Source organism: Spirochaetia bacterium 38H-sp (assembly GCA_039023545.1).
Lineage (GTDB): Bacteria > Spirochaetota > Spirochaetia > Winmispirales > Winmispiraceae > Rarispira > Rarispira pelagica.
The window spans coordinates 1-57,671 of sequence record JBCHKQ010000001.1; the positions used below are offsets into that span (position 1 = coordinate 1).

General features: G+C 41.3%; 53 protein-coding genes and 2 tRNA genes (1 of these 55 running past the window's edge). 24 read left to right on the forward strand and 31 right to left on the reverse strand.

Annotated features, from left to right (window positions below):
* Positions 1–537: 537 nt before the first annotated feature.
* The 3 genes from WKV44_00005 to WKV44_00015 all read left to right on the forward strand — a co-directional run bounded on the left by WKV44_00005 (position 538) and on the right by WKV44_00015 (position 3,522).
* Entirely contained in the window at positions 538–1,539 is a 1,002-nt protein-coding gene (locus WKV44_00005) for an acetylxylan esterase (protein ID MEM5946920.1), read from the forward strand.
* Between the two features lie 136 nt (positions 1,540–1,675).
* Positions 1,676–2,515 (forward strand): FMN-binding protein, encoded by an 840-nt coding sequence (locus WKV44_00010; GenBank protein MEM5946921.1) that lies wholly within the window; start codon positions 1,676–1,678, stop codon positions 2,513–2,515.
* A 68-nt stretch (positions 2,516–2,583) separates the two neighbouring features.
* On the forward strand, positions 2,584–3,522 hold the full coding sequence (locus WKV44_00015) for a UbiA family prenyltransferase (protein ID MEM5946922.1): 939 nt from the start codon (positions 2,584–2,586) through the stop codon (positions 3,520–3,522).
* A gap of 22 nt (positions 3,523–3,544) precedes the next feature.
* Here the strand turns inward: WKV44_00015 and WKV44_00020 are convergent, their stop codons facing one another.
* The 3 genes from WKV44_00020 to WKV44_00030 form a co-directional block, all read right to left on the reverse strand.
* Positions 3,545–4,552, reverse strand: a complete 1,008-nt coding sequence (locus WKV44_00020) for a polyprenyl synthetase family protein (GenBank protein MEM5946923.1) — start codon at positions 4,550–4,552, stop codon at positions 3,545–3,547.
* The gene (locus tag WKV44_00025) at positions 4,552–6,486 is read right to left on the reverse strand and encodes an NAD(P)/FAD-dependent oxidoreductase (GenBank protein ID MEM5946924.1); all 1,935 of its coding nucleotides are present in this window, start codon (positions 6,484–6,486) and stop codon (positions 4,552–4,554) included. The genes WKV44_00020 and WKV44_00025 overlap by 1 nt, the downstream gene beginning before the upstream one ends.
* Before the next feature lie 235 nt (positions 6,487–6,721).
* The gene (locus WKV44_00030) at positions 6,722–6,904 is read right to left on the reverse strand and encodes a 4Fe-4S binding protein (GenBank protein ID MEM5946925.1); all 183 of its coding nucleotides are present in this window, start codon (positions 6,902–6,904) and stop codon (positions 6,722–6,724) included.
* Positions 6,905–7,033: 129 nt separating this feature from the next.
* Here WKV44_00030 and WKV44_00035 point away from each other — a divergent pair, with 129 nt between their 5' ends.
* The 7 genes from WKV44_00035 (at position 7,034) to WKV44_00065 (ending at position 13,918) form a co-directional block, all read left to right on the forward strand.
* On the forward strand, positions 7,034–8,458 hold the full coding sequence (locus tag WKV44_00035) for an NFACT RNA binding domain-containing protein (protein ID MEM5946926.1): 1,425 nt from the start codon (positions 7,034–7,036) through the stop codon (positions 8,456–8,458).
* A gap of 117 nt (positions 8,459–8,575) precedes the next feature.
* On the forward strand, positions 8,576–9,442 hold the full coding sequence (gene amrB / locus WKV44_00040; protein MEM5946927.1) for an AmmeMemoRadiSam system protein B: 867 nt from the start codon (positions 8,576–8,578) through the stop codon (positions 9,440–9,442).
* Positions 9,423–9,977 (forward strand): AmmeMemoRadiSam system protein A, encoded by a 555-nt coding sequence (gene amrA / locus WKV44_00045; GenBank protein ID MEM5946928.1) that lies wholly within the window; start codon positions 9,423–9,425, stop codon positions 9,975–9,977. Before amrB ends, amrA begins: the two co-directional genes overlap by 20 nt.
* Positions 9,978–10,342: 365 nt before the next feature.
* Entirely contained in the window at positions 10,343–10,612 is a 270-nt protein-coding gene (locus tag WKV44_00050) for a hypothetical protein (protein MEM5946929.1), read from the forward strand.
* A 332-nt stretch (positions 10,613–10,944) separates the two neighbouring features.
* Positions 10,945–12,267, forward strand: coding sequence for an ATP-dependent 6-phosphofructokinase (locus WKV44_00055; protein MEM5946930.1), 1,323 nt, complete (start codon positions 10,945–10,947; stop codon positions 12,265–12,267).
* A 9-nt stretch (positions 12,268–12,276) separates the two neighbouring features.
* The gene (locus WKV44_00060; GenBank protein MEM5946931.1) at positions 12,277–13,125 is read left to right on the forward strand and encodes a metallophosphoesterase; all 849 of its coding nucleotides are present in this window, start codon (positions 12,277–12,279) and stop codon (positions 13,123–13,125) included.
* 64 nt (positions 13,126–13,189) lie between these two features.
* Positions 13,190–13,918 (forward strand): hypothetical protein, encoded by a 729-nt coding sequence (locus WKV44_00065; protein MEM5946932.1) that lies wholly within the window; start codon positions 13,190–13,192, stop codon positions 13,916–13,918.
* A 13-nt stretch (positions 13,919–13,931) separates the two neighbouring features.
* Here the strand turns inward: WKV44_00065 and WKV44_00070 are convergent, their stop codons facing one another.
* The 11 genes from WKV44_00070 to zwf form a co-directional block, all read right to left on the reverse strand.
* The gene (locus WKV44_00070; GenBank protein MEM5946933.1) at positions 13,932–15,308 is read right to left on the reverse strand and encodes a histidine kinase dimerization/phosphoacceptor domain -containing protein; all 1,377 of its coding nucleotides are present in this window, start codon (positions 15,306–15,308) and stop codon (positions 13,932–13,934) included.
* Positions 15,308–15,652, reverse strand: a complete 345-nt coding sequence (locus tag WKV44_00075) for a hypothetical protein (GenBank protein ID MEM5946934.1) — start codon at positions 15,650–15,652, stop codon at positions 15,308–15,310. Before WKV44_00075 ends, WKV44_00070 begins: the two co-directional genes overlap by 1 nt.
* 1 nt (position 15,653) lies before the next feature.
* Entirely contained in the window at positions 15,654–17,102 is a 1,449-nt protein-coding gene (locus WKV44_00080; GenBank protein ID MEM5946935.1) for an ATPase domain-containing protein, read from the reverse strand.
* A 153-nt stretch (positions 17,103–17,255) separates the two neighbouring features.
* Positions 17,256–18,839, reverse strand: a complete 1,584-nt coding sequence (locus WKV44_00085) for a glucose-6-phosphate isomerase (GenBank protein MEM5946936.1) — start codon at positions 18,837–18,839, stop codon at positions 17,256–17,258.
* Positions 18,840–18,858: 19 nt separating this feature from the next.
* The gene (locus tag WKV44_00090; protein ID MEM5946937.1) at positions 18,859–20,124 is read right to left on the reverse strand and encodes an argininosuccinate synthase; all 1,266 of its coding nucleotides are present in this window, start codon (positions 20,122–20,124) and stop codon (positions 18,859–18,861) included.
* Between the two features lie 29 nt (positions 20,125–20,153).
* Entirely contained in the window at positions 20,154–21,353 is a 1,200-nt protein-coding gene (locus WKV44_00095; protein MEM5946938.1) for an aspartate aminotransferase family protein, read from the reverse strand.
* Complete coding sequence (gene argB / locus WKV44_00100; protein MEM5946939.1) at positions 21,350–22,150, reverse strand: acetylglutamate kinase; 801 nt, start codon at positions 22,148–22,150, stop codon at positions 21,350–21,352. The genes WKV44_00095 and argB overlap by 4 nt, the downstream gene beginning before the upstream one ends.
* Positions 22,151–22,153: 3 nt before the next feature.
* Complete coding sequence (gene argC, locus WKV44_00105) at positions 22,154–23,191, reverse strand: N-acetyl-gamma-glutamyl-phosphate reductase (protein MEM5946940.1); 1,038 nt, start codon at positions 23,189–23,191, stop codon at positions 22,154–22,156.
* A 4-nt stretch (positions 23,192–23,195) separates the two neighbouring features.
* Complete coding sequence (locus tag WKV44_00110) at positions 23,196–23,663, reverse strand: ArgR family transcriptional regulator (GenBank protein MEM5946941.1); 468 nt, start codon at positions 23,661–23,663, stop codon at positions 23,196–23,198.
* Between the two features lie 299 nt (positions 23,664–23,962).
* Complete coding sequence (locus WKV44_00115) at positions 23,963–24,868, reverse strand: glucose-6-phosphate dehydrogenase assembly protein OpcA (protein ID MEM5946942.1); 906 nt, start codon at positions 24,866–24,868, stop codon at positions 23,963–23,965.
* Positions 24,853–26,355: a glucose-6-phosphate dehydrogenase gene (gene zwf, locus WKV44_00120; protein ID MEM5946943.1), complete on the reverse strand. Its 1,503-nt coding sequence runs from the start codon at positions 26,353–26,355 to the stop codon at positions 24,853–24,855. The genes WKV44_00115 and zwf overlap by 16 nt, the downstream gene beginning before the upstream one ends.
* Positions 26,356–26,417: 62 nt before the next feature.
* Here zwf and WKV44_00125 point away from each other — a divergent pair, with 62 nt between their 5' ends.
* Complete coding sequence (locus WKV44_00125) at positions 26,418–27,158, forward strand: biotin--[acetyl-CoA-carboxylase] ligase (GenBank protein ID MEM5946944.1); 741 nt, start codon at positions 26,418–26,420, stop codon at positions 27,156–27,158.
* Between the two features lie 6 nt (positions 27,159–27,164).
* On the opposite strand, the gene WKV44_00130 is transcribed toward WKV44_00125, so the two are convergent.
* Positions 27,165–28,742: a hypothetical protein gene (locus tag WKV44_00130; protein MEM5946945.1), complete on the reverse strand. Its 1,578-nt coding sequence runs from the start codon at positions 28,740–28,742 to the stop codon at positions 27,165–27,167.
* A gap of 179 nt (positions 28,743–28,921) precedes the next feature.
* Here WKV44_00130 and groL point away from each other — a divergent pair, with 179 nt between their 5' ends.
* Together groL and WKV44_00140 are read left to right on the forward strand one after the other, a co-directional pair.
* Positions 28,922–30,559 (forward strand): chaperonin GroEL, encoded by a 1,638-nt coding sequence (groL, locus tag WKV44_00135; protein MEM5946946.1) that lies wholly within the window; start codon positions 28,922–28,924, stop codon positions 30,557–30,559.
* A gap of 234 nt (positions 30,560–30,793) precedes the next feature.
* The gene (locus WKV44_00140; GenBank protein MEM5946947.1) at positions 30,794–31,093 is read left to right on the forward strand and encodes a hypothetical protein; all 300 of its coding nucleotides are present in this window, start codon (positions 30,794–30,796) and stop codon (positions 31,091–31,093) included.
* Positions 31,094–31,188: 95 nt separating this feature from the next.
* Here WKV44_00140 and WKV44_00145 read toward each other — a convergent pair whose 3' ends face one another.
* A complete protein-coding gene (locus WKV44_00145; protein ID MEM5946948.1) occupies positions 31,189–32,226 on the reverse strand; it encodes an aldose epimerase family protein in 1,038 nt (345 codons plus the stop codon).
* Positions 32,227–32,384: 158 nt separating this feature from the next.
* On the opposite strand from WKV44_00145, the gene WKV44_00150 reads away from it, so the two are divergent.
* The 4 genes from WKV44_00150 (at position 32,385) to WKV44_00165 (ending at position 36,014) form a co-directional block, all read left to right on the forward strand.
* Positions 32,385–33,557: a M20/M25/M40 family metallo-hydrolase gene (locus WKV44_00150; GenBank protein ID MEM5946949.1), complete on the forward strand. Its 1,173-nt coding sequence runs from the start codon at positions 32,385–32,387 to the stop codon at positions 33,555–33,557.
* Positions 33,544–34,554: a glucosyl-3-phosphoglycerate synthase gene (locus WKV44_00155; protein MEM5946950.1), complete on the forward strand. Its 1,011-nt coding sequence runs from the start codon at positions 33,544–33,546 to the stop codon at positions 34,552–34,554. Before WKV44_00150 ends, WKV44_00155 begins: the two co-directional genes overlap by 14 nt.
* A 98-nt stretch (positions 34,555–34,652) precedes the next feature.
* A tRNA-Pro gene (locus WKV44_00160) sits at positions 34,653–34,726 on the forward strand.
* Positions 34,727–34,781: 55 nt separating this feature from the next.
* Complete coding sequence (locus WKV44_00165) at positions 34,782–36,014, forward strand: DUF1565 domain-containing protein (GenBank protein ID MEM5946951.1); 1,233 nt, start codon at positions 34,782–34,784, stop codon at positions 36,012–36,014.
* Here WKV44_00165 and WKV44_00170 read toward each other — a convergent pair.
* Positions 36,011–37,348, reverse strand: a complete 1,338-nt coding sequence (locus tag WKV44_00170; protein ID MEM5946952.1) for a hypothetical protein — start codon at positions 37,346–37,348, stop codon at positions 36,011–36,013. The two genes, WKV44_00165 and WKV44_00170, sit on opposite strands and share 4 nt — an antisense overlap.
* Before the next feature lie 91 nt (positions 37,349–37,439).
* On the opposite strand from WKV44_00170, the gene WKV44_00175 reads away from it, so the two are divergent.
* Complete coding sequence (locus tag WKV44_00175; GenBank protein MEM5946953.1) at positions 37,440–37,907, forward strand: acyl-CoA thioesterase; 468 nt, start codon at positions 37,440–37,442, stop codon at positions 37,905–37,907.
* Here WKV44_00175 and WKV44_00180 read toward each other — a convergent pair.
* The 3 genes from WKV44_00180 to WKV44_00190 all read right to left on the reverse strand — a co-directional run bounded on the left by WKV44_00180 (position 37,891) and on the right by WKV44_00190 (position 42,716).
* Positions 37,891–39,078, reverse strand: coding sequence for an ROK family transcriptional regulator (locus WKV44_00180; GenBank protein MEM5946954.1), 1,188 nt, complete (start codon positions 39,076–39,078; stop codon positions 37,891–37,893). The two genes, WKV44_00175 and WKV44_00180, sit on opposite strands and share 17 nt — an antisense overlap.
* A gap of 208 nt (positions 39,079–39,286) precedes the next feature.
* Positions 39,287–40,012, reverse strand: coding sequence for a hypothetical protein (locus tag WKV44_00185; protein ID MEM5946955.1), 726 nt, complete (start codon positions 40,010–40,012; stop codon positions 39,287–39,289).
* Between the two features lie 421 nt (positions 40,013–40,433).
* Positions 40,434–42,716 (reverse strand): methyl-accepting chemotaxis protein, encoded by a 2,283-nt coding sequence (locus WKV44_00190; GenBank protein ID MEM5946956.1) that lies wholly within the window; start codon positions 42,714–42,716, stop codon positions 40,434–40,436.
* Positions 42,717–43,152: 436 nt separating this feature from the next.
* Between WKV44_00190 and leuA the strand changes: the two genes are divergently transcribed.
* Positions 43,153–44,814: a 2-isopropylmalate synthase gene (gene leuA, locus WKV44_00195; protein ID MEM5946957.1), complete on the forward strand. Its 1,662-nt coding sequence runs from the start codon at positions 43,153–43,155 to the stop codon at positions 44,812–44,814.
* A 63-nt stretch (positions 44,815–44,877) separates the two neighbouring features.
* Here the strand turns inward: leuA and WKV44_00200 are convergent, their stop codons facing one another.
* On the reverse strand, positions 44,878–45,402 hold the full coding sequence (locus WKV44_00200; protein MEM5946958.1) for an Hsp20/alpha crystallin family protein: 525 nt from the start codon (positions 45,400–45,402) through the stop codon (positions 44,878–44,880).
* A gap of 394 nt (positions 45,403–45,796) precedes the next feature.
* On the opposite strand from WKV44_00200, the gene WKV44_00205 reads away from it, so the two are divergent.
* A complete protein-coding gene (locus tag WKV44_00205; protein MEM5946959.1) occupies positions 45,797–46,549 on the forward strand; it encodes an NYN domain-containing protein in 753 nt (250 codons plus the stop codon).
* Positions 46,550–46,566: 17 nt separating this feature from the next.
* On the opposite strand, the gene nadA is transcribed toward WKV44_00205, so the two are convergent.
* The 6 genes from nadA to WKV44_00235 all read right to left on the reverse strand — a co-directional run bounded on the left by nadA (position 46,567) and on the right by WKV44_00235 (position 51,092).
* A complete protein-coding gene (nadA, locus tag WKV44_00210; protein MEM5946960.1) occupies positions 46,567–47,649 on the reverse strand; it encodes a quinolinate synthase NadA in 1,083 nt (360 codons plus the stop codon).
* A 59-nt stretch (positions 47,650–47,708) separates the two neighbouring features.
* Positions 47,709–48,491: an ABC transporter ATP-binding protein gene (locus WKV44_00215; protein MEM5946961.1), complete on the reverse strand. Its 783-nt coding sequence runs from the start codon at positions 48,489–48,491 to the stop codon at positions 47,709–47,711.
* A 10-nt stretch (positions 48,492–48,501) separates the two neighbouring features.
* Positions 48,502–49,527 carry an iron ABC transporter permease gene (locus WKV44_00220; GenBank protein ID MEM5946962.1) on the reverse strand — a complete coding sequence of 342 codons (1,026 nt, stop codon included), beginning with the start codon at positions 49,525–49,527 and terminating at the stop codon, positions 48,502–48,504.
* Position 49,528: 1 nt separating this feature from the next.
* A complete protein-coding gene (locus tag WKV44_00225) occupies positions 49,529–50,407 on the reverse strand; it encodes an ABC transporter substrate-binding protein (protein MEM5946963.1) in 879 nt (292 codons plus the stop codon).
* Positions 50,408–50,475: 68 nt separating this feature from the next.
* Complete coding sequence (locus WKV44_00230) at positions 50,476–50,862, reverse strand: type II toxin-antitoxin system VapC family toxin (GenBank protein ID MEM5946964.1); 387 nt, start codon at positions 50,860–50,862, stop codon at positions 50,476–50,478.
* Positions 50,859–51,092 (reverse strand): hypothetical protein, encoded by a 234-nt coding sequence (locus WKV44_00235; GenBank protein MEM5946965.1) that lies wholly within the window; start codon positions 51,090–51,092, stop codon positions 50,859–50,861. Before WKV44_00235 ends, WKV44_00230 begins: the two co-directional genes overlap by 4 nt.
* 169 nt (positions 51,093–51,261) lie before the next feature.
* On the opposite strand from WKV44_00235, the gene WKV44_00240 reads away from it, so the two are divergent.
* Positions 51,262–51,335: transfer RNA gene (locus WKV44_00240), tRNA-Ala, on the forward strand.
* 18 nt (positions 51,336–51,353) lie between these two features.
* Positions 51,354–52,928, forward strand: coding sequence for a hypothetical protein (locus tag WKV44_00245; protein ID MEM5946966.1), 1,575 nt, complete (start codon positions 51,354–51,356; stop codon positions 52,926–52,928).
* A 53-nt stretch (positions 52,929–52,981) separates the two neighbouring features.
* Here the strand turns inward: WKV44_00245 and WKV44_00250 are convergent, their stop codons facing one another.
* From WKV44_00250 to WKV44_00260, 3 genes are read right to left on the reverse strand one after another with little or no spacing between them, the layout of a single operon-like run.
* On the reverse strand, positions 52,982–53,260 hold the full coding sequence (locus tag WKV44_00250) for a hypothetical protein (GenBank protein MEM5946967.1): 279 nt from the start codon (positions 53,258–53,260) through the stop codon (positions 52,982–52,984).
* Positions 53,253–53,777: a signal peptidase II gene (lspA, locus tag WKV44_00255; protein MEM5946968.1), complete on the reverse strand. Its 525-nt coding sequence runs from the start codon at positions 53,775–53,777 to the stop codon at positions 53,253–53,255. Before lspA ends, WKV44_00250 begins: the two co-directional genes overlap by 8 nt.
* Before the next feature lie 9 nt (positions 53,778–53,786).
* Positions 53,787–54,548, reverse strand: coding sequence for a Nif3-like dinuclear metal center hexameric protein (locus WKV44_00260; GenBank protein MEM5946969.1), 762 nt, complete (start codon positions 54,546–54,548; stop codon positions 53,787–53,789).
* A 337-nt stretch (positions 54,549–54,885) separates the two neighbouring features.
* Here WKV44_00260 and WKV44_00265 point away from each other — a divergent pair, with 337 nt between their 5' ends.
* Entirely contained in the window at positions 54,886–56,268 is a 1,383-nt protein-coding gene (locus tag WKV44_00265; GenBank protein ID MEM5946970.1) for a hypothetical protein, read from the forward strand.
* 26 nt (positions 56,269–56,294) lie between these two features.
* Here WKV44_00265 and WKV44_00270 read toward each other — a convergent pair whose 3' ends face one another.
* The gene (locus WKV44_00270; protein ID MEM5946971.1) at positions 56,295–57,383 is read right to left on the reverse strand and encodes a hypothetical protein; all 1,089 of its coding nucleotides are present in this window, start codon (positions 57,381–57,383) and stop codon (positions 56,295–56,297) included.
* 112 nt (positions 57,384–57,495) lie between these two features.
* Here WKV44_00270 and WKV44_00275 point away from each other — a divergent pair, with 112 nt between their 5' ends.
* Positions 57,496–57,671 carry the start of a hypothetical protein gene (locus tag WKV44_00275; GenBank protein MEM5946972.1) on the forward strand. Its footprint extends 778 nt past the window's final position, so only the first 176 of its 954 coding nucleotides appear in the window; its start codon is at positions 57,496–57,498; its stop codon lies beyond the right edge, outside the window.

Consider the following 57,671-nt stretch of genomic DNA (forward strand, 5'->3'; position numbering starts at 1 on the left):
TTGCGTGAGCTGTGTTATATCAAAGTGCTCAACTTATGTCAAGCATCTTTTTTATTTTTTTTGTTGTCGCTTTTTATAAGGCTTTGTTGTCGCCTCAGCGTGAGTGAGAATGTAGTAAATTCTATAAAAACTGTCAATAGCTTTTTTCTAAAAAATCTCCAATTTTTGTTTTTATTTTTGTGATAAAAAACTTCTATTGCTCAGCACAATAATGTTATTACTCTCAGCGCAAAATCTTTCTATTATAGTAGCCCGTAAGGGGTAAAGTCCTATTTATCATAAAAGCATTATGTGCTAATATTACAGATAATTCTTAAGCCTGTGTTATCACTACTGTGTATCTATGCCTGCATGCGATATAAAATCCACCCTCAGGATTATTAGTTTCATAAAGAGAGTTTTTGTTTATACCTCCTTCTATATTGTCTTAATCATATTAAACTTCTGCAAAGATAGCGTCAAGTTTTATTTTTTTTATATGTTTTTTGTCGATGCTGGTTTATAATGCTTAGTAGACTTTTTTAACAGGGGTTTATTATGCCGCTTTCTTTTGATATGTCTTACGAGCAGCTTCTTTCTTATAATGGGAGAAATCCAAGGCCTGATGATTTTGATGATTTTTGGGACAGGGCTCTAGAATCTGTAGATACGGGTAATATTGATTTTTCTGTTTCCCGTGCCTCTTTTAATCCTGTGCCAGATATTGCAGAGTTTTTTGATTTGTGGTTTGAGGGTAGTGGTGGTGCCAGGGTCTATGCCAAAATGGTAAAGCCTGTAGGGGGATATGCAAAAAGGCTTGCGGTTTCCGGAAAAATGCCTTGTCTCCTTGAGTTCCACGGGTATTCTATGAATAGTGGTGATTGGCAATCAAAGCTTTCTCTTGCTTTATGCGGTTTTACTGTACTGTCCATGGACTGCAGGGGACAGGGAGGTTTGTCTGAGGATACTGGCGGGGTATCAGGAAATACTCTGTCTGGGCATATTGTAAGGGGGCTGCACGATGCTCTTTCTGGAAGGCCAGATAAGTTGCTTTATAGAAATATATTTCTGGATACTGTTTATCTTGCTCATATTGCTATGTCTTTGGACTGGGTGGATGCAGATAGGCTGTGTGCTACTGGCTGGAGCCAGGGCGGAGGGCTCACTCTTGCTTGTGCTGCTCTTGTTCCTTCTATAAGGAGGGTTGCGCCTGTTTATCCGTTTTTGTCCGACTACAGGCGTGTATGGGAAATGGATCTTGCAAAAGATGCTTATGAAGAGCTTGCTACTTGGTTCCGCCGTTTTGATCCTATGCATGAGCGGGAGGATGAGGTTTTTTCTGCTCTGGGTTATATCGATGTGCAGCATCTTGTTCCTAGGATACGGGGGGATGTTCTATGGGGGATTGGTTTTTCCGATACGATTTGTCCTCCGTCTTCTCAGTTTGCTGCTTATAATAAGATTGTCTCAAATAAGCGTATGCTTGTTTTCCCTGATTTTGGACACGAGGATTTGCCGGGGATTAGGGATAGGTTTCTTGAGTTTTTTCTAGGGCTATAGGTTTGCTGTGATTTTCTTCTGCCGAGGCAGCAAAACCCGCGGAAGCGAGTTTTGCGTTCGGTATTATAATGTTTTCATTGCAATTAATCAAAAATATCATTAGAATAATAAGATAAACCATATCAGGAGGGATGATATGAATTCTAAGAAATTTATTTTGCTTGCGATTGCTGCACTAATGGTTGTTGCGCTTTCTGCATGCCAGGGAGCTCCTGCAAAGTCATATAAGGATGGTATATACTTTGCTCAGGAGGATGATTTTGCTGCCAATGGATGGAAGTCTGTTGTTATTCTTGAGGTAAAGGATGGCAAGATTGTAAAGGCTGTCTGGAATGGTGCTAACAGGGATGGTAAGGCTGATAAGATTACACGCTCAATGGCCGGGCAGTATCCTATTGTTGAGAAGGGTGGCGCTCAGGCTCCGTGGCACGAGCAGGCTGCAAAGGCTGTAGAATATCTGCTCAAAACTCAGGATCCGGATGCTGTAAAGTATACGGACGAGGAGGGACATACGGATGCTATCTCCGGAGTTTCCATACATGTGAGTGATTTTTTTAAGACAGCAAAGAAGGCGCTGGAAAGGGGGCCTGTTGGGTACGGTCCATATAAGGATGGGACATACCATGCAGAGCAAGCTGACTTTGGTCCTCAGGGCTGGAAGGAATATGTGGATATAACTGTCATAGGTGGCAGGATTGTTGCTGCTCACTGGGATGCTGTCCACAAAGATGGAGGAGATGTCAAATCCGTACGTTCGCAGAACGGTGAGTACGGTATGAAGGAAAAGGGCGGATCTCAGGCTGCATGGTATGAGCAGGCTGCCAAGGTAGAAGCATATATTCTCAAAACTCAGGATCCTTCTGCCATAAGCTACAAGGATGAGGAGGGGCATACGGATGCTATTTCCGGGGTGTCCATACATGTGAGTTCTTTCTTTGAGCTCGCAAAGGAAGCTCTCAAAAACGCAAAAAAATAAAAAACAGAAGGCCCCCGATAGGGGGCTTTTTCTTGCCAATTATCTTTGGCTGTTTTGTCGAGGTCTGCATGCTTACTTTGTATCAGTTTGCAAGAATAGTTGAAATAAGAACCAAGCTTGTGAGTGTTTCTTCATATCTTATAGGGACTTTGTATGCTTTTGCTTATGCAGAGTCTTTTTCTCTATACAGGGCTATACTCATGTTTATAGCTACTATTGCCATAGATATGGGGACTACGGCGTTTAACAGTTTTTTTGATTACTACAGGGGGATAGACAGCAGGGATACAAACAGGGAGGAAGATAAGGTGCTTGTGCATCAGAGTGTTGCTCCGGGGTATGCTCTGTTTACAGCCATTGGTCTTTTTGCCCTCTCCATTATTCCCTCAGTGCTTTTGCTTATTGATGTTGTGATAAGTTATGGTATAGCTAAGGCTTTTTTGCTTCTGGTTGCAGGGATTCTTTCCATGTTGGTAGGATATTTCTACAATGGAGGGAAAAAGCCAATATCAAGGGGGCCTCTGGGAGAGCTTTTTGCAGGGGGTTTCCTTGGTGGAGTGCTTATAATAATCTGCATATTTATTCAGAAGGGATACATTGCATATCAGGATACATTGCTTGCACTGCCGTCTACTGTTTTTATAGCATCCATACTTACGGTGAATAACACTTGTGATATAGAAGGTGACAAAAAGGCAGGAAGAAGAACTCTTTCTATTCTTATAGGCAGGCAAAAATCCGAGATTCTTATATACCTGGAAGCTTTTTTGGCTTTTTCTCTCGCTTATGCTTGTACTATAAAAAACATTCTGCCTCCAGCAAGTCCTTACACAATCAGCTTGGGACTTTTCTATGCTGTTCCCCAATATGTAAAAATGCACAAAGCAGGTTTTTCCCATAAGACCAAGGGGATAAGCATGATGCGGATTCTGCGTATATTTACTGTTTTCTCCGCAGCGATAATAATTCCGCTTGCTTTTGCAGTGCTAAAAAAATTGTCTGAGTAAGCCCATAACAGGGGTGTGTTTGCTAGTTGAGTCTGTTAGCAAGGCTGTCTATGGTATCCAACAGCACTACAGTCCACTTGTTTTTGGGAAGAAAAACAAAGTGCTTTTTTGCACGGTTCAAAATGGACAAGACCTCATTTCTTGCCAAATCACAGTAGGGTACGAGCATATCGACAAGAGCTCTTCTATGTGCAGAAGAGAACAGTCCACCGGACAAAGCCTTGCGAAAAAGGGATATGGCTTTATCCTCATCTTTTTTATTACCACTATTTACGGCAAGCACAAAAGGGTATCCAACAACTCCTTCCCTCAAATCAGATAGACTACTTTTTCCCATAAGTTCCTTTTTTGAGATGATGTCCAAAATATCATCCATCATCTGGAAACTAACTCCAATATCATAACCTATACGTCTCATAGTCTGTTGCATAAACTCGTCTTTACAGACTTCTCTTGCCCCTATATGCATGGCAGCTACAAAGAGAGTGGCTGTTTTTCTTATGACACGTCTTATATATTTTCTGCGACCAAACAGTCCCAAAAGCTGTCCTTTTCTAAAGAGCTCGGCATCATCCAGTTCTTCCGATTCTGCCGTAATGAGATGCTTAAGACCATGCAAGATGACAGATGCATCGCTATCAGATGTAGAGTCATATATGAGCTCAGCAGCAGCACAAAAGAGCAAGTCACCAACAAGAATGGCATCTTTTACGCCGTAGCCATGATTGATGCTTACAAGACCTCTTCTAAACTCTGCATTGTCTATTATGTCATCATGCACAAGAGAAGCCATATGCAAAAGTTCTATGGAAGCCGCATATCTATACACAGACTCAGGCAATTTATCTTCCGGCAGAAAAATCCGTGCAGACAAAATAAGAAGTCCAGGTCTCAGCATCTTGGCATCCCTGTTTATAAAATCCATAACAGGTAAAGTCAGCCTATTGCTCTTTACATTGACACTTTTTTTTATGAGACTTCTTACCTTGTTCAGCTCATACGTAAGCTCAGGTATATCTTTCCAGAACATCAGTCCTCTGGCTCATCTATATAAAGGTAGGTTTTCTTGGCAATTTTTCTCCTGTTCCAAAATTTCTTTATAAACGGCATAACATAATGATCAAGCCCAAATCCTCTACCTGCACCACCCATCATTACAATTGCAGCAGCAATATACCACAAGAGTTCAGGACTTCCCCATCCAGATATGATAAACATAACAGCAAGGCCAATGGAAGCAACCGCAGCAGGAAAAACAAAAAGCCCTCCTACAAAGGCAAGTCCTATCAAAATCTCAGCCAATACAACCAGCGCCTGGGCAATAAAAGCCAAAGCAGGGAACTGCGACAGCACATTATCAGCAAACCATGTGTATATGCCTAAGGCAGGCATAAGCGACTGCGAAACAGCCTCGGCTGCAGCATCTACCTGTTCGCTTGCTGCACTCACAGCATCCTTAAGAACAACTCCCGGGAGATGTATGGCAGAGGCATCCGGAGAAAATATCCCTCCACTTCCGGGATTGAGCCACCCCTCCACAACTTTATTGATACCTTCTATAAGCCACTTGGCACCAAGAAAAAGCCTTAGTGGCAATGCCCAGTATACTGGTATCTTCCATGCAAAATGGCCATGAACAATGGAACGGCTGTCTTTTATATTGAGAAACTCTTCTTTTATATAACCCCATACCGCGTTAAAACCGGCAAGCCCCCACAGATAATGAAGATTGACAAGATGCTTGAGCGCCATTGCAAAAAAACCGCTAATCTTTACACCCATAACATCTGCAACAGCATAACGACTGCCTACAGAAACCATAAAACCATGATAATTGCTCTTAAACGCCTCTTTATCCTTTTGCAAAATATCCGCTGCTATATTAGCCGCAGCAACATGGGAAGTCTGAATAGCAGTCTCCACAACCTGAGGAAGAACCTTCTCACCCTCAACATACCATGAGATATCACCCACAACATAAACATTGTTATGCTCAAAAGACTGCATGTACTTGTTTACAAGAAATCTGCCACGTGTACCAACCATATCGCGTTCTTCCTCATCTATATAGCAGGCAGCCATACCATGAATCCCATCTCCTACCACAACAGAACACTCCCCCCTTGCAGCCTGCCCAAGAGACAAATCAAGCTTGGCACTAAGCTCGCCACCATGTACACCGGCAGTCCATATAAAAGTCTCTGTCTCTATAAAATCATCACCCAGAAGAACCCTCTTTTTCTCCGCACCGGTTATCCTTGTCCCCGTAAGCACCCTTGCACCCTTCTTAATCAGCCTCTTATGAGCCTTAGCTGCAAGCCTGTCCGTAAAATTGGGCAAAATCCGGTCCAAAGCTTCTACAACAATTATATCTACCTCTTCCTTAGGAATATGATACTTCTTACACAACACATCCCTATGCTCTACAAACTCACCTGCCAGCTCAACCCCTGTAAAACCACCTCCGGCAATAACAAAAGTAAGCAAGCGCTTCCTGAGTCTCTCATTTTGAGTAGCCGCAGCTCTGTCAAAACAATCCTCCATATGAGACCTTATCCTTACAGCATCCTCCCAAGACCAAAGCGTAAAAGAATTCTCCTGTACACCAGGAATATTAAAAAACTCAGGCGCACCTCCTGCAGCAACAATCAAATAATCATAAGAATACCTGTCATTGCGACCAATCACAACCGAAGAATCAAAATCCACACCATCCACCCTATCACAAATCCATCTGGTACGCTTACCAGAAAAAATACGCGCAAAACTGACCCTAACACCATCAGGCTCAATCCTCCCCCCCGCAACCTCATGCAAATCAGTCATAAGAGTATGATAATGATTCTTATCAATCAAAATAATCTCAACATCCTCCCTCCGCTTAAGCCTCTTCTCAAGAACCTTTGCTGCATTGATACCAGCATATCCTCCGCCAATTATCACAATTCTAGTAATATCAGACATATCCCCTCCAACAAAATCCAGTCTAAAGCACAAAACAAGAAATCCCAAACAAGCCAATACAATTATACAAGGCATTGTAAAAAAAATCAGCAAACAGTAATTATATTATTTAGAAAAATTAACAACTTTAATACCGAACGTCGGGAGAGCCCCGCAAAGCAAAAAAAGGCAGAAGAGAGCTCTCCCTCCTGCCTGCAGCAAAAAAATAAAAAAAAGCCTGCAAAAGCAGGCAAAATCAGACCTTTCTTATGGCACCATAACCGCAATATCTGGTGCAGATACCGCAATCTATACACCTGGAAGTATTGATTTCAGGCGCAGCAAAACCCCTCTGAGTAATAGCCCCAGCAGGACAAACCCTCACAACCGGGCAGGGATGATTCTGAGGACACCTGTGAGACTCAACCTTAATGGCCATAAAACCTCCGACAAAATGAGTATGAAATCGAGACAAATATATATAAAAAATAATATATAGTCAACTATATATGTTGCTACATGCTTGAAGAAAGCAAGCCAGTGATTTAAATTTCTCCGAGGAGAAAATATGTCGTACAATTGGAGAGAAATAGACTATGCACTCTATAGCCTGGACATCAGAGGAAGCATCATAAGAGAAATCTGGCAACCTGATTTTAAACACCTTGTCATGGAGCTATACAAACCAGGACAAGCCATAAACCTGATAATAAGAACAGACTCTACTGGTACGGCAATATACCCGGCAACAAAAAAGATAAAAAAGCAAAAAAAGCCCCAGCGATTTGTGCAGTTTTTAAGAGCTCACATAAGAGGAGCCAGGATAAAAAGCATATACCAGCTTTCCAGAGAAAGAATAATACGTATAGAAACCCACAGCTCACAGGAAAACAACATCTTATGGATAAGGCTATGGGCATCAAATCCCAACATAATAGTCACAGACTTGGAGAAAAACATAAAGGAATGCATGTTTAGACGGCCTGGAAGGGAAGAAATGCCTGGCAAAAAATACTCACAACCGGATAATATCGCAAGAATTTATAAAGATGATACCGGAGGATTTCACCTTAGAAATCCAGAGCTCACAGACAATCCAACAGAATGGTTTAAAAAAATAGAAGAAAATCTAAGCGGCGAAGAAGAAAAGAAGCTGGAAGACAGACTTAGAGAAAAAATAGCAGCCAATACGGAAGCAGAACTTACCGAGCTGGAAAACAGAATAAAAAATCTAAAATCTTCTATAAAAGAAGCGGAAAATGCGGACAGGTTAAAACTGTATGGAGATCTGATAACAAGCGAGATATACAGAATAAACCGCGGAGATAGATACCTGGATACAACAGACTATCACGGCAATGATATAAGAATAGAGCTGGACCCATCTCTCAATGCTCATGAAAATGCGGAAAAATACTACAGAGAATACCACAAACAGACAGAAAGAAAAAAAAGAAACTTAGAACAGCTTGAGTCTGCAGAAAAAAAAAGAAAGGAGCTTGCAGAACTCCTAATAAGCCTCCCTGGGAAAGAGCTTGAGGAACTCAGAAAGCTGGAACGGCAACAGACAAAAAAAGAACAGGAAAACAAAAAAACAGACAGTAAGATACCAGGATTGCAGGTTATAATAAACGATTATATAGTAACTATAGGTAGAAACTCAAGAGAAAGCGATGAGATACTCAGAAAATATGCACGTGGAAACGACTACTGGCTCCATGTCAGGGATTGGCCGGGTGGACATGTTTTTATAAGACCTGCAAAAACCAAAGATGTGCCTCAGCACGTTATAATGAAGGCTGCTCAGCTTGCCGTACATTTTAGCAAGGCAAACAGGGAAAAGCGTGTGGATTTGTATTGCACACAGGTTAAGTACCTACGCCGTGCCAAACATGGTACGCTGGGAACGGTTATCCCCACACGCGAGAAAAATATCGTTATAGAGAGGGACGAGGCTCTTGTGGATAGAATTTTGGGAGGCAGGGAGGCCTAGCCTTTTTGTGCCGCAGGCAGTATTGTCTGCAACCTTCCCTCTGTGCTGTTCCATATAAGCTGCGGACAATACGTTCGGTTTTATTGATTTTTTGTGTTTTTCTATTTAATCTTATTTATGAGGACTCTTATGGATAATGGCCTTACAAGGGATGCTATCGTAGAAGGAGTTTTTTATCCTGCCGAACCTGAGGCTATGGTTGAGGAGATGGAGGAGCTTGTAAGGCCATTCTTTGCAGAAAATCATACGCCCCGACCAATAGCGCTTTTTTTACCGCATGCAAGCTGGACTTATGCCGGTAGACTGCTGGGTAAGGCCTTTGCAAAGGTGGCCCAGTTTAAGGGGCTTTTTTCCCGCGTTGCTATGTGGTCACGGGTTCATAGAGAGCCACAATCTGCACTGTTTCTTCCTGAGAGCAGCTTTTTTGCAACACCTATAGGTGAGCTTTCTCTGGACAGAGAAGCGTATTCTGCTATGCACAATCTTACGGGATTTTTTCGCACGGATGAGTTTGCCCATCTTGAAGAACACGCCTTGGAGGTTGCCTTTCCCTTTGTTGCACGTTATGTGCCAGATGCCCGAGTACTTCCGGTTTTGGCAGGTGATACTTCATGCGACCTTATGCGCGAGCTTGGCCGTGGGCTTTCTGCAGCTTACGGAGGCAGATGGAAGGATGTTCTTTTTATCATAAGCAGTAATCTAAGCACTTTTGAAGAGCCTATAGATGGTAGCAGAACTGCCGATACTTTTGTAGAACAGGTTTTGTCCTACAATATAGACGAGCTTATAGAAGCTGCATGCCGCGACGGTGCTTCTCATTCTCTCAGGCTGCTTTTGCCATTTCTTCTTTTTGCACGCATAGAAGATATACAGCTGCATTTTAACCTGCTGGGAAGGGACTCAAGCCCTGTTGAGTTTGGCAAATGTGTACAGTATGGCGCCTTTCTTATCAGTGGAGGAACTTATGATGCAACATACGGATAAAGAAAAAGAACTGCTTCTTACCTGTGCACGTGAGACAATAGCTGCACATCTCGAGACAAGAGAACCACGTCTTCCTGCGCCTCCGGAACGGCTTACAAAAGAAAAATGCGGGGCATTTGTTACTTTGCACAAAGACGGCAGACTAAGAGGCTGCATAGGCAGGATAATCGGCGACAAACCAGTATGGGAAGTAGTGAAAGAGGTTGCACTTGAGAGCGCCTTCTCTGATCCACGTTTTCCTCCACTTGCAAAATCTGAGCTAGAGCATGTGGAGCTTGAGATTTCTCTGCTAAGCCCTTTTTTTGAGATAAAACCAGAAGAAGTTGTGCCAGGCAAACATGGACTCCTCATACGATGTGGCTTTAATCAGGGACTCCTGCTACCGCAGGTTGCAACAGAGTATGGCTGGGACAGACCAACCTTTCTTGCCCATCTCTGCCTAAAAGCTGGCCTTCCAACAGACGCATGGATGAGGGATGACTGCACTCTCATGGCCTTTACGGCAGAAGTATTCTCCGAGAAAGATTTCTACTAACTTGGAGAGACTTGGGCAATAATAAGAGAAGATGGCAAAGGACAGTACAGAGATAAAACAAGGGAAGGCAAATGGTTTTCTTGGGACGCTCCGATAAGTGCACTTACTAAAGTTTCCCAATTTGCGGATGGAACGCAAGAGGATAGAGAAAAAAGAATAATAGAAGAAGTAAAAAGGGCAGCAGAGATACAACTTATTACAATAGAACAGATGAACGATACATTATCTTTGCTGCAAAAAACTCCAGAACACAAGAAGCAGCAGGTTCTGGATAAGATAGAGGCTAGGCTTGCCGATTTGTTCTAAATTAAAACATTAAAACATGCAAGGGAGAAGTTTTCTCCCTTGCTATAATGGAGGTTTTTATGAATAAAAGAATAAAAGAAATAAGAGAACGAGCAAGGAAACTAGAAAATCTAGCAAACTGGCTGGAATGGTTGGAAAAGGAAAAAAGCGCAACAGTACAGGTTTTCTACTCTAAGCTTCCTGACCGTTATAAACTAATAAACAAACAAAAAATAATAAGAGATTTAAGAAAAGGCAAGAAAATACCGGGTGTTGTAATAGAAGATGACATAGAAAATGGGCAAATATATCTTGTGGAAATAAGAGATAAAGATAAATGGGGGTATTAGTATGTATGTTGTTAAATTACCGTCGGTCACGGAAATATTAGAAAAATTCTATGAACATAAATATGGAAACGATGAAGCATTAAAGAAAGGCACAATAGTGCATTCTGCTTTTTTATACCGAACGTCGGGAACGCACCCATAATGCAAAGCAGGCACTAAGGCACGTTCCCTCCTGCCTGCGGCATACATGTGGCAAAAAAGACTGCTATCTCTATGCTTTTACTCCACTGAGAAGCAGCAAGGAAGCGGGCACAGCCTGCTTCCTTGCGTTCGGTATGTTTTATTTGTCTTGCATATTGAACTGTTATGTAAAAAAGGCGTATAAATATATTATGGAAAACATAAGTTTTAAGATTGATAATCTGGGAAAGCCCTCTATCACTTCGCCTATAGAGCTTTCTACGGTGATTGGTGATTCTATCGTAAATTATGTGCCGGATAACGAGGGAATTCTTTATTCTATCGATGCAAATACTGATTCTACGTCCGTGGAGCTCAATCCAGACACTATTCTGGAGAAGGCAGGACCAAGGCAGAAGATCTTTTTTGATCCCAAGCATGTGCATGCTGCCATAGCAACTTGCGGAGGCTTGTGTCCTGGGCTCAACGATGTTATCCGCTCTATTGTCAGGTGTTTGTGGCTGCGCTACGGTGTTAGGCGTATATCAGGTATTCAGTACGGGTACAGGGGGCTATTGCCGGAGAGCAGTTATCCTATTATTCCTCTTGATCCGGATGTGGTAGATGATATACACAAGATAGGTGGTACCATGCTTGGTTCTTCCCGCGGCGGCGGTGAGAGGACAGAGGAGCTTGTGGATGCGCTTGAGAGGCTCAATATAAACATTCTTTTTACTATAGGCGGTGATGGGACTCAAAAGGGCTCTCTTAAGATTGCCAATGAGATAGAAAAGCGGGGTCTTAAAATTGCGGTGGTAGGGATTCCCAAGACTATAGATAATGACTTGAGTTTTATTGAGAAGTCTTTTGGTTTTGAGACAGCAGTGAGCCTGGCTGCACAGGCTGTGTCTGCTGCTCATACGGAGGCTCATTCTGCTATCAATGGTGTGGGCCTGGTCAAGGTTATGGGAAGAGAGTCCGGATTTATTGCTGCGCATACAGCACTTGCCGTACACGAGGCAAACTTTGTGCTTATTCCGGAGGTGCCTTTTGAGCTTGAGGGGGATAACGGGCTTCTTGCTCATCTTGAGAGACGTCTTGCACGCAGGAACCACGCAGTGATTATCGTGGCGGAGGGTGCTGCTGAGGAGCTTATGCACGGAGAGGCACATACGGATGAGTCTGGTAACAAAATTCTGCCTGATGTAGGTATTTTCCTAAAGGATAAAATAAAAGCCTATTTTAAAGAAAAAAACATCCCTGTTAATCTAAAATATATAGATCCCAGTTACATGATAAGAAGCGCTCCAGCATGTGCATCGGATTCTGTTTATTGTTCCAGACTTGGTACCAATGCGGTGCATGCTGCTATGGCAGGAAAGACAAAGGTACTTATAGGACTTGTCCATAATACTTTTGTTCATTTGCCTATAGAGGCTGTTGTGTCCAGAAGAAAGAAGGTGGACACAGAGGGTAGCCTCTGGCGCGATGTGCTGGAAGCGACTCAACAACCCATCTCCATGACTAACAAGTAATAAAAGTATATGTCGGTTAAAGATAGAATAATTGTTCTGGGTGATATTCACGCAATGTATGAGGAGGCATGCTTTCTCTTGGAGCATGCGCTCCTTATAGACAGTAATAAACACTGGATAGCAAACAATACATCTCTTATATTCCTGGGTGATGTATGTGACAGGGGATATGACTCTGCTTCTATGTACAGACTTATCATAGAGCTGCAGAAGCAGGCGGTTCTTTTTAACTCCGAGGTTCTTTTTATTCTTGGCAATCATGAGATTATGGAGAGTATAGGCTATAATCCGTATATGTCGGAGGAGGAAGAATCCGGTTATCAATCCGCTTATTTGGCTTTTTCTCCAGGTGGCTGGCTCAGAAACTGGCTAGAAATGCAAAATGCAGTCATAAAACGTGGCGATTTTATTTTTGCGCACGGGGACTTGCCAGAGAATCTTGCGGATAGAGATATGGAAGAGCTCAATAGAGAAATAATGAGCGACTACATGGAACTTGATTTTCAGAGTCAAGAAAAAACATCAGATCATCCGCTTCTTTTTAACAGCAAACAAAGCATCATGTGGTCAAGAGATGCTCAATCCTTTATGAGTCCTGTTTACAAGGATACATTGGCACGCTTTTTGGCAAGAAATAATGCAAAGCATTATGTCTGCGGACACACTCCTCAGGAACATGGCAGATTCTTTGTAGGCCACGATAATATGTATATATGCATTGACACTGGCATGATTTTTACCCGCTATTACGACTCAGGCTCTCTTTCTTATCTTGAGATAAAGGATAATAAAGCATCTGCCGTATATTTTGATAACGGAGAAGATGTGCCTCATTATGTGGAACTGCTTGAGCTTTAAAGCGCTAGGTGGATTTTTTTATATCAAGGGATTATGTTTATATAAGATAATACATGGAGGATGTATGAGAAGGGTTGCTGTTCTTATGATATCTTTATGCTTTGTAACAGGTATTTTTTCACAAGATGCGGGTATACAGTCGGACCAAGAGACAGCAAGCATCCTCCTAAGAGAATATATTGCAGCCAAGACTCTGGAAGCTAATGACAAGACAGATGATTTTGCTCTTGTATTTGGGGGAAGTCTTCTTACAGTAGGGGGATTGGGCTTCTTTTTGTGGGCAGATCCTGTTACAGATTATTTTGCTCAGAATAATCCATTGTGGACCAATACGGCCACTTATATAACAGGCGGGGCAATCACGGGTACTGGACTGTTTATGACAGCACTCGGGACATATAATTTTCTTGTTCCCCCTGTTTCCTATGCGGATAAATACAAGGAAGTGCTTAAAACAAGCAATATTGTACTGAGAGAAGCTCTTGCAGAGGGTATTCTGCGAGACAATGCCGATATGGCCAGGCAGGAGAGGGTAACAAGGGGTACCTGGATAATACTTACTCCCATTGTAGCCGTAGGACTCAAATCAGGTCTCAATATTGCACAGTCCAAAACCTGGGATGAGGGAATAGATATATACTGGGTAAGCTCATTGATAACTGCAGTAACAAGCGGTATAAACATTCTCAACACTCCCAGTCAGGAAGAAAGATTATATCAACGTTATCTTACACTGCGGGCAAAACAGGAAATTTACACACTCAATAAGAAATCACAAGATAGAACAAAATGAAGAACAAAAATAGCTACAGCTTAAGCTCAGCAGAAAAACAAAACCCTGTATCTTTTGTGACGGATATGTCAAATTTACCATCCAAGCTGTTCTCTGCTATGGTTTTAAGTATGGCAATAGAGAAATCATAGTCTTTTTGCAGAATATCCATAGAACCGTGATTATCATGATACAAAAACTTGGCATGAGAGCCCATACATTTTACAGATATCTCCATTGCAGGGTCCTGGATTTTATGCAAACCTCTTTTTATTGCAAGAATAAGGAGTTCTGCAATAAGGATACCAACATAATTGGCTTTATCTATTGTTGTCTCAACATCACACACGGATATATCAAGAGAGATGTTTGCCGGTTTTTTTATTAGACGTTTTAGCAAAATTGGCACCAGTTCTTTTACAAAATCTCCTAGAGTCGGGCTATACATATTTTTCTCGCTATACACTCGCTGGTACAGAAAAAGTATTGCATCTATTCTGGTATTTATTTCTTTCAGCACCCTGATTACGGAAGGAGAATCGGCTGATTTTTCTTCCAGGTTGATTATAGAGGAAACGAGCTGTAATGATGTCCTTGCCCTATGCTGCAACTCCCGTATAAGAACGTTTCTTTCTGATAGAAGCCTTTCCAGCTCTTCTTCCCTTCTCTTTTCTTTTGTAAAATCCATCCACATGCCATATAAAACATTTCCTTTTTTACCAACTTTTATGAGCTGCACAATATCCCATCTGTCAGAATAAGCATGAGGATATGATAAAACAAAGGGTTCACTCTCACTTGGAGAAAAGATATATGTCTCAATCTGTTTCCTGTAATCATCCGGGACAGAAAAAAGCCAGTCATCAAGAGAAATATTTCTATCATCTTCTCCTTCTTTACCAAAAAAGGTAACAACATTTTCATCAAGGCTAATTCTAAAAAAACCTCCACCAAAGGCCATATGGGCAAGAAGATTCTTGAGTCTCACCTCTTTTTTAAGGATAGATGCTCTGATATTGGCATCTCTTGATGATTTTCTTGCCCTTAGCAGTATTTCTATCCTGGCAAAAAGCTCTATTTTTAAGACTGGCATTCTCACAAGCTCATCTATACATATCCATAGATGCTTTGTAACGAGCTCTGTCTGTGGATGAGCAGTAACAAGCAAAACAGGGAAAAAAATAGGCAGGGATTTCTCTTTATAACCCATAACAGCATCACGCCTTTCTTCTAGAAAAGCACCATCTATTATAAGAAGGTCTGCTTTATCCATATCAGCATCGCAATTACATTCTGAGACAATATACCTATGAGTCTTATCCTCCAGCATCTTTCTTATTGCATCACAGTTGGCCTTTTGTTTAAAACCAAGAACAATGTTAAATGTATCAGAGTAGAAATCTATATCCATTAAGCATCTCCTATCAGAGCCGCGACAATACTTATAAGCTCGGTCCTGGATATAGGTTTTGAGAAAACAAGGTCTATACCCGCATTTCTGTATGCTGCAGCCATATTTTTACTGCAGCTTGATATAAAAAATATGGATTTCTTCTCTCTCAGGATGACTGGCAGCTTGGCAAGAGAATCCTCTGTAAGAATCTCTCCATCGTATATGATAAGATCTGCCAAGTTAAGATCATCATCCAAAAGATTATCAACGATACTGCACTCATATCCCTCCTCAGCAAGACAAGCAGCCATAAGGGAAAGGTTCCTTTTATTCTTTCCAAAAAGAGAAATATTTTTGCCCATACTATACCTGTTGTTCGGCTATTCCAGATAAGAGCCCTTTAAAAGAAGTAAGCGGTTCTCCTATCTTAATGCCTGAGGAGGTTATCTCAAACTCCCGCAAGAATTTCTCAAAATCTCCCGTACGTTTTTTAAGAACACCTATAGCCTTTCTGAGCATGGCATTTGCTTCAAAATAGCGAATAAATAAGATAATATCGGCAAGATAACTATTATTGGTTGATGTGGCAGAAAAAGTACCTGTTATATCCGCAGTCTCTTCCATGATAATAACAGAAACACCCTTTTTTTGAAGAGATTTACATAAGGCATGAAGAGAAGTAATAACATCTCCGTTTTTTACAGAGAGAGAATATCCTCTGGAAGAATCTATCACAACAAGTCCAATACTATTTTCCTTAATATCCTGCTCAACCTTGCAAAAAAACTCCTCTGCAGTATAAGAAAGAGACTCTATCTTCTCCAGAATAAAGTCATGCTTACTACTCAAGGTATCTACAGATATACCAACTCTGGATGCCCTGTGTGCTATCATCTCAACTTCTTCTTCAAAGCTATAATAGGCAGTAGAGATGCCATAAGAAGCCCATGCGCTTGCAAGCTGTATACCAAGTGTTGTTTTCCCTACTCCGCTGGGACCGGATATAAGACTGACAGTACCTCTCTCTATACCTCCTCCAAGTATACTATCAAGCTCCGCTATGCCTGTAGAAATAACAGAAAAATCAGCAATCTTAGAATCTTTATCTATAACATCAATATGTGCTACAGGAAATACCTGCATGCCGGATGCACCCAGCCTATAGCCATGTCTTCCAGAAATAAAATCACTACCCCTAAGCTTTTTTATTCTCAAGTTTTTTACATCATTTTTATCAACAATAAGCTCAATAATACCATCGGAAAGAAACTGCAAATCATCATCGGGCATATCAGAACCAGCCTCAGAAGTAAAAACAATAGTGGCATTCTTTTCTTTGAGATATCTTATAAAGGACAAAATCTGCTTCCAAAACTGATAAGTCTCAGTAGCAAGAAACCTAAGCTGAGTAACAGGATCAAGAAACACCCTTACAGGCTTAAGCTCTTCTATACGCTTAATAATGCTACTGGTTATAGGGTCCCTCTCCACCTCAGCCGCACTAAAAATGTCATAGCTCTGCTTCTCAGCAAAAAACTCAACTCCAGGGCTTATATCAAGCACAGGCATATCGTCCACAGGAAAGCCCATCCTCCCATAATGCTTCTTAAGCTGCTCTGCAGGCTCCTCCAAAGTAATAAAGAGCACACTCTCACCTTGCCTAATCCCCTCAGAAAGAAAGTGCATCCCCAGAGTAGTCTTACCCGTACCGGGACCGCCGCGCAAAAGATAAGCACCACAAGAAGGAAAACCACCGTAAAGAATCTTATCCAGGCCGGGGATACCGGAAGAAATCCGTGAAATAATCCCCATAAAAGCCTCCTCGCTTTTTTTTTATTATAATACTTATATACAAAATTATCAAAAAAAAAATAAAGAACCGAACGGCAGAAGGCACACCTTCTGCCTGCCTACGGCAAAAAAAAGCGCCGCCATAAAGGGCGGCGCGTTCGGTATTATATATTATCAATAGACTTTGAGAAGTTTTGCATATGAATCAAGTACCTTATCATCGGGATTCTTGCTTAAAACAGTCTTGGTAAGAATCTTGCCAAGCTGCACACCCTCCTGATCAAAGCTGTTGATATTCCATGCAAAGCCCTGGAACATCACCTTGTTTTCATAGTGCGCAAGAAGAGCTCCCAGAACAGATGGAGTAAGCTGCTCTGCGGTGAGAAGAGAAGATGGCCTTTCTCCTGCAAAGTTCTTATTTCTATCGTTGTTTTCACGTCCCTTGGCAAAGGCAATAATCTGAGCCGCAAGGTTAGCATTGAGCTTTTCTTGACTGCTTGAGCCGTCAATCTCCATATCAAAACCACTTTGAGATTTCTCAAAACCGATAAACTGAAGAGGAATAATATCTGTTCCCTGGTGCAGGAGCTGATAAAAGGAGTGCTGGCCGTTTGTACCAGGCTCACCAAAAATAACAGGCCCAGTAGAATAAGAAATAGGTTCGCCGTAGCGGTTTACACTCTTGCCGTTGCTTTCCATATCAAGCTGCTGGAGATGAGCGGGAAAACGATGGAGAGCCTGACTGTATGGGAGAATAGCCGTGACAGGATAATTGAGCACATTGCGCTCGTAAAGTCCTATCATAGCGTCAAGAAGGGCTGCATTTTTGCGGATATTGGACTCAAGAGCAAGCCTGTCGGCCTGGTGAGCACCATCCAGTATGTCAGAGAAAACATCCGGACCAAGAGAAAGAGAGAGTATCACTCCTCCCACAGGGCTTGTTGCGGAGTATCTTCCCCCTATGAAATCATCTATAAAGAAACTCTCAAGATAATCTGGATCTTTTGCAAGAGGGCTTGTCTTGCTTGTGACAACAAGCATCTGTTTCTTGGGCTGCGCAATACCCTTTTCTTTGAGGTAAGAAGAAACAAGCTCTGCATTTGCAAGAGTCTCCTGAGTTGTTCCACTTTTTGACACAAGGACAAAAAGACTTGTATCGACATTTATCTGAGACAACACAAGAGCAGCATCATCCGGATCAACATTGGAGATAAAATACGCCTTTAGAGGAAGAGCACCCTTTTTGACCATGACATACTGTTCGAGTGCATAATAGAGTGCCCTAGGGCCCAAATCAGAGCCCCCTATACCTATCTGGACCACTGTATCAAATTTTTTCCCGGATTGTGATTTTATTTCACCATTATGAACCTTCTCTGCAAACACAGCTGCCTTTTTATGTTGCTCTACATAAAACTCTCTGAGGTTTACACCCTCGTGGACAACATCTTCAGCTAACTGCCCTCTCTGAAGATGATGAAGAACTTTTCTTTTTTCTCCGGTATTTATAACATCTCCAGAAAGAAGTGCGCGATATTTCTCAACAAGCTGCTGCTCTACTGCAAGCTGTGAGAGAAGCTCTATAATCTTATCGTCTACAGCCTTAGCTGCATAATTATATCTAAGACCTGCTCCCGCATCGACAACATACTCTTTAACCCTTTCTGATGTGAGAACTTTTTTTAAAGAAACAGGCTTTGTCTTTTTTAGTTTCTTATAGGCTTTTGTTCTATCCAGATTATTATACTTAAGCTCCATCCTTATTCCCTCCGCTTTATTATTTCTTGGAAAATCTTGCCATTTCCTTCATCTCGTCAGCAGGACCACCCTCGGCATCCAATTCCTTTTGCACCATGGCACTCACGCCGGTGGAAAGTCCATACAGCTTTATAAAGCCTGTTGCATCCGCATGGTCGTAAGAGCTCTCTCCAAAAGAAGCAAGATCTTCTATATAAAGAGAATACTTTGATTTTCTTCCAGCTATTATTACATTACCCTTATATAGAACAACTCTCACGGTTCCTGTAAGGTACTTTCCTGCTTTTTCCATAAAAGCATCTATTGACTCTCTCTGCAGGGTAAACCACTTTCCCTGATAGATAAGTTCCGCGTATTTTGCTGCAAGCTGACGTTTTAGAGCCAAGGTTTCCGCATCAAGCGTTATCATCTCGAGGTCCCTGAGAGCCGTATAAAGAATTGTGCCTCCGGGAGTCTCATAGACACCGCGGCTTTTCATACCAACAACACGGGTTTCTACCACATCGGCTCTACCTATGCCGTTTTCTCCTCCCAGACGGTTAAGCTCCGTAAGCAGCTCTACAGGTCCCATCTTCTTGCCGTTGAGAGCAACAGGTATTCCTTTATCAAAATCTATGCTTATCTCGGTTTCCTTATCTGGTGCATCCTTGGGAGAACAAGAAAGCATAAACATGTCTTCTTCCGGTCTGTTCCACAAATCCTCAAGAGGACCACCCTCGTGGCTTATATGCCATATATTCCAGTCTCTGGAATATATGTTTTTCTTGGAGATATTTCCTATAGGAATATTATTCTTCTGAGCATATTCTATTGCCTGCTCTCTGGAACGTATATCCCACACTCTCCATGGAGCAATTATCTCAAGCTGAGGAGCAAGAGCCTTATAAGTAAGCTCAAACCTAACCTGATCGTTACCCTTACCTGTACATCCGTGAGCAACTGCTTCCGCACCTTCCTTAAGAGCAACCTCTACCTGCTTCTTTGCCTGCAGAGGCCTTGCTATGGATGTTCCAAGCATATATTTGCCCTCATAGACAGCACCCGCTCTTAGCATAGGAAAGATAAAATCCCTTACCAGCTCTTCCCTTATATCTTCAACATATATCTTGGAAGCACCGGAAGCTATGGCTTTCTTCTTGAGAGCCTCCCAATCCTCTTCCTGTCCTACGTTTGTGCATATACCTATAACCTCACAGCCGGGATATTGTTCCTTAAGCCATGGGATTATGATGGAGGTATCAAGACCCCCGGAATAGGCAAGAACTATCTTTTTTATCTCTGCCATATTCTTCTCCTTAAAATATTATACATTACTTACGCATTTATGCCGGAAAATATTGCTTCCAAAATGGAACAACCTTCTTCCAGCTCTGCTTCTGTTATTGTAAGAGGCGGGGCAATCCTCAGAGTATTGCTTCCACTGCGCAAAATAAGAAGACCTTTGTCTCTTGCCTTAGATATTACACTTGAGACAGGCACCTTGTCATCAAGCTCAATACCTCGCAAAAGCCCCATCCCCTTGCACTTTATCACAAAGGGATATGCCTCTTTTACAGAACATAAAAAGGAATCCAAAATTTTTGCTTTTTCCCTCACGGACTCCAAAAATGACTCTTCTCTTATTGTTCTAAAAACTTTAAGAGCTAATGAGCACGTAACAGGACCTCCACCAAAAGTACTTCCATGGTCACCTACTGAAAGAAGAGAATTTATCTTCTCAGGAATAAGGGTTGCACCAAGAGGCAATCCGCCAGCAAGAGGTTTTGCAAGGGTTATGATATCCGGCTCAAGCCCAAGAGCATGAGAGGCATAAAGATACCCGGTACGCCCCAGTCCTGTCTGCACCTCATCGGCTATGAGAATAACGTCGTATTTTTTACACAATCTATTGAGAGCCTCCGAAAACTCTGGCTTAAGACAATCAAGTCCTCCCTCGCCCTGTACCGGCTCCACAATCACAGCAGCAAAGCTATCATCTAGAGTATGCTCCAAAGACTCTACATCATTATACGGAGATTCTACAACTCCTGGCACAAGAGGAAGAAACTTTTCTTTATAAGCCGGTTTAGGAGTTACACTGAGACTTCCCATTGTCCTGCCGTGAAAACCAGAAGAAAAGCATAAAAAACGTACGGCATCACTGCCCTTTTTCTTCTTAGCATAGAGCCTGGCATATTTTAGCGCAGCCTCATTAGCCTCTGTTCCGCTGTTGGAAAAATTGACAGCAGAAAAATCACCTGTTGCAACAAGCTCATCAGCAAGCTCAAGGGCAGGCATAGTCATATAAAGATTGGAAATATGTATAAGCTTTTTTGCCTGTTCTGTCATAACCGAGACAAGCTCCTCATTGCCATAGCCAAGGGCATTTACTGATATTCCCGCTGTAAAATCAAGATATCTTTTGCCGGATATGTCATATATATAAGACCCCTTTCCATAATCCATGACAAGAAAACTATCCCCGTATTGAGCAGGAATCGCCGTATCCTTTGCAATATTTTTTTCTATCTTCATAGATCAGCCTCCAGCGACAACGTTGTTCCCTTTTTGCCTTCCATAAGAGAAGCAAAATCCCCTTTATTTATATAATTACTTATCACAATATGAGATACACCTGATTTTAGCGCTTCTACCGATGCTCTTACCTTAGGAATCATTCCGCCGCTTATAGTACCGGATGCTATTTCCTTCTCAACAGAAGAAGCTGATAATCTTGTCAAAACCTTATCTTCCTTTAATATGCCCGGTATATCGGATATAAAGACAAGCGCATCAACACTCATACTCCTGGCAAGAGCAAGAGCCGCATCATCGGCATTGATATTAAGAGCATTACCATGAGAATCCACAGAACAGGGAGAAATCACAGGAAAATATCCCAAGGAAAGAAGATTCTCGACAATAGAATTGTTTACAAAATCTATCATTCCTGTTCTGGTATCTTCCGAGAGTGCAGAAGCTGTAAAAAGAGAAGCATCCGCACCGCTTATCCCTACGGCAACAAGCCCGCAGGTGTTAGCAAGCCTTACAATCTTTTTGTTGATAGAGCCAGAAAGTACCATCTCTATAACAGGCATTTCCTCTGGAGAAGTAATCCTTTTGCCATCCTTAAAAACAGGCTCCATCCCCATTATTTTGCTTATTCTGGAAACCTCCGCACCTCCACCATGTACAAGCAAAAAGCGCATATCAGTATTATCAAAAAGCTCGGCAAGCTCTCTAAGCAAGTCGACAAGGGCAGTCTCATCCTCCATAGCCCTTCCGCCAATCTTTATAAGTACAGTTGTATGCGAGTTTACAGCACCATCCATACGTTACACCTCAAAAGCAGGCAAAAGCCCTTCTGTCTCGGGAAAGCCATTCATTATATTCATATTTTCAATGGCCTGCCCTGATGCACCCTTTATAAGATTATCAATTGCAGAAAAAATAATCAGCCTGTCTCCCTCGTTTTTAAAGCTTATATCACAATAATTGCTTCCTCTCACCCATCGCGTTTCTACCAGTTCTGGATGTCTTATTCTTATCCAGGGACTTTCTCCGTAATAATCCATATAACAATCTGCAATATCTTTGTCACTGACATCGCGCATAAGATAGGCAACCGTGGTAACAAGCATTCCCTGTTTTAGAGGCACAAGATGAGGTGTAAAAACAGGGTCTGCATCTTCTGATACTTCTCTGAGTTCCTGAGCAATCTCGGGAAGATGTCTGTGAGAACGTCCAGGCAGATACGGAGACATATTTTCTGTTCTCTCGGCAAAAAGGCTGCTAACTTTTGCAGACTTACCAGCACCGGAAATACCAGAAAGTGCATTGATACTTACATTGGCTGCTATTATTCCTTCTTTTATTAGGGGCAAAAGCGGTAGAAGGCTGGCAGTAGGATAACATCCAGGATTTGCCACAAGAGAAGCCTCTTTTATTCTCTCTTTGTTCCATTCTGCAAGACCGTAAACAGCATCTGACAAAAGCTCTGGAAAAGGATGTTCTTCGCCGTAGACATTCTCAAAAACAGCAGCATCCTTAAGCCTAAAATCAGCAGAAAGATCCACAACTTTGCCGTGTTCCAAAAAGCGTGCACATGCTATGGCAGAAGCAAGGTGCGGCAATGCAGAAAACACAAAATCAGGTCTCAGAGAAAATGCGGTATCGAGATCAACATAACATCCGTCAGTAAGAGAAAGTTTATTATCAAGAGAAGAAAAAAGTGCTCTATCCACTTCGCTTACCCTCTTACCAGCAGCAGAAGAAGAAACAGGGATAACAGTATCAACTCCATTATGCAGCCGCAAAAACCTTAGAAGCATCATCCCCGTATAGCCTGTAGCACCAAGAACAGCAACCTTCATACAATCAATCCTTTATAGATGGAATTTTTAAAGAAAGCTCGGACAAAAAAGCCTCAGGACTTGCCCCCTCTCTTAAGACAACAATCACCGTATCATCCCCAACGACAGTCCCAAGTATATGTTCAAGCTCAAAAGTATCAAGAGCAAGGGCAACACTGTTGGCATGGCCCGGAAGAGTCCTTATAACTGCGATATTGGCAGAGAAATCTATCCCCTTAAATCCCCTCACAAAATCCTGCACAAAGTTATTGGCAAGTTCTGTCTCATCATCGCCAGGGAGAATATAATAATAGCCGCTATCCCCCTCCGCCATCTTCCCCACTTTGAGAAGCTTAAGATCACGGGACAAAGTGGCTTGAGTAATGCTGTAACCATAGGATTCCAAGCGCTCAAGCAGCTCTTCCTGGCTCCTGACTCTGGAGGTTTTTATAATCTGTCTTATCAGCTTAAGCCTGTCTTCCCGTATTTTCAAGAAAAGCTCCTGTATATTTATACTATCACAAACCTTAATATGCAAAAATAATGAATAAAAATACAGGCTTATGCTTTCATATTCAAGGGGTAATGAATAAAAAAAAGAAAAAAACATATTTTTATTGATTATACCGAACGTAAATGATACAGCAAAGCTGTATCATTTACTGCTTACGGCGTAAACCAAACCAAGCAGTGGTAGATTTCTGCAAGAATATGCCGAAGGCAGGCTTATCGCAGCGCATATCCAAGAATATGCACTAAAAAGCTGCGGTAAGCCGTTCGGTATAAAGATTTTTACATAGAAACATGAAGAGCCTGCAGAAAAAAGCCATCAGGCTCGGGATTGTCGCATTCCTGTCTGAGAATCTCTACATCCTGGCTATCGTCCGGTTCTGCAAGATGCATTTTGTACTCGGTATCGGCAGTGATTATGAGCTCCGGCCGGGCTGAGTTCTGTTTTTCTATCTCCGGTGCAGGCTCTGTGTTCTTCCAGCCAAGCCTGTCTATAAGCCAGTTTTTTATAAGAAAGAAAGTGGATGAGGACACCCCGCTAAGTGTAATTTTTTTTATGCTGGAGTGATTGTCACAAAGCTTGTTCTCGTCCATAAAAAGAGCTATTTTCCTTCTCATATCAAGCAATCTGTGCCAGTGTATGTCAGAGAGAATTGCAAGACTATCGGGAGCAAGAAGTTCCATCTGGGAGATAAAGTCTTCCGGAGAAAGACCTTGTTTCTCAAGAGTCCAAAAATCAATTATGATTTTATCAACATGGTCTTCAAGATGGATAAACAAATCCTGCATAGTATCTGCAGTAGGAAGCCATAAGGCAATAACAGGCAGGTCCCTTACAAGCAGCCCCGTCCATGTTCCGGGAGCAAAGCCAGCATTATCCTTGCCGTTTTCTATAACAATTTCCTGGAAACATACTCCGCGCTTTGCTCTGTCCAGGCTACAACGTGCAGAAAGCCTCAACGAAGACTCTGCATTGTCTGTATGTTTTATATGGATAATTCTTGCAGAACGCTTACCCATAAGACCGTCAAGTAATGTAGCAGCTTTTTTTTCTGTATCCTGGCTGCTTACAAGGATAAGGTTAAAAAGAAGGTCTCTTTCGTCACCTGGACTGGCGCTCTTATGAAGCTCAGCAAGCTGTTTTTCTATCCTTGCGGGTTCAAAAAAGGGCTTTACAATCTTCTCCATCTTCTTCCTTCCTCTGCTGGTAGTTTTCTTGCCATGATAGGACCGGCACTTCCAGGCAGATAGCTATACACAGGCGGACTGACGATATCCCAGGCTTCCCGTATACCTGTTATGTATGCCCATAGTGCTTCCAGTTCATCGGCACGAGTGTACAATACGGGATCTGCAGTGAGCGCATCCAGGAGCAACCTCTCGTAAGCCTCGGGAAGCTCATCACCAAAAGAATGCTCATACTTAAAATTAAGCGGATGTTTTATAAGCTCCATACTATATCCGGGGCTCTTTACATTGGTCAAAAGAGAAATCCCCTCATCAGGCTGTATCTGCATTATGAGAGCATTGGGAGCAGGGCTAGGCCTCCCAAACCAGAGAGATGTCTCTGGAACAGGCTTAAAAAACACCGCAACCTCAGACAGCTTTCTGCTAAGCCTCTTTCCTGTACGTATATATATGGGAACACCTGCCCATCTCCAGCTTGCTATCTCTGCTTTTAGGGCAACATAGGTCTCTGTTGTAGAATCAATTTTCACTCCCTCTTCTTCTCTGTAACCTTTAACATAACCTCCATCCAGATAGCCCCCGACATACTGAGCTCTTATTACTTTGTGGGATACTTCTGCCTGTTTTATGGGAACAAGATTCTTTAATATTTTTACTTTTTCATTTCTTATTGCATCGGACTCAAAGCTTGTAGGAACCTCCATTGTTACCAGAGACAACAGTTGCAGAATATGGTTCTGTACCATGTCCCTCAAGGCTCCGGATTTTTCATAATAATTGATACGGCTTCCTACACCTATCTTTTCTGCAACAGTTATCTGTATATGGTCTATATACTTACTGTTCCATATGGGCTCAAAAATAGAATTACCAAATCTAAGTGCAAGAATATTCTGTACTGTTTCCTTTCCCAGGTAGTGGTCTATCCTGTATATCTGTTCTTCTTTGAAGTATCTCAGAAGAAGGCTGTTAAGTCCCCTTGCAGTCTCAAGGTCAGAGCCAAAGGGTTTTTCTATTACAATTCTTATATTGTGCCCTTCCAGGTTGCAAAGGCCACTCTCACCCAGATTTTCTATTATGGTAGAATAGCTTGCAGGCGGTGTTGCAAGATAATATATGATATCACCGCCAAAGGAAAGCTTTTTCCTGAGTGCTGCATATCCCTCGGGATCATCAAACGATGACCTATGATAAAATAAAGCAGCAAGAAACTCATCAGCATCTCTATCATTAAAAAAAGGATGCCCCATCAGAGCCTCCTTAAAATACTGTCGTGTAAACTCATCGCTCCAATCACGTCTTGCAAAGCCGATTATTTTAAAGTTTTCTGCAAGATAACCCCTTACATACAAGGCATAGAGAGCAGGTACGAGTTTCTTTTTACTCAGATCCCCGGTAATACCAAATATGCAGATAACACCCGGAGGAGCTTTTTTCTTGAGCCCCAGACCTGTTTCCATATTATATTTTGTACTATAGCTGTTCATAATAAATTAAGATAACAAAAAAAAAGATTGTGCAAAAGCCTTTTATAAGGTTAAAATAGCCCATGCTGCCAACATCCATAAAAAATCCATTTGGAAATGCGAAAGTTCTCTATAAAGAAGAAACAGAATCAACAATGACAGATGCCAGAAACCTGAGACTTCAGAAACTGCCATCAGGCACGGTGATATGGGCCGGACATCAGGTTGCAGGAAGGGGCAGAATAGCAGACAGAAAATGGATTGCATCGCCAGGCAAAAATATTCTATGCACATTTTATCTGGATTTGCAGGATATAAAACTACCTTTAACAGCAATGCCACTTGCTGTAGGCCTCGGTATAGCAAAGTATCTGGAATCTTCATGGGACTTGCAGGCCCAGATAAAATGGCCCAACGATATATTGATAAAGGATAAGAAAATTTGCGGTATACTATGTGAGACCAAGTACGATGCCCTTTTTGTAGGTATAGGTCTCAATGTCAATGAGACTTCTTTCCCTGGAGAAATCAAAAAAAAAGCAACCTCCATAAAAAAAGAAACAAGAAAAAAAGCAGAGTTAAAGGAAGTAATGGAGGACATGCTCAATTCTGTAAAAGAAGCAATAGAAGATAACAGCTGGAGAGAAGAGATAGAAAAAAGGCTCTGGGGAAAAGACAGGGAAATAAGCTTTTTAAATGGTAATCCCACTGCTCCCAGCATAATAAGAGGAAGGATAATAGGGATAGGAGAAGCCGGAGAACTTATTATGGAAGACTTTGATAACGGTCTGAGCAGGCTGGTAAGTGGAGAAATAGACTTCTAAAAAGTATCAAAAGATTTTCTCCGCTATCATTGCAGGGATATCTTCATAAGAGAGTGGTGTTCTGAGACTTGTTGATACAATCAGGGAAATTCTGACAGGAGAAAGTTTCTTTTTGATTCCGCTAAAGCTGTCTTGTATTACAGGAACAATAAAATATCTGTTTTTGTTTTTCTTATCTTTTTCTAAGAAGAAACGGATATTTCTCCCCCCCCATGGGGTTAAAACCTGTATAAATATTGTAGAATTTTCATTTTCCGCAAGGATTGCAGAAGCATAAAAAGACATTCCCTCGCATACGGTATATTCTTTTTTATTACCGGATACAAATGTAAACATCTTCTCATCTTCTCCCGCATAAAACGGAATGCCAAATGGCCTTAGCTCAAAATACGAACTGCTGACTATGAGTTCCGGAATATAAAAATCCACTATCAGATGAGGAAAATCCTCTACCATAAGCATATCCAAAACTGCTTTTTTATCAAACAAGGGAAGGATTGTCCTGAGTCCTCTAAGGCCCTCCTCATCTATGGAAAAACTGCTGGCTACATTGAAAGTTCTGGCAGAAGAAGCCTCCAATCGAGGATAATAGGGCAACAAGTCTGCAGAGTGTTGTCTGTCCGATATGTGGGATATGAGACCTTCCTTAAAGAGAACAAACAGGTTTTCATCATACAGGTTTATTTGTCCCTGCATATTGGCATCAAGAGAAATAGTATTGGGCTTATTAGAATCAAAAGAAGGAGAAGCAAAAGGCGATAGTTTCCTGAGTATTTCTCTGGTCCTGTCCGATGAGTTTTCATGTAGCAATCTTTGTTTTTCCGCAAAATAATCGTCTGGAAACAAGTCTTTATGTTCTACCATCATGCCCTTTATTTTGATAGGGGTTTGGGGTATCCACTCCGATGGTGCAACAAACACAAGCTCTGTGCCTCCTGCTTCCAGTATCTCTTTTGCCTGCAGGAAAAGCGCTTGTTGATTAACAAGACTGCTATCCAGCAAAAATCTTATTACAAGTGCTGAGTCCCTGTTCTTACTCATCTTTATGAGAGATAAGAGTTTCCTAACCGCTTTCTTGCCTTTTTCATGTGATAAAAAAGAAGTAAGAGAAACAACAGGGTTACATAAGCCCACATCACAAGCCAGATATAAATGTTTTTCTTTCTTATCCCGTAAAAAAAATAAGAAATTATTTTTGCCATTATTGGTGCTAAAATCAGTAAAAAGGTTGTACGGATTGAGATAGTATTTTAAGTCCAGATGCAGTTTATCATGTAATCCTGTCCACCATGGGTTATGTGCAGCCCACAAGAGCTCCATACGGGCTTCTTCTTCTGTTAAAAGATGAAGAGGGGCTGCAGAATATCCCATGGATATAACCATATCTCCATGAAAAATACGTTTACCTATAAAAGAAGACAGTCCGGATTCTTCTTCCAAGAAAGGATAAAGTGGTATATTCCATACTGCTTTTGTCTCGGAAGGCAGAGCATTAAAAAAAGAGCTGAGAGCTACAGTATCACCTGTATTTACCGACTCATCAGGATAAAACAGAAGTATTGCATACCTTTGCTTCTTTTTCATCACATATCTTATTATCACAGTATAGCAAGACAGGCAAGTGCAAAAAGCATTTGTTTTTTTTGTTGGGGTGTTGCCGTTTTTCTAAAACGTTGTTAATTTACATTACAAACAGACACTCTTTATGATTTCTCTGTATATTACAGTATTATAAAAACTTTAACTTAAAGTGAGGGGTAAATATGGCAAAACAACTAAAATTTAACGAAGAAGCAAGAAGAGCACTTCTTGCTGGTGTGGAAAAACTTTCTTCCGCAGTAAAGGTAACACTTGGTCCTAAGGGACGCAATGTTCTTCTTGACAAGAAGTTTGGGGCTCCTACGGTTACCAAAGACGGTGTATCCGTTGCAAAGGAGATAGAGCTCCCTGATCCTTTTGAAAACATGGGTGCTCAGCTTCTTAAGGAAGTTGCCACAAAGACAAATGATGTGGCAGGTGACGGTACAACAACCGCTACTGTTCTTGCATCAAGCATTGTAAAAGAGGGTCTTAAGGCTGTTGCTGCAGGTATCAATCCCATGGCAATAAAGCGTGGTATAGACAAGACCGTAGAGCTTGCAGTAGAAGAAATCAAGAAGAATGCAAAAGAAATCAAGGACAAGGATGAGATAGCTCATGTTGCAGCAATCTCTGCCAACAATGATATGGAGATTGGTGAAGAGATTGCAAATGCAATGGAAAAAGTTGGTAAGGACGGAGTAATAACAGTAGAAGAATCCAAGACAATAGAAACTACTACTGATTTCGTAGAAGGTATGCAGTTTGACAGAGGTTATGTTTCTGCGTACTTTGCTAATAATAGAGATACAATGACTTGTACTTTTTCTGACCCCTATATCCTTATCTATGATAAGAAGATTTCCAGCATGAAGGATCTTCTCCCCATCCTGGAAAAAGTTGCTCAGCAGGGTAAGCCTCTTCTTATAATTGCAGAGGATGTAGAGGGTGAGGCTCTTGCAACACTTGTTGTAAACACAGTAAGGGGTACGCTGCAGACATGTGCTGTTAAAGCTCCCGGTTTTGGTGACAGAAGAAAGGCTATGCTGGAGGATATAGCAATCCTCACTGGCGGACAGGTAATATCCGAGGAGCTTGGTCTCAAGCTTGAGAATGTTGAGCTAGACCAGCTCGGTCGTGCAGGAAGTGTAAAGGTAACCAAGGAAGATACTACTATAATCAATGGTGCTGGCCAGGCCAAGGACATACAGGATAGAATAGCTCAGATTAAGGCCCAGATTGAGGAAACTACATCCGACTATGACAGAGAGAAGCTCCAGGAGAGACTTGCAAAGCTTGCAGGTGGTGTTGCTGTTATCAATGTTGGTGCTGCAACAGAAGTTGAGCTTAAAGAGAAGAAACACAGAGTTGAAGATGCTCTGTCCGCTACAAGGGCTGCCATAGAAGAAGGTATAGTTCCTGGTGGTGGTCTTACTTTTATACTTGCAACCAAGGCTCTTGAGTCCGTAGATCTTTCCAAGTGGGATGAGGACGAGAAGATTGGTTTTAAAATTGTAAAACGTGCCCTGGAAGAGCCTATCCGCCAGATTGCTCAGAATGCTGGTGTTGACGGCTCCATTATCGTACAGAGAGCAAAAGAAGAGAAAAAGGGTATAGGCTTTGATGCTGCTAAGATGGAGTGGGTTGATATGCTCAAGGCTGGTATCATAGATCCTGCCAAGGTTACACGCTCCGCTCTTCAGAATGCGGCTTCTGTTGCTTCTCTGCTTCTTACCACAGAGTGTGCAATCACGGATATTCCAGAGGAAGAGAAAGCTCCGGCAGGAGGAGCTGGTATGCCTGATATGGGTGGCATGTATTAATAGTTTTTTGAATATATATAAGAGGGTCCCAAAAGGGATCCTCTTTTTTTATACTTTTGTCTTAATCAAAGGGGATTTATCTATGTGGTATGCTCTATGTCAAATATAGAGTGTTTTGCCTGCAGTAAGATATAAGGAGATGTCTTGCGCCTCTCTTGAAAGGTTGTAAACAGAAGTAATATCATGGAGTGTTATAGTAAAAAGGGTTTATTATTTTTTTGATAAGGAGTTTTTATGCTTTCCAGAGAGGATTTTATATTTACCATAGGTTATGAAGGCCGAGCTGCTGTTGTCGATGCGAGAGCAAAAAAAAAATACGGTAACTTGTCTACTATGGAGCTTGCAAGAGAGGGGCTGTTTAGGGCTGCTTTTTGCTCTGCTCTCTATTCCGGCTCGGATGAGGAGATGAGAGAGTTTCTGGACTATTTCAATAGTCTTAGTTCTTATAAAAAGTATGATCTCGAGTCTGCAAAGAGGCTTTTTGGTGTTGATGGGATTCCTGAGGGTATAGACAGGGTTATGAATATTGCCTGATTGGGTAAGTGTCTGCTGTGCGTTTTGTCTGTCACTTTTCTCCAGTTTTGCCGGCAGGCAGCACAGCCCGGTACGGGCTGTGCGTTCGGTATATTTTATTTTGTAAAAAATTTATAAACTGTTTTCTGTCTGTAGGTTTTGTCTGGCTCAAGTAGGCTTGAGGGAAAGTTTTCTTTGTTGGGTGTGTCGGGGAAGTACTGGGTTTCCAGACAAAAGGCTTCGTGTCTACGGGCTATTTTTTTGTCTGCTATTTCTATGTCGTTGAGGTGGTTTCCTGTATAAAACTGGACTCCTGGTTTTGTTGTGGAGATTTCCATACATCGTCCGCTCGAGGGTTCTTCTACTCTGGCAAAGGCTACAGGGTCGTATGGGTTGTGTTCTCGTAATACCATACAGTGGTCGTATCCAGGAGGGATTTTCTCTATGTCTCTGCCTATGGGTTTTTCTGTGGTAAAGTCAAAGGCTGTGCCGGTAACTTGTTTTTTTTCTCCGGTGGGGATGGATTCGTTATCTACGGGAAGGTAATGGGTGCAGTCCAAATAGAGTATGTGGTCGTATATTTTTCCACTTCCAGCACCTGCAAGGTTCCAGTATGCGTGATTGGTCAGGTTGACATGGGTTTTTTTGTCTGTTTCTGCAAGGTATTCCATGACCAGCTCGTTGTTTTCTGTGAGTGTGTAGCTTGTGGTTACAGAGAGGTTGCCGGGGTAGCCCTGGTCACCGTCAGGGCTGCTGCAGGATAATACAATTGTTGCACTGTAATCATTGTTAAAGACATCTCCATCCCATAAAAGGGTATGGAGCCCTCCGGGACCACCATGCAGTTGGTTTTCCCCCTCATTGGGGATGAGTTTGTATTCTGTTCCATCTATGGTAAAGGCTGCTCTGCTTATTCTGTTGGCAAAGCGGCCTATCGTAGCACCAAAGTAAGGGCTGCGTGTGAGGTAATCTTGTATATTGTCAAATCCCAATGTGATTTCTTCTGTTTTTCCATGTCTGTCCGGCATTTTAAAGGAAACCAATGTGGCACCATAGTTTATTATAGTGCAGCTGTAACCGTTTTTGTTGGTCAGCATGTAGTATTTTACTTCTCCCGCTTCTGTTTTGCCAAATGTTCCTGTTTTTATTTTCATGTATTACTCCGATAGTTTTTATTTTATATTTTTATATCATATACTATACTATAGTACAGGGCTTATATTTTGCAATAGTTTTTATGCTTGAATAAAGCTATAGGCTTGCTTAAACTAAGGACTACTATGATAAAAAACAATAAAAAAAGAGGTACATTATGCATCCAGGATTAAGGGAGATATTGGACTTGATTCCTGCAATGCAGGAAAAGATGAGCGTACCCACAGAGATTCTTCTTTCCAATCTCATAATGATAAGCGAGATCCCTGCACCTACTTTTATGGAGCAGCAAAGGACGGAGTTTATTTTGTGGCGTTTTAGCGAGAACCAGCTTCTCAACTGCTCTACGGATGAGATGGGAAATGCTCTCGCTATTCTGCCGGGAACAGAGGGTAATAGAAATATCCTTATAGCCGCTCACGTGGATACGCCATTCCCGGAAAGTGTGGATCATACTATCAATGTTCTGCCCGGGACGGTTACAGGACCGGGAGTAGGCGACAACGGTCTGGGAGTTGCAGCTCTTATGACTCTTCCGCTGTTTCTGGAGCATCTTAATATCAAGCTCAACTCCAATCTCATACTTATGGGTTCTGTAAAAAGTCTTGGCAAAGGAAACATAGCTGGTATGCGCTTTTTTATGGAACATTCCAACTTCCCCATACATGCGGGCATATGTATAGAAGGCGTAAAACTAGGAAGACTAAGTTATTCTTCCATAGGAATGCTAAGAGGAGAAATAATAAACCATGTACCGGAGCAATACGACTGGAGTAGATTTGGCGCAGGTGGAGCAATTGTAAACATCAATGAGGTTATAAACAGGATTTTAGAAATTCCACTACCCAGGAGGCCAAGGACAAGCATAATATTTGGCTCAATAAAGGGTGGCTCATCGTTTAATGTAATTCCACGTTCTGCAGAGCTCAGATTTGAGATAAGAAGCGAGGACGAGGGGATGGTAGACCATCTCAACAGAGAAATACAAAACATAGCTGCAGAGGTATCTTCTCATACCGGCACAGACGTGGAATTTAAAGAATATGCAAGAAGAAAACCTGGAGGGCTCAGATTTTCACATCCTCTTGCAGAAAGCGCCAGAGCAATTCTTGAGGAGCTTGGAATAACACCGAGAATATCACCGAGCACATCAGAACTCTCCGCATTCATAGATGCGAACATCCCTGCCGTAACAATAGGCCTTACAGACGGAGAAAACCTCAATGAAACAACAGAATCTATAGCTTTGGATCCCATAACCAAGGGTATGTCACAACTCATAGGACTCATTCTTGCAATTGACAGGGGGTACTGCGATGAATCTAAATAAATGGCTCAAAGAACACACCTTTCACCACTCTCAATTTTCTGATTTGACAGAACTTATAAAAGAAAAAGAGAAACAGAACATAACAATTTCTCTATGCATCCCTACATTAAACGAAGAAAAAACAATAGGGAAAGAAATAGTAATATTCAAATCAGAACTTATGAACCGCTATCCCCTGCTTGACGAAATAGCCGTCATAGACTCAGGCTCTACAGATAACACAAGAGAGATAGCAAAATCCTTTGGTGCAGACGTGTACCTGTCAAAGGACATTCTTCCGTCCATGGGAGAGAAAAAAGGAAAAGGGGAAAACCTCTGGAAAGCTATCTATCAGCTAAAAGGCGATATAATAGTGTACATAGACGCGGACATCAAGAACATCCATCCACGCTTTGTATACGGGCTAGTTGCCCCCCTCGTCTTTTACCCCAAGTTAAAATACATAAAAGCCTTCTACGACCGTCCTCTGGCCTTTTCCCAAGGAGTTCGCCCATCAGGTGGTGGAAGAGTAACAGAAATACTCATAAGACCACTATTTTCTCTATTCTACCCGGAACTTACGGCAATCATTCAACCACTATCTGGAGAATACGCAGTAAGAAGAGAAGTTCTGGAGCAAATACCATTTCCCATAGGCTATGGCGTAGAGACATCCCATCTCATAGACGTCTACAACCTTTACGGACTGGACGTATTTGCCCAGACTGACCTTGACCAGCGAGTACACAGAAACCAGGAGACCCGCTCCCTGGGAAAAATGTCCTTTGGCATACTGCAAACATTTCTTAAAAGAATGGAAAAACAGGAGCTACTCAAAGCAAACACCGAGTTTTCCACCATACTCAGACAATTTCAGGTAAGAGAAGCACAGTTTGAACTTCTAGAATATCAGATACAAGAAGAAGAAAGACCACCTATGAACACAATAGAAGAATATCAAAAACTCAAAAGACCCGCAAAAACTACAAAAAAAACAAACACAAAAAAACAAAAATAACATAATACCGAACGGCGGACCGCAAAGCGCTCCGCCTTTTTTATAAGCACAACTATAATTGACAGACAGACAAACTTTATGCTACAGTTAATGCGCATCGGGCTGTAGCGCAGCTGGTTAGCGTACAGGTCTGGGGGACCTGGGGTCGGCGGTTCAAATCCGCCCAGCCCGACAACCTGTAGGGAATACCCCTGCAGGTTTTTCTTTTATATGGTATAAATATAACAATGAAAAAGAAAAACCGAGCAATAGTACTTTTTTTTCTTGCTCTGGCAGCAATAAACGCAAAAGACATCTACATACCACAAGATTATCCTGACATACAAACAGCAATAGACAACGCCTTTCCCTTTGACAGAATCATAATAGACGGTGGAAAGCACAGAGGACCTCTCCTTATAGGAATACCACTTACAATAGAAGGCAAAGAAGGAACTAGACCTGTTATCTACAAAGAGACAAACAACAACACAATATCCCCTCTTATAATGACAGGTGCCAACATACGAGTAGTCCTAAAGAATCTTACCCTAAGCGCCACAGCCCCGGAGACACCTTTAAGCTCGGAAGCAATAGGAATCCTTGCAAAAGACACCAACCTAAGCCTGGAAAACATAGATATAACAGGGTTCTACCTGTACTCTCTGATTCAAACTGGAGGCAGCCTAAGTACAACAGACACAAAACTTCTTACAAATCCAGAATGGGAAATCCCCATTAAAGGCGGATTTTACCTGTACGGACTTAGTACCATTAATATAGATTATATGAGATCTGACCTGCATGAAATCAGTACAATAATCCACATAGCTGATAAAATCCCATTTAAAGAAAGACTCTCCCTCAACACAAAACCATTTATAACAGAACCAATAACAGGTGCGACAGTAAAACTGCAAGAATCCCAAAACACACCAGTAAGCATAGTAAGAATATACGGCTCAAGACTTTTAGTACCAGATAAAAGAGATGCCAGTGCAATACTTATAACAGGTAAAGCCAACATAATAATGCTGGACAACTACATCTACTCGATCGGCGACAACAGAACAAAAACAAGCATCTCTCCCTCTGCAGCAATAAGAATACAAAATCAGGCAAAATTGAGAATAGTAAAAAACAGAATAACAGATACACCAAGAGCACTAAGAATAGAAAATACAAAAAGCAGTGTAGAAATATCAGTGGAAGAAAGCAGCATCATAAACAACAACGCAGGAATAGAAATAATAAACAGTCCCTTTGTTAAACTGGATCTTGGTGGAGGAGAACTGGGAAGTAAGGGAAACAATACCTTGGGGAACACATACAGTGATATAAAAATAACCGGAAAACTAAACAACCTGCCCATAACAGCTTTTAACAATACATTCAAAAGAAAACCAGTCATAATAATAGATGATAGTAAAGAGGAAAAAATAGAAAACATAATAAAAACAGAAGAGAAACCATCCACCTAGCGCTTGAGAGGACTGGTCTCTCTCTGCATGGTTCCGGTTTCCAAGACTTCCATAATCTTATAAGTACCATATTTGCGAGCCTTAAGAAAACCATCCCAAGCGGATTCCGCCAATCTACCTTCTTCCAGTAAAAGCCACAACCAATCGCTTGTATAGCGGGGATCTTCCTGCATGATACCTGCCTGTATTTCCTGGAGCCATGCCTTGTTATAACGCTCCTGAGCACCTATGTCTGGGGCCATAATAATAGGTAGACCTAGACCAGCATAAAAAGAAAGTTCACTCGGTTTTGTCCACAATACATCAGTCTTTCTTATGGTCTCGGCAAAAAGCCGGAAATACTCTTCTTTGGTATCAGCATAAATAATATTTACAAGAGGAGAATCTTTAGCAAATCTTTTCTTTGTTTCCTCAAAAGCCTTTTTCACCTCCTTTCTGACACCAGCTACAAGATTAAGGCAGAGCTCAGAATTTTTTATCCTGTTTTTAACAGACTCCAGTATCTGACAACCTATATCCACCTGTGCACCCGCACCCCCTACAGCAAAAGTAACAGTAAAAAGCCGCTCATTTTTAAACCGGATATTTTTTCCTCCGAGGAAGTGTTTTACATTCATCTCGTGAAGAGGCCAAAAACGTTTTTTTGGATCCAGATAATGGAGACGCTGTCCAACATCATGTTTTAACACATCCAGGTTTTTATCTCCCAGCAACTCCAGAGGCATGGGAAAACCAGTTAAAAATATACGTTCATCAGGAACACCATAAGCTTTTAGTCGTCTAAGAGCCCTACCACAAGGTACAAGGTAATGTATCCTACTTCTTGCAGGCTCCATTGCAACCCATGCACGACTTATCTCCGCATCACAGACTATACAATATATTCTGCCATATCCTGCTTCATCAGCTGCAATTGCAGGAGCAGGATGAGAAGTAAGAAGAGGAAGAGGAGAAGTCTTTATATGCTGCAGCATTCCCTTACACAAGCCCTTTTTTACAAGAGAGTGCAAAAGCTTTACCTGGTAACTGGGAGAAGAAAGATCCCGCAAAGGATACAGGGGAGGAATATTCTGTAAAGAATCAAGAATTGAGAATAATGGCTTCCCCACAAGAGGAACAGCTCTCACTCTTGACAAAAACTCATAAGCACCAAGCATTTTCTCCCATAGAGCCTTTTCTGCCTCATCGGAAGAAGAATGGCTTCCTACCGATATTATACCATCTCGTGCGATACCATAAAAAGGAGCTGTGGCACGCTGATGCCCAAGCCCCATATCAACCGTTACTACCCACGCCTCCGGAGAAACTTTATTGTTTTCTTTAGTTTCGGTCATACACACCTCATCTGGAAAAATATATCTTTCTATTATATCATCCTGCATAAAAACGTATTTTTCCAGAGATTATTTTGACAAAGGAGACAAAATGAATAAAAAAGCTGTCTATTACAACATAATGGCTGTGAGGGATTACGAATGCGACCTCGAAGGTATAGTAAACAACTCCAACTATATGAGATATATGGAACACACACGACACTGCTTTCTCAAAGCAGGAGGAATGGATTTTGCAGAACTGCACAGACAGGGAATAGACCCTGTAGTTACAAGAGCAGAGATAGATTATCTCCTACCACTTACAAGTGGAGACCTTTTTGTTTCTGCAATAGAAAACTGTGGTTTAAAAGGAAGCTTTAGAATAATCTTTAAACAAATCATTTACAAAATAGAGAAAAAAGAGCTAATACCATCTGCAAGAGGTCTCATACATGCTGCCTTGATAAAAGATAAAAAGCCATATCCTGCAAAAGGTAATATGGATACACTTCTGGAAATACAAGAAAGAGAAATAAAATTGCCTGATAATCCATATCAGTTTATTTTGATACAATAGGCAAAGGATGCCTTATAAGAGCAGGAAGTACTCCCCGTTTATCAATATTCTGCCAGAAGCTGTCATGCAGGTCATTTCTGAAGATTCTGTCAAGAATCATACCCGCAGCTCCATAAGCTACAGCAAACTCATGAAGTGAAGACATCTTAACATTACAGTGTACTGGTAGAGGATACATCCAGTTTTTCATTATATATTCTGTCAGCATGTCACAGACACTATCACCCAGAAGTTCTATATCTCCTCCCAAATACACATGACTTATATTAAGCACATTGACAATACATGCAATATTAGCAAAAAGCTCATCCAGAAACCTATCCATAACAGCCTTATCCTCCGGAAGCTTATGCAAATCTTCCGGACTTATTCTCATCTGAGAAGCATATTCTCCTCTGGAAAAAGCAGACCTAAACTCTCCAGCAGAAAAAGTGTTGCCATAATGCAGCTTACCGTCCAGAACAATACCAAATCCTATACCTATACCGCCGTGCTCCTTGATATGCTGACGCCTGTTTTTAAACTCGACAAGTACAAACAGAAAATTATCAGGAGAGTTTGCCTTACCAAAGGCAAGCTCCATCCATGCTCCACAATTGGAATCGTTTTCTATATAGACAGGCGCATTGATATGCCTGGAAAGCACTTCACAGAGGGGAAATGGTTCGTATATAGAAAGCGGAATGGAGTATTCTACTACTCCAGTTAGAGGGTTGATAATCCCTCCTGCCCCGAGACCTATACCAAGAAGGTTGGAAAATCCCCTTTCCATAAGAGAAGCTGATAATTCGTCAAAAGACTCTAAGAAAACATCTATTATATTTCGTCGTGTAATCTGACCTGTTTCTTTTTTCCATCTAAAAACTATATCACCTGCTATATCCACGGCTACAGCTCTTATCATCTCCGCCTGCACACCCAACCCCAACACTATACCGTAATTCTTATTGAGCCCCAGTGCTATAGGCTTTCTTCCACCAACATTATTGGTTTCTTTTTGTTCTCTTTCTTCTAGTACTCCCAACAGTATCAATTCTGTTACAAGATTGGTGACCGTAGATTTATTGAGACCTACTTTATCGGATATTTCTATTCTACTTATGCCGTCATGATACCAAATCTGTTTTAATATGAGACTCATATTTTCTGTTCTTGTCTTTCGCCTTCCCATATCATCCTCATAATAGTTTATTTTAAAAACAGTTTAACATATAGAATCATAACAGTCAAAACCAAACAGTAGAATAAATAAATCAAATAATATAATTCTTTTTTATACATTAAGATTGTAGTTTTCTGATATTGCAACAAACAAAAAGATGATAATAATAAACAACAGGCTGCCGTAAGGCAGCCTGTTTGAAGGAGGGTTAGGAGGCTTACTTATTATTTTCTCTTGTATTCTTGCTATTCTTTACTCTTGTCTCTTTATTTTTCTTTATCTCTTTTCTTAGCTCTTTTATAAGCTGGCTTCCAACCTTTCTCAGTTCTTTGTCTTTCTTTTCCTGTTTAACTACCTTGCGTATTTCTTTTATTAGGACATTTGCTTTATTATTCTTTATCTTGAGCTGATAAGAACCTTTGGAAGTACTGATTACCAGAATATTCCCATCAAGGCTTACATTACTAAGATTGGAAGAAGTTATTATTCCGGAAAGAGTATCAACAAGCCAACTAGCTTTATTGGTACTTGTGACTACAGGAACAAAAGCATCTACTACTGTTTCGCTGCTGCTCAGAACATCAGTAGCAGACCCCAGAGCAACATCGTTTTCAACAGAGGTAGAATCTACTGTTTCGCTTACAGGCAGAGAATCATAGGCTACATCGACAGAATCATTATCTGCAAGAACATCCGTTATATCAACAACAGTAGCTACGCTGGCAGAATCGGAAACAACATCACTTACAGTAACTGTATCAGAAGGAGAATCTCCAGAGTTCTGCGATGCTGTGCTGTCTGTAGATGTTGATGTGGTAGCATTGGTGGCAACTCGCTCTATGTCCGCTGTAACAGGATTTGCACAAGCAATAAGGGCAAGAGGAAGAACTACTACAAGAAGTAGCAAACTTATCACTTTCTTATTTCTTTTTGTCGTTTTCATGGCCTTCCTCCATAAATAATCTATAAATATTATAGCAATATACATGCCAACTATCACAAAACCCCCTGCCTTATATCTTTTTATAAGATATATTTTTATAACAAAATAGAAATATTTCTAATTTTAGTTTGTCATATTTTTTGCATAATTTTTTTTGTTCCGATGAAAATTTCATAATCACTTTGAATAAGTAGCCTATGCATAATGAATAGATATTATCATAAGAATGCATAATTCATACTATGTTTGCAAGGCATAAAAGATATGAGATGTATAAATAATTATGATAAAACAAATAACCTCAAGACAGGCATAAAAACACTATGGCACATTTTTTGCTTATGGTTATAGAGAAGGGATCCCTCCCCCATAACCCCCTTCCATGTATTACGGGGCTGCAAAAAGCAGTCCCGTTTCTTTTTTACTGTTCTACAAGCTCTTCCAGCCGTTTGCTCTGAGCAGAAAACTCACTTAGGCTGGATTCTATGGTTTCCAGAGCTTCTTTGAAGTGTTCCATTTCTTTTGCTATGTCGCTGTATGTGGAAAATAGACTTTCGCTCAATTCCTGAGACTGTCCTATGGTCTTGAGCACCTGATTAAGAACGTCATTGGTTTCCTGTGCTCTTTTTGCAGTATTGTCCGCAAGTTTTCTTACCTCTTCAGCTATGACTTTAAAGCCTTTTCCATGTTCTCCGGCTCTTGCCGCTTCTATAGATGCGTTTATTGCAAGCAGATTGATCCTCTGAGAGATATCATCTATGAGTGACAGGAGATCCTGCATAAACATTGCATTCTCCGATATGGAAGTGTTTATCTCAAGATTTTTCTCAAACATGGAACGCCGCTGATTTATTTCATCTGTCATAGAAACCATATCGGCTACCCTGTCTCTACTTATATCCTGGAGATGTCCTATCACCTCAAATATGGAATTGGCTGTTTTCTTTATTTCTACACTCCATGAGGTAAGTCTTGATGTAGATATTTTCATATCCGCAAGTAATCGTATGGATATAAGTGTGCTTGCAAGCTGCGAGGAAAATGTATTATGAAAGAAGCCTCTAAAAAGCTCGTTTCCGTCCATACAAATAAATCCCAAATAGCGACTGTTTACTATCATGGGATAAATCGCCATAGCTCTACCTACTACAGTATCAAAGAAAGGATATTCTATTATTTTTGCAGATTCCATATAATCGGATATATTATCAACTGCTTTTCCGCCCTTTATTACAAAGGCTATTCTACCCTTTTCAGGAAATTTTGCTTCTTTAAAGCATGTTTCCCAATCTTTTGCATCAAAGAGAAAAAGAAGACAATTTTTAACTCCAAAATTACCGAGTTCTCTTGATAATATGCTAAAAACCTCTTCCATGGATTCCGCTTCTCTTATAAGCTGTAAGAAATATTGAACTTTTACAGAGCTGTTTACCATGTCCATCTGAGCACGTCCCAGCTTTAGGCTGATTTTCTCATGTATCATGATCAGCAGTTTTGAATATAGAGATAATACCAATGCGGATTCTTCCTGTTTTTGCCTTCTTACAAAATCAAATAGAACACCAATAAACAAAAACCATCTGGAGAGATCATATTCATCATCAAAGCTAGTTAGTTTCTCTGAGAGTTTTTTTGCAAGCTCATCTATATTTTCTTCTTTACAGGAATCCTGACAGAAGGATAGGATATCATCGACAAAATATTTAAAGATTTCTTTTTCCTTACTATTAATTTCCATGCGATGTCTTTTTCTTATTTCCGCAAGGATATTTTCTATATTAAAGGATGGTTCATCTGACACTGTAGCTCCCATGTGATGTCCCGCTTGATGAACTAGCTCAGAGAGGCAACCACAGGAGTTTCTATATATTACCTCTGCAGGGAATATGAGATCATCCGGTTTGTTGCCGGTTTTTATCCACTGATAAAGCATCTCAAGAGCTTTCTCTCCTTCTGCATATATAGGCTGCCTCACGGTGCTGATTGGGACAGCATTGAGCTTTGCATCTACTATATCGTCAAATCCTGTTAATATGAGGTCACTAGGGATATTAATTCTTTTTTCTATAAAGAAATCATATGCTCCCAATGCCATAAGGTCATTGGCTGCTACTATCGCCTCCGGTTTTTCCGGTGATGACCATATGGCTTCTGCTGCTTTTCTTCCACTCCAGCGCTCAAAGGTGCCTTCTGCTATCCATTCTTCCCTTATTTCTATTCTATGTTTTCTTAGTACTTGCTGGAAGATTTCTTTTCTTTCTATAGCTTCCGAATTGTTTAGAGGTCCGGAGATGTGTGCGATTTTTCTTACTCCGTGTTTTACTATTATGTGTTCTACGAGTTTGTCCAGCCCTCTTTTGTTATCTATTTGAATGGTGGGATAAACGTTTATCTTGCCTCCCATATTGACAATAGGAAAGTTTGATATATCTCCTATCACTTTTTCCAATATTTCAAATATAATAGAAGGTTTTGCAAATGTGGCATATACAGCACTGCAGACTATAGCTCCGTCCCATTTGCCGTTACTTAGGATGCTGTAAAGAGTGTTTCTTACGTCGTTATCGTGCATTGTGCTGTTTATAAGTCCTCCGGGTATTGCTATGGCTTCTACTCCCAGTTCTTCTGCTTTGTTGCATATACCTTCCCACAGGTTTTGTTGATAATCGTCTTCTATTGTATTTATTATAAATGCTATTCTCATCTATGATCTCCTAAGCTTTTCTATGTTATATGTAAAAACTTTAATATATAAGTTAAAAAAAATAAAGAAAAAAATACTCTGAGCGATGTGTTTGTGCTGTGCTTATCAGCGGTTTTTGTGAGACAAGTTATATATGTCTGTCTTTTCATATTTTGCCGAAGGCAGTGCGGGACGAGTACTGTGTGTCCCGCACGTTCGGTATAAATTTTCTTTGTTTTTAAAAAATAATCGGCCGGGGGTTGACAGTATGTGATAAAATATACAGTATTATATTATGATTATTGCCGTTAACGCACTGCTTCTAGCTCTCCTCCTTAGCCTACTACTTTCCCGCGATGCAGGGGTGCTTAAAGCCGTGCGATAAGCTTATAACGGCAGAAAGCCCGCTGCATCACAGATGTAGCGGGCTTTTTTTATACCATATAAGGAGTAAGATATGAAAAATGCTCACAAGTACAGACCTTTTAGATTTTCTGTGGACCTTCCTGACAGGATGTGGCCGGATAAAAAGCTTGATAAGGCACCTATCTGGTGTAGTGTTGATTTGCGCGATGGTAACCAAGCTCTTCCTGTGCCTATGAATGTTGATCAAAAGCTGGAGTATTTTAAGCTGCTGTGTGATGTCGGTTTTAAGGAGATTGAGGTTGGGTTTCCTTCTGCTTCTCAAATCGAGTTTGATTTTATCAGAAAGCTGATAGACGATAATTTGATTCCTGATGATGTGTATATTCAGGTGTTGACCCAGGCAAGGCCGCATCTTATTGAACGCACAGTAGAGGCTGTGCAGGGCGCAAAGAACGTGGTGCTTCATATGTATGTTGCTACTTCCGAGATGCACAGAAACATTGTCTTTAAGCGCTCTCAGGAAGAGGTTAAAAAGATTGCTGTTGACGGTACAAGTTATCTCAAGACTCTTCTGCCAAGACTGGAAGGTTCCAATGTGCTTTACGAGTTCTCTCCAGAGGCTTTTAACATGACAGAACCTGATTTTGCTCTGGATGTCTGCCAGGCTGTTGTGGATACTTGGAATCCAGATGAGGTAGGGGGTAAGGTCATTCTTAATCTTCCCACTACAATCGAGGGGTCTACTCCCAACGTATACGCAGACCAGATAGAATGGTTCTGCAGAAACTTTAAAGGCAGAGACAGGATAATTGTAAGTATTCATACTCATAATGACAGGGGTACCGGTGTTGCTTCCACAGAGCTAGCTCTTCTTGCAGGAGCAGATAGGGTTGAAGGGACACTTTTTGGCAACGGGGAAAGAACGGGTAATCTGGATATTGTAACTGTTGCTCTCAATCTCTATACAATGGGCGTTGACCCAGGACTTGATTTTTCCAATCTTCCCCAGATACGCAGCATATACGAGCGTTGTACGGGGATGAGCATACATCCGCGACATCCTTATGCAGGAGACCTTGTTTTTACGGCTTTCTCAGGCTCTCATCAGGATGCCATAAAAAAGGGAATGGATCTTCTAAAACAGGAGCAAAAAGAATACTGGGAGATTCCTTACTTGCCTGTTGACCCCCAGGACTTGGGCAGAAGCTATAAGGCAATAATAAGAATCAACAGCCAGAGCGGTAAAGGCGGGGTGTCTTATATCTTGCAGGAAGAATATGGACTTGAAGTTCCCAAAAAAATGCATCCCTATGTTGGCAAGAAAGTAAACGAAGTATCGGACAAGCTGGTCAGAGAGCTTTCTACACAAGAAGTTTACAATGTTTTTATGGAAAACTTTGTAAACATATCGGAACCTCTTGATCTTGAAGATTATACAATAAAAACAAAAGGCAAAGAAGTAAGTATAGAAGCTGACATAAAAACAAATAGGAAAACAGAAAGCATAACAGGTAAAGGAAACGGACCTATTGACGCCTTTGTAAATGCACTCAAAGCGAGAGGCTGGAATAATTTTGACATTGTAGATTACCATGAGCAGGCATTGGGTAAGGGCTCTTCTACAGAAGCTGTTGCATATATATGTATAAACAGAAACGGCGTGGATTACTGGGGAGTAGGCCGACATACCGATACTATTGCTGCAAGTCTGCATGCACTTCTGAGTGCTTATAATTTGTCAGAGAAAGAATAACTATAAAAAAAGGCTGGCCTTATGATGGTCAGCCTTTTTATTATAACAGTCCCCCGTTATATATTAAGTATCGGTGGATGATATATTTACCTTCTTTGCTTTTATTTTTTTTACTCTGGCTGGAATCTCCACTCGCAGAATACCTCTGCTAAAAATAGCTTTTACGGCATCATGGTCAAAGGATTCTGCAGGAACATAATATCTTGCCTTTAGCTCTCCCGGAAGCTTAATTTCGTTTCTATAAAAATAGGCATCTTCCTTTGCAGGATCTTCCCTAGAGAAACTACAGGAAAGAACAAGATAATCACCAACAAACTCAAGCTCAACAGAGTCTTCAGGGACAGCAGGAAGTAAAAACTCAAAGACCAGAGAAGAATCTTTAGTAGAGAATATATTAGTCTTAAGCCCCCCTACCTTGGGAAAACTGAGATCAGAATAAGGCTCTCCTCCAGAAGACATATTCTTAAAGGTCCTTTGCACCTCTTCTGTTCCCATTTTAAAGTTTTCTTCTACGGCATTTACAAATTCTTTTGTGGCTTTTTTTATCTCGCTTTTTATCTCATCGAGATCTATTTCTATCTTTGCCATAAACACCTCCTGCAGAGTTTCTATCTATAACATACTACTACATAGCAAACAAATCAAATAAAAAAGCATAGAAAGATTTTACGGCTTTATGTGATTAGAGCTTTGCATAACCCAACAAACCTTACCTTAAAAGATTCTTTATACCGAACGTCGGGAGCGCGCCCATAAAGCAAAAAGGCAAGAGGTTGCGCTCCCTCCTGCCTGCGGCATACATGTGGCAAAAAAACTTGTTGTTTCCATGCTCTGCTTCCGCCGGATGGCAGCACAGTCCGCTACGCGGGCTGTGCGTTCGGTATAATTTTTTCTTTGGAAGGCACAGGTGAGTGCGTAGCGCATGCTGGAAACTTGTGTGATTATGTAGGACAATCTTTTATATAGTACAGGGAGGTTGTTTATGAATAAAAGAATCGTTATAGGGATATATTTTGACCTTGAGAATGTCAATAAAAATCTGGATATTACAGCTCTTATGGATAGTGTTTCTCTTGAGATAGAGGAGGAAAAGCAGGCTTTGTTTGCAATAAAGCTTGCCTGCGGGAATGCCAGTTCTATCAGGAATTTTAGGGATCAGCTGAGGGATAATAATTTTGAGATTAGAGAGGCGCCGCATGTTTCCAGGCGCAATATAAAAAACAGGGCGGATTTGATTTTGTCTCTGGAGGCTTTTGAGACTTTGGTGGTAAATAAACCGGAAATAGATTTGTATGTGTTTATTACGTCGGATACCGATTTTACTGTGGTAATGGATAAACTAAGAAAATACGGTAAGCAGGTATGGCTTGTCACTTCCGGTAATACGCTCAATAATAAGCTTTTTTCTTCCAGTTCTGATAAGATTCTCAATCTGGAAAATTTTCTTGTGGGTATGGAGAAGGAACGCAAGGCTTCTCAGCACATTCCTCAGGTGGAGATACGGGGCTTTTCCCGAGAGCATCAGCTGGGTATCTTGCAGGTTTTGGAGTCCTACGAGAAAGATACTTGGCATCCTTATTCTAGTTTTGGTACCAAGATTAAGAATCTGCTTAAGGATTTCTCTTATAAGGGAAAGGAGTATAACAGCCAAACTAAGCTTTTTAAATATCTTGCTGAGAAGAATATAATCGATATAAAAAAAGAAGGGAGTACGGACTACTTTAAGCTCAAGTAGTCCGTCAAAATGGGGTGTTACAAAGCAAGCATTCTCTCCACTGCCAGGAGCGCTCTTTTCCTTAGGTCTTCGTCAAGTTCTATTTGATAGCGCAGTTCTTCCAGCGCTGTCTTTGTCTGCTCGAGGCTTATCTGATTCATATGCGGGCATCGTACGGAGCAGAGTCTGAGCATATCTTTCTCCGGATTTGCTGCCATTATGTTGTCACCCATGGAGCATTCTGTCATAAGCAAGTAGTGGGGTGCCTGTGTCTTCTGTACATAGTCTATCATTGCGCTTGTGCTTCCGGCAAAATCCGCTTCTTTTATTACCTCCGGCGGACACTCTGGATGTGCCAGGACAACAACATCAGGAAACTGTTGTCTCACTCTTATTATGTCATCCGGTGTGTATTTTTCGTGAACTTCGCATCTTCCGTCCCAGCCTATAACTGCTCCTTTCCACGATGCCGGCTCGTCTATACGGGCATCAATTGTTTTGCCATATCTGTCTGTAAAATTACCTGTAAATTTCCCGTGTTTTTTCTCCGGGAATATTATTCTTCTGCCAAGCTGATCTGCAACATTGGATGCAAGGAACCTGTCTGGTAAAAATATCACAGTATCGTTGCCCAGGTGTTTCATAACCCTGTCCGCATTTCCTGATGTACAGCAGTAATCGCTCTCAGCCTTGACATCCGCATAGGTGTTCACATAGCTTACAACAGGCACACCGGGGAAAAGCTCTCTGAGTGCTTTTATATCGTCCGCGGATATACTTTCCGCAAGGGAACAGCCGGCATCAAGAGACGGGACTAGTACTGTTTTGTCAGGACTAAGTATCTTTGCGGTTTCTGCCATAAAAACTACTCCACAGAAGACAATCACGTCCTTATCTGTATTAGCAGCTTTTCTGCTTAGCTCAAGGGAGTCACCTTTATAATCTGGCACGTAGGTAAAAAGAGCAGGTTCCATATAGTTATGGCCAAGAATGACTGCATTCTTTTCTTCTTTTAACTTGAGTATATCAAGAATAAGCTCGGCCTTGATAGGAATCTCCGTATCTGGCACTATCTTACCAAGACGCCTCTTCATATCTTCCTTTAGTTCTAAAAAAGTCATAATAAATCCTCCCAAGAATATTATAAAAGTTTACAAAAACTATACGGTATTAGCAAGCATCAGAGAGGCATAACAAACGGACGCCGATTCTCAGGGTGAGGCATCACTGCAAAATCCACTCCATAAAGCTCTCTCAGTATTTGAGGCACTATAACTTCCTCGGGGATTCCGTCCGCTACAAGCCGGCCGCTCTTAAGGCAGACAATCCTGTCTGAGAAAAAAGAAGCTGTGTTTATGTCATGAAAAGTCGCTATCATCCCCACCCCTCTTTCTCTGCACACATTACGTACAATACGCATGACCTGATGAGAGAATCCCGGGTCAAGATGACTTGTAGGCTCATCCAATACAAGGACATCCGGTTCCTGGGCCAAAGCCCTTGCTATAATCACCCGCTGGAGCTCTCCTCCACTTATTTCTCTTATGCTTTTTTCTGCAAGCTCCAATACTCCCAGAGATTCCATGGCAGAAAGCACTATTTCCCTATCTTTATGGCTTTCTGCCTGCAGACGTGACAGATGTGGCCATCTGCCCATAAGAACAACATCCATGACAGAGAAATCAAAGGTATCATAGATATGCTGAGGCACATATGCCAGTACTTTTGCTATTTCTTTTTGTCTGAGCTCTGTTATATCTTTTCCCTCTATGTATATTGTTTTTTTTGTTGTACTCAATATCCTACTTATAAGCCTAAGGAGGGTTGTTTTCCCGCTGCCGTTGGGTCCCATGATAGAAAGCAATTGTCCCGGCAAGATGTCAAGGCAAATATCATACAAGACCTTTTGGTTGTAGAATGAAAAAGAAAGTCTATCTACGGATATAAGAGTACGATTATCCATAAAACATCACCTACAAAACAGAGGCTCTTCCTCTTTTTAACAAATAAAGAAAAAAAGGAGCTCCCAAAAGAGAGCTTATCACACCTACAGGAAACTCAACAGGAGGGAAAATAGAACGGGCTACTGTGTCACAAATAAGGAGAGAAATACCTCCTGTAAGTATTGAGAAAACAACAAGTTTCTTATGAGAAGGACCAAAAATCCGTCTCACAATATGTGGGACAATCAAACCTATAAAACCTATGGGCCCGGACAAAGCAACAGCAGCAGAAACAGCAACAGAGACAACAGCAAGCATAAGAAAGCGCTGTTTGTCCGCATCAAGTCCGAGACTGAGTGCAACCTCATCTCCCAAAGACAGAATATCAAGCTCTCTTGACCATAAGATTAATAAAAAAAACATAATAATAACAACAGGCAATATCCAGATGACTTTATCCCAGCTTGATGTAACAAAACTGCCCATCATCCAGAAAAACACATCCCCAACCCTATCTCGAGAAAAGGTAAGCAGCAGGGATAAGAATGCATTGACAAGCATGGCAACAGCTATGCCAGTAAGAAGAAGAGAGTTGGTATTGCTTCTTCTAGAAGAACCCGCAAGCCCATAAACAACAAGCAAGACACACACACCTCCCAAAAAAGCAAAGCCCATAAGAGAAAAAGGAATCCAATCTCCGGGCAGAACAAATATAGCAACAGCAGCACCCAGAGAAGCTCCGCTGGATATCCCCAGAACATACGGATCCGCCATAGGATTCCTAAAAACACCCTGATATACAACCCCAGCACCTCCAAGCACCATACCCACAAGAAAAGAAAGCAGTACCCTGGGGAAACGCAGAAAGAAGAGAATCCTTGCAGAAGGCTCGCTTATCTGATACGGCTCAGGAATACCAGAAGAAATCAATCTGATAAGAGCATTAAAAACCACAGGAGCTTCTATATCAGAAGCCCCCATAGCAGAAGAAAATACAATTAAAAACAGGCTTAAAAACAGCAAAACACCTGTAATGAGAAAGAAACGGCTTTTCACCTTATTCAAAAGCCTCCGGATGGATAGCCTTTGCAAGCTCTTTAAGCCCTTTGCCTATTCGTGGTCCCTGCCTATCAACAAGATTATTATCTATCTCTATGACATTGCCCTTCTTGACAGCAGTAAGCTGATTATACGGAGCAGTACTCATAAAGCCCTTCTTAGTATCCCAGTACTTAGAAACAATTATGATATCCGGATCCTTCTCCAAAAGTTTCTCCGCACTGTACTGCCAACCCTCCACATCTGATGCTACATTTACCCCACCAGCCATATTGATAAGAGTATCTATAAAAGTACCCTTGCCTGCAGTATAATCTCCATACTGACCATAACTCACAACATAATAGACCCTGGGTCTATTACTATCGCCAATGGCACTCATAACATCAAGAATATCCTGCTCTATATCATCTATAATCATATCAGCCTGCTGCTGTGCACCAAGAAGCTTACCAACCTCTATAATAGCCTCGTAAGTCCCCTCAAAACTCTGAGGATAATCCAGAACAGCAACAGGAATCCCTAGCTCCTCCAGCTTGGTCACTGCCTCCTTGGTTACATGGGAAGCAGCTATAACCACATCCGGCCTAAGTGCAGCAATCTTCTCAAGATTGGGTTGCATAAGAGAACCCACAGACTCTATACCTTTAACCTCAGAAGGATAATCACAATAATCCGTTCTACCAACAAGAGATTTACCCTTACCAAGAGCAAAAACGATCTCAGTAATACTCGGAGCAAGAGAAACAACCCGCTCTGGATACGCCTTTACCGACACAGTCCTGCCATAAGCATCCTTTATATTTATCACATCATCCTGTGCAAACAAAGAGAAAACAGATAATACTACAAGCAATGCAGCAAAAAAACGCTTCATACATCCTCCTATAATTTTATTAGTATTTTTATCGGATATTACAAAAAAGAAAAGAGTAAAATAAAAAATTACCAAATAGTCTGTACATCGTACTGAGCAATCTGAGAATCCGGTGTAAGAATAGCACACTTTTCCATCTGGGCCTGCGCCACAAGCATCCTATCAAAAGGATCATCATGCAGCCAGGGAAGATAAAGCAACCTTACCATATGCTCTTTTTTTAACTTGAGCCATTTTATAGAGTTGATACTCATTTCCTTATCTATAACCTTTTTCCAACCCTTCTGCAGTCTGAGCTTTCCCAGCGACATCTTGATACAAATCTCCCAGTAGCTGGCAGCAGAAAAATAAAGAGAATTCTGCGGATTATAAAAAACCTCCCGGGCACGCTCCGTCAGCTTGGAACTATCTGCAACAGCCCAAAGAAAAGCCTGCGTATCCAACAAAATATTCATGGTATATACTCTTTAAACAAATCTCTGACAGGCTCATTAAAATCATCAGCCATATACACGATAAGACCATCCGCCCCACCCAGATTTCTGTCAGAAGCAGTAACCTGGACAGGCACAAAACGCACAAGAGGAAGCTTATCATCCGTTATGACAACATCCTCTCCCTTGAGAGCCTTATCCACAAGCTCTTCAAAAATCTCACCTGCCTTTTTTTTATCAATAGCAAACACAAAAATATTTTAATAAAATATCAATCTTTAGTCAATTTTAAAAGGATAAAAAAAATACCGAACAGGTGACTGCAGCAATCTGCATTCAGCCTACCTTAGGCATAAAAAACAGGGAACAAAAAGCTATATTGACAAAGCATAAAAATGCCTCTACTCTATGCTTATAAATGGGGGTGTAGCTCAGGTGGCTAGAGCGCTTGAATGGCATTCAAGAGGTCACGGGTTCGAGTCCCGTCACCTCCATTTTTTTTGAGGAAAAAAATGATTTCTGATTTTGACCCCACACTATTCGAGGACTCACCAGCCGCAGGCCCGGATTTTTCCGATCTCTTTGAGGAAGAAACCGATAAAAAAGAAGATCTCATAAAGCAGACATTTACGATACCTGCGGAAATATCAGAGGACGCAAAACCATTTTTCAAAGATCCTCAATTTTATCAGAAAATCCTGTCAGGAGAAGGTGAAGCTGCCTCAAGACTGCACAAAAATCTCGCAGCATTCCTCAAGGCAGAAGATCCGCAGGAACGTTCCATATACCGTAACAGAATAATAACAGCAACATGGGAAGTAATAACATCCATATCCACCAAGGTAAAGAAAAAAGACTTCCCCCTTGCAAAAAAGATATTCTTACGCTTTGGCATTCTCCTTCCAAGCCTGATTTCTGCAGAACAGAGAGACATGTTCTCAAAAATAATAATGGATAACCGTTACGGAGAATCCATATACTATGTGGACGAATGGCTCTTTAACATAGCTGCAGGAAGAATAACACCATCCGCACAGGACGAGACAGTAACCGCAAGAAAAAAAGGTGCTGATAAAAAGAAAAACATAGCAGGCGAACTTGCAGGAAAGCTGGAAGCTCAAAAGATGGTGGTAACAAGCAAAGCCCTTGAGCTATCAAGCCTGGAAGAGGCCTTAAAAGAGCAGCTAAGAATCATGCTTACCCATGACAAGTCGGATGAAATATCAGGTGCAATAATGCCCTTCTCGGAAGTACAAAAAACAGCATATACAGAGGTGCTCAATCTTCTAAGAAGAATATCAACATCCAACAAAGAACTTGCAAGAGAATATGTGGACTATAGAAAAATTATCCAGCACCTAGAAAAAATAGAAACAGACATAGAAGAAGAAAACGGGGTTGATGACGATGTAGTAAGACAGGAAGTAAATGCGGTAAGACAGATGGCAAAGCTCTGTGTAGGAAGACAGGGAAACCACTTCCCTCTTGCTATGAAACAATACATAAGAACAAGGCTAGAAGATATAGCCATACGCGAGATAGTAATAAAAACCCTTGCAGATATAGAATACCTTGACCCAGGTGTATTTATGCGCTCTTACAAACAACAGATGCACAGGATAGTACCTCACATAATACTTTTGCCATCATACGGAGAGCGGGGAATCTGCTGGGAACCTTTTGAAAAATACAATAGAGGCACAAGCAAGGGAAGAATCGCAATTCCCATGTATCCCAGAGATATAAAAACTGCGGTAATATCGGCAGTCGCTGACCTAAGATGGCAGGTAGCAAAGGAAAAGGCACAGCATTACTGGATGGAAGAGGGGCTTACAGGCTGGTACTATCAATATTTTACAGAAAACAAGATGAAAGGCGACGTAAAAGAGCAGTTTATAGAAGACTATATACTCTGGATCAACAAAGAAAGCGAAGGGACCCAGAAGCTTTCTCGCGATGCAAGAGCTATATTCTGGCGATATCTTCCATTTCCGCAGGAGGTTAAGGACAGGCTTAAGACCCGTGGCTTTGTCTATGCAGAGCTCTATAAAAAAGATGTAAACCGCTCACTATCGGACGGATATTGATAAAATGGCCTCGGGCTTTTGCCTGAGGCCGTTCGGTATAATTAAAAATAGTACTATTTTTTTCTGTTTTTAAAAAATAGCGGGCTAAAGTATTTATCCATATCTATTTTTTGCCCAAGAATATTGATTGCCATGTTATAGATAAAGAAAGTAAGCACAAAGCCAATCATAAGAATCACAAGTACTGCATAGCTGTTTACTTCTGGAGAAACCTGAGGCGCAATAAACCTGCCATAGACTATAAAAAGAAGAATACATACTCCTAGAAGAATAGCAACGTTAACAATAGTTGCTGCCAGTATAAATAAAAGCGTATTGAGTTTTTTATTCATTGATGGACTCCTTTTTTTTATCACTCAGAAAAAGGCTGATTATAAGCAGTCCGACACAGATGACAACACTGGCATCAGCTATGTTAAAGGTAGGCCATCTTTCAAGTCCCAGAATGCCAAAAAACTTGACATCTATGAAGTCTACAACACCATTGGGACGAAAAAATCTGTCAAACTGGTTGCCAAGACCGCCACCTATAATGCCGGCAATAAGCCAGCGCTGGTAAATGGTAAAATCATTTGGTCTCTTTATGAGATAGATAATAAGAACCGTAAGGAAAACGGTCGATAATACCCAAAAAATAATAATGTTTACAATATCGGGCAAATGCCAGCCTATACTAAAGGCACCATTCTTGTTGCCTGTATGTATGATTCTTATCAAGTCTCCGCCTATAGAAAAACCTACTTTATGATAGGGTATGGTCCTTACAACAAGCGATTTTACAATCTGGTCGATGGCAAAGACGACCAGAGTAAGGGAAAACGGAAGCAGCGTTTTTATTCTGTCTTTCATTTCTTCTCCTTATAAGCCTGTAGGAATCTCAAGAAACACACCGGGGATGCCCAGTTCTTTCTCTGTGTGCTCCATGACAGCACGGACACCAAAGGTCTCCGTAAAATAGTGCCCTGCGGCAAGAACATTGATTTTTTCTTCAAGTGCCATATGATAATGCTGGTGAAGAATCTCCCCTGTTATAAACAGGTCAGTTCCTTCTCTTGCAGCCTCAAGCAAAGAAGCACCTCCTCCTCCGGAGATTATAGCCACCTTTTTTACAGTCTTTTTACCAAAGGGCCACAGCATATAGCGCTCACCTTGGCCAGGGAAAATAGCAACGAGCTCCTGCAGGCTAATTTCCTCAGCAAGCTCTCCCTGCACTCCAACATGGTATCTGCTGTCCAGCATATCAAAAGGTCTGATATCCTTGAGACCTATGGCACGTGCTATACCTGCATTGTTTCCCAAAGTCAAATCCATATCCAACGGCAAATGCACAGCATAGAGCGCAAGCCTGTTATTGGTAAGAAAACTTATCCTGTCGTAGAGAGTACCAACAACAGCCTCCTGCCTTCCCCAGAAAATCCCATGATGGCAAAACAAAAGATCTGCACCTTTCTCCTTTGCAAGCTCAAAAGACGTCAAAGATGCATCCACGGCATAAGCAATCTTTTTAACATCCTGCTCAAAATCCCCTACCTGAAGACCATTGAGAGAATTATCAAGAGCCCTCATCCCTTCTATGGGGAGATTTTTCTTAAAAAAAGCATCCAACTCATACAACTTCATAAGCCAATAATAACAGCAAAAAAGAAAAAACAAAAGTACGACAAGACTTCAAAACATCCAATTTATACCGAACGTCGGAAACGCGTCTATAAGGTAAATCTGGCAGGGAAGACGCGTTTCCTCCTGCCAGAGGCAAACATAAGGACAAGCAGTAAGATACCTAAAACAAGAAAAGCCTTTGCCAAAGGCAGCACCGGATGAATCCGGTGCGTTCGGTACTTTTTGTTTTGTACTGTACGGCCTTGAGCTTTGCTGTTAGAATAAGATTGTCTTACGGGTATTTGTACTACGATATTTTTTTATTATATTTTTTTTGATATTTTTCTACGGGGGAGTTATGAGTACTGTGCTTAGGCTTGTTGAGATTGACGGGAAGAAACGGCTTGCCGTACCTACAGGGATACATGAGAACACTGCAGCACTGGCTAGGCAGTTTGCTATGTGCGACAAGAAGGCATGGCGGGTGATTGACGGAGCTGTACACCCCTTCGACTGTATTGCTCTCAGAAAGCTCGAGGGGGAGCTAATGATGCTTTTTCCCGAAGACGTGCCGCGCTTTACGCTAAGAGAGCTTGCAGCAATGCCGGGTAACATGCGATTGTCTCATCTTACCAGTCTGGCATCCGCGCTTGTTGCACTTACAGAGCAGGGCATTGACCCGGGAAAGGCAAATCCGGATGCTGTTTTTTTTACAGAGGACGGGGTTGTGTTTATGGGACAGGCTTTGAGCGCTGTACTTGAGAGCCATGCAGAAAGAATCCATCAAGAACCGGATTGGCTGGATGATATAGATAGCACAAGCTGGAGTTTTGCATTGGCCTATATGTGCTATCAGGCTATTACGGGCAGACTGCCATTCCCCGGCAACACAAGACAAGAGAGGCTTTTTGCTCGGGAGAGGGGTTATCTCATAGGGCTAAGCGCTTCTTCCGATTCTTCCAGGGCTTTTGTAGTATGGATGGAAAGAGCTCTCAAGCTTCCCGGAATGTTTGTCTCTCCCCCGCCCTTTCCGGAGAATCTATGCGAGGATATAGAGATAACAGAGTCTCCCAAAGTGGTTGAGAAGTTTGCAGAACGAAGATACAAACTCAGCCGCAGCGTTGCAAAATACGGTCTCACTGTTGCTGTTTCTGTGGTGGTGCTTATATTTCTTGTAGCTATCCTGACTCCCATGATTAGAGCTGCCACGAGACCGCCTATTACTATAGGCATGGAACCTGAAGAGGTTGTTACTCTGTATTACGAGAGTCTGGATAAAATGGATCTGGAAACAATGGGAGACTGCCTTGCCAGCAAAAAAGACCCCGCTTATATCATGATTACCAATATGTACGTGACAAGCCGTGTAAGAACGGCTGTAGAAAAACACACTCCTATTCTCTCTCCTAATGTATGGAAGGCTTATAATATGCCAGAGATGGAAAATGGGTCGTATATCTTTGGTATCTCCAATCTTAAGACAAAAACCATAAGAAAAGGAAATGATACTGCTGTAATACAAGCCGATTATGTATTCTGGACCATAGATATTCCACAAGAAGAACTAGTAGAACCTGAGCAGATCACTAAGAAAATAACAGAAAAACTCGTACTGGAAAAACACGATAACAGATGGGTCATAAACTCACATAAACCGACAGCAGAAAAACTCATAAGTTTTGATGAGGCAAAAAAGATGCTGGCAGAAGATAAGTCAGTAAAATATGACCTCAGGAAATAAGTCATCCACTTATAGAAAAACAGGGCTCACTGAGAAACAGAAAAGCTTGCAGCATAGGATATTATGCCCGTTATAATGCTTATCCCACCAGTGGCAAAGAGGGGGATGGCTGTGTCCATCCTATTATCGTAGGGCCATACCGGACCTGCAATATCTTTACCAAATCCGGCAACAACCCCCACACCCACCTCAAAAAGTCCGGTTACAAATAAAAAGCCACCCCATGCTCTCTGTTGTTTTGCAACAGATACTCTGTCCGCGCCTAGTAGCTCCTCTGCCGTGAGTATCGGAGCATCTTGGGATGAAAGATATAGCTCAACAGACTGTTTTGCCACATCACCTTCTTTTTCTACAAGCCCCTCTTTTGCTGTTCCCCTGGGGACAAGAGCAAGGTTTCCCTGCCACAAATCCGGATAAAGTTTTTGCACAAGGTCAAGGCTGAGAGCAGAAGTTACAAAACCCTTACGCTGCCAAAAGGAGATAAGCTCCTCCGATATATCAAGTTTTTTGCTTTCTGTAGATATTCCGGGATTTGCTGTGTTAGATGCTATCTCGTAAATCTCAAACATAGAGGAAGATGAAAGTTCTACTGTCTCAGAAGAATCAACAGGTGAGACCATTGCAGATCCGGAGATAACATAGGCTCTTGAAGTAGTAATCCTATCCCCTGTCTTTGCAGCAACAAAATCATAACCAATATCTCCTCCAGAACTTATAAGTACAAAAGTCCGGCCAGTAATCTGTATCTCTGAGGAAGACGAGATATTCTCTGCTTTTACTCTCAGTCTGCCATAAGCTATTTTTGCAGAAAGCCCTCCACCGGGGAAAAAGTCTGTGAACTCACAGGTAGTATTATCTGCTACTTTTATCATAGTATCTCCAGGAATCACCTGTATCTCAACCATAGTGCCAGATGAAGTTTGCACCAAATCGCCCGGATAAACTGGAATTCCAACTACAACATCCCGTGAAATATTGAAGGTCCTAAAGTTTCCTTCGCGATAGATGGAGAATTCCTTTCCTTCGGCATAAAGAATAACTCCAAAGGCATTATCGGAAAAGCTAAAGGATAAACCGTAAATAAAAAGAAAAAAGAAAACAACTATTTTCTTCATAAGGACCTCCAATAACAGGATACTTCAAAAAAGCGGCTGCTTCAATAATAATAGCATAGACATATCATACAAAAGTTGAATTTTATAACGAGCTCTTATATAGTAAATTACAATGACAGTAAATAGGCATCCTATTTTTTTCGATTATAGCGACAGTAAGATAAACTCCATTATAAGTACAGCAGAAAAAGAAGAAAGTTATCCAATATATTTTAATCAGAATGAAGATGCCTTTATAATGCTGGATAACGAGATAGAGATTCCTCAGTTTCCAATACATCATGACAT

Excerpts from the sequence above, each read along its gene's own strand:
- WKV44_00005 (MEM5946920.1), top strand. The coding sequence starts at position 538 with ATGCCGCTTTCTTTTGATATGTCTTACGAGCAGCTTCTTTCTTATAAT.
- WKV44_00010 (MEM5946921.1), top strand. The coding sequence starts at position 1,676 with ATGAATTCTAAGAAATTTATTTTGCTTGCGATTGCTGCACTAATGGTT.
- WKV44_00015 (MEM5946922.1), top strand. The coding sequence starts at position 2,584 with ATGCTTACTTTGTATCAGTTTGCAAGAATAGTTGAAATAAGAACCAAG.
- WKV44_00020 (MEM5946923.1), bottom strand. The coding sequence starts at position 4,552 with ATGTTCTGGAAAGATATACCTGAGCTTACGTATGAGCTGAACAAGGTA.
- WKV44_00025 (MEM5946924.1), bottom strand. The coding sequence starts at position 6,486 with ATGTCTGATATTACTAGAATTGTGATAATTGGCGGAGGATATGCTGGT.
- WKV44_00030 (MEM5946925.1), bottom strand. The coding sequence starts at position 6,904 with ATGGCCATTAAGGTTGAGTCTCACAGGTGTCCTCAGAATCATCCCTGC.
- WKV44_00035 (MEM5946926.1), top strand. The coding sequence starts at position 7,034 with ATGTCGTACAATTGGAGAGAAATAGACTATGCACTCTATAGCCTGGAC.
- amrB (MEM5946927.1), top strand. The coding sequence starts at position 8,576 with ATGAGGACTCTTATGGATAATGGCCTTACAAGGGATGCTATCGTAGAA.
- amrA (MEM5946928.1), top strand. The coding sequence starts at position 9,423 with ATGATGCAACATACGGATAAAGAAAAAGAACTGCTTCTTACCTGTGCA.
- WKV44_00050 (MEM5946929.1), top strand. The coding sequence starts at position 10,343 with ATGAATAAAAGAATAAAAGAAATAAGAGAACGAGCAAGGAAACTAGAA.
- WKV44_00055 (MEM5946930.1), top strand. The coding sequence starts at position 10,945 with ATGGAAAACATAAGTTTTAAGATTGATAATCTGGGAAAGCCCTCTATC.
- WKV44_00060 (MEM5946931.1), top strand. The coding sequence starts at position 12,277 with ATGTCGGTTAAAGATAGAATAATTGTTCTGGGTGATATTCACGCAATG.
- WKV44_00065 (MEM5946932.1), top strand. The coding sequence starts at position 13,190 with ATGAGAAGGGTTGCTGTTCTTATGATATCTTTATGCTTTGTAACAGGT.
- WKV44_00070 (MEM5946933.1), bottom strand. The coding sequence starts at position 15,308 with ATGGATATAGATTTCTACTCTGATACATTTAACATTGTTCTTGGTTTT.
- WKV44_00075 (MEM5946934.1), bottom strand. The coding sequence starts at position 15,652 with ATGGGCAAAAATATTTCTCTTTTTGGAAAGAATAAAAGGAACCTTTCC.
- WKV44_00080 (MEM5946935.1), bottom strand. The coding sequence starts at position 17,102 with ATGGGGATTATTTCACGGATTTCTTCCGGTATCCCCGGCCTGGATAAG.
- WKV44_00085 (MEM5946936.1), bottom strand. The coding sequence starts at position 18,839 with ATGGAGCTTAAGTATAATAATCTGGATAGAACAAAAGCCTATAAGAAA.
- WKV44_00090 (MEM5946937.1), bottom strand. The coding sequence starts at position 20,124 with ATGGCAGAGATAAAAAAGATAGTTCTTGCCTATTCCGGGGGTCTTGAT.
- WKV44_00095 (MEM5946938.1), bottom strand. The coding sequence starts at position 21,353 with ATGAAGATAGAAAAAAATATTGCAAAGGATACGGCGATTCCTGCTCAA.
- argB (MEM5946939.1), bottom strand. The coding sequence starts at position 22,150 with ATGGATGGTGCTGTAAACTCGCATACAACTGTACTTATAAAGATTGGC.
- argC (MEM5946940.1), bottom strand. The coding sequence starts at position 23,191 with ATGAAGGTTGCTGTTCTTGGTGCTACAGGCTATACGGGGATGATGCTT.
- WKV44_00115 (MEM5946942.1), bottom strand. The coding sequence starts at position 24,868 with ATGGAGAAGATTGTAAAGCCCTTTTTTGAACCCGCAAGGATAGAAAAA.
- zwf (MEM5946943.1), bottom strand. The coding sequence starts at position 26,355 with ATGAACAGCTATAGTACAAAATATAATATGGAAACAGGTCTGGGGCTC.
- WKV44_00125 (MEM5946944.1), top strand. The coding sequence starts at position 26,418 with ATGCTGCCAACATCCATAAAAAATCCATTTGGAAATGCGAAAGTTCTC.
- WKV44_00130 (MEM5946945.1), bottom strand. The coding sequence starts at position 28,742 with ATGAAAAAGAAGCAAAGGTATGCAATACTTCTGTTTTATCCTGATGAG.
- groL (MEM5946946.1), top strand. The coding sequence starts at position 28,922 with ATGGCAAAACAACTAAAATTTAACGAAGAAGCAAGAAGAGCACTTCTT.
- WKV44_00140 (MEM5946947.1), top strand. The coding sequence starts at position 30,794 with ATGCTTTCCAGAGAGGATTTTATATTTACCATAGGTTATGAAGGCCGA.
- WKV44_00145 (MEM5946948.1), bottom strand. The coding sequence starts at position 32,226 with ATGAAAATAAAAACAGGAACATTTGGCAAAACAGAAGCGGGAGAAGTA.
- WKV44_00150 (MEM5946949.1), top strand. The coding sequence starts at position 32,385 with ATGCATCCAGGATTAAGGGAGATATTGGACTTGATTCCTGCAATGCAG.
- WKV44_00155 (MEM5946950.1), top strand. The coding sequence starts at position 33,544 with ATGAATCTAAATAAATGGCTCAAAGAACACACCTTTCACCACTCTCAA.
- WKV44_00165 (MEM5946951.1), top strand. The coding sequence starts at position 34,782 with ATGAAAAAGAAAAACCGAGCAATAGTACTTTTTTTTCTTGCTCTGGCA.
- WKV44_00170 (MEM5946952.1), bottom strand. The coding sequence starts at position 37,348 with ATGACCGAAACTAAAGAAAACAATAAAGTTTCTCCGGAGGCGTGGGTA.
- WKV44_00175 (MEM5946953.1), top strand. The coding sequence starts at position 37,440 with ATGAATAAAAAAGCTGTCTATTACAACATAATGGCTGTGAGGGATTAC.
- WKV44_00180 (MEM5946954.1), bottom strand. The coding sequence starts at position 39,078 with ATGGGAAGGCGAAAGACAAGAACAGAAAATATGAGTCTCATATTAAAA.
- WKV44_00185 (MEM5946955.1), bottom strand. The coding sequence starts at position 40,012 with ATGAAAACGACAAAAAGAAATAAGAAAGTGATAAGTTTGCTACTTCTT.
- WKV44_00190 (MEM5946956.1), bottom strand. The coding sequence starts at position 42,716 with ATGAGAATAGCATTTATAATAAATACAATAGAAGACGATTATCAACAA.
- leuA (MEM5946957.1), top strand. The coding sequence starts at position 43,153 with ATGAAAAATGCTCACAAGTACAGACCTTTTAGATTTTCTGTGGACCTT.
- WKV44_00200 (MEM5946958.1), bottom strand. The coding sequence starts at position 45,402 with ATGGCAAAGATAGAAATAGATCTCGATGAGATAAAAAGCGAGATAAAA.
- WKV44_00205 (MEM5946959.1), top strand. The coding sequence starts at position 45,797 with ATGAATAAAAGAATCGTTATAGGGATATATTTTGACCTTGAGAATGTC.
- nadA (MEM5946960.1), bottom strand. The coding sequence starts at position 47,649 with ATGACTTTTTTAGAACTAAAGGAAGATATGAAGAGGCGTCTTGGTAAG.
- WKV44_00215 (MEM5946961.1), bottom strand. The coding sequence starts at position 48,491 with ATGGATAATCGTACTCTTATATCCGTAGATAGACTTTCTTTTTCATTC.
- WKV44_00225 (MEM5946963.1), bottom strand. The coding sequence starts at position 50,407 with ATGAAGCGTTTTTTTGCTGCATTGCTTGTAGTATTATCTGTTTTCTCT.
- WKV44_00230 (MEM5946964.1), bottom strand. The coding sequence starts at position 50,862 with ATGAATATTTTGTTGGATACGCAGGCTTTTCTTTGGGCTGTTGCAGAT.
- WKV44_00245 (MEM5946966.1), top strand. The coding sequence starts at position 51,354 with ATGATTTCTGATTTTGACCCCACACTATTCGAGGACTCACCAGCCGCA.
- WKV44_00250 (MEM5946967.1), bottom strand. The coding sequence starts at position 53,260 with ATGAATAAAAAACTCAATACGCTTTTATTTATACTGGCAGCAACTATT.
- lspA (MEM5946968.1), bottom strand. The coding sequence starts at position 53,777 with ATGAAAGACAGAATAAAAACGCTGCTTCCGTTTTCCCTTACTCTGGTC.
- WKV44_00260 (MEM5946969.1), bottom strand. The coding sequence starts at position 54,548 with ATGAAGTTGTATGAGTTGGATGCTTTTTTTAAGAAAAATCTCCCCATA.
- WKV44_00265 (MEM5946970.1), top strand. The coding sequence starts at position 54,886 with ATGAGTACTGTGCTTAGGCTTGTTGAGATTGACGGGAAGAAACGGCTT.
- WKV44_00270 (MEM5946971.1), bottom strand. The coding sequence starts at position 57,383 with ATGAAGAAAATAGTTGTTTTCTTTTTTCTTTTTATTTACGGTTTATCC.